Source organism: Nocardia sp. NPDC003963, assembly GCF_053605105.1.
The window spans coordinates 230,686-288,356 of sequence record NZ_JBSGIP010000003.1 but is presented as its reverse complement, the minus strand read 5'-3'; the positions used below and the strand labels follow the sequence as shown (position 1 = coordinate 288,356).

General features: G+C 67.5%; 39 protein-coding genes (2 of these 39 only partly in view). 13 read left to right on the top strand and 26 right to left on the bottom strand.

Features of this window, described 5'->3' with window-relative positions:
• The 10 genes from ACWEWT_RS11905 to ACWEWT_RS11860 all read right to left on the bottom strand — a co-directional run.
• A protein-coding gene (locus tag ACWEWT_RS11905; RefSeq protein WP_452558327.1) for a hypothetical protein crosses the window boundary here: on the bottom strand, positions 1-584 show its 5' portion. Its footprint begins 193 nt before the window's first position; 584 of the gene's 777 nt are visible here — the first part of the coding sequence; it begins with the start codon at positions 582-584; the stop codon falls past the left edge of the window.
• Between the two features lie 549 nt (positions 585-1,133).
• On the bottom strand, positions 1,134-2,195 hold the full coding sequence (locus ACWEWT_RS11900) for an aminotransferase class I/II-fold pyridoxal phosphate-dependent enzyme (RefSeq protein WP_452558326.1): 1,062 nt from the start codon (positions 2,193-2,195) through the stop codon (positions 1,134-1,136).
• Complete coding sequence (locus ACWEWT_RS11895; RefSeq protein WP_452558325.1) at positions 2,192-3,286, bottom strand: iron-containing redox enzyme family protein; 1,095 nt, start codon at positions 3,284-3,286, stop codon at positions 2,192-2,194. Before ACWEWT_RS11895 ends, ACWEWT_RS11900 begins: the two co-directional genes overlap by 4 nt.
• 87 nt (positions 3,287-3,373) lie before the next feature.
• Positions 3,374-4,534, bottom strand: a complete 1,161-nt coding sequence (locus ACWEWT_RS11890; protein ID WP_452558324.1) for a KamA family radical SAM protein — start codon at positions 4,532-4,534, stop codon at positions 3,374-3,376.
• A complete protein-coding gene (locus ACWEWT_RS11885; RefSeq protein WP_452558323.1) occupies positions 4,525-5,580 on the bottom strand; it encodes a C-terminal binding protein in 1,056 nt (351 codons plus the stop codon). The genes ACWEWT_RS11890 and ACWEWT_RS11885 overlap by 10 nt, the downstream gene beginning before the upstream one ends.
• Positions 5,581-6,687: 1,107 nt before the next feature.
• Positions 6,688-7,131, bottom strand: coding sequence for a hypothetical protein (locus ACWEWT_RS11880; protein ID WP_452558322.1), 444 nt, complete (start codon positions 7,129-7,131; stop codon positions 6,688-6,690).
• A gap of 612 nt (positions 7,132-7,743) precedes the next feature.
• Complete coding sequence (locus tag ACWEWT_RS11875; protein WP_452558321.1) at positions 7,744-8,454, bottom strand: GntR family transcriptional regulator; 711 nt, start codon at positions 8,452-8,454, stop codon at positions 7,744-7,746.
• An 87-nt stretch (positions 8,455-8,541) separates the two neighbouring features.
• Positions 8,542-10,278 (bottom strand): dihydroxy-acid dehydratase, encoded by a 1,737-nt coding sequence (locus tag ACWEWT_RS11870; protein ID WP_452558320.1) that lies wholly within the window; start codon positions 10,276-10,278, stop codon positions 8,542-8,544.
• Positions 10,279-10,353: 75 nt separating this feature from the next.
• Positions 10,354-11,328: a cyclase family protein gene (locus ACWEWT_RS11865; RefSeq protein ID WP_452558319.1), complete on the bottom strand. Its 975-nt coding sequence runs from the start codon at positions 11,326-11,328 to the stop codon at positions 10,354-10,356.
• A 31-nt stretch (positions 11,329-11,359) separates the two neighbouring features.
• A complete protein-coding gene (locus ACWEWT_RS11860; RefSeq protein WP_452558318.1) occupies positions 11,360-12,232 on the bottom strand; it encodes a carbon-nitrogen hydrolase family protein in 873 nt (290 codons plus the stop codon).
• Positions 12,233-12,346: 114 nt separating this feature from the next.
• Here ACWEWT_RS11860 and ACWEWT_RS11855 point away from each other — a divergent pair, with 114 nt between their 5' ends.
• The 4 genes from ACWEWT_RS11855 to ACWEWT_RS11840 all read left to right on the top strand — a co-directional run bounded on the left by ACWEWT_RS11855 (position 12,347) and on the right by ACWEWT_RS11840 (position 17,905).
• Positions 12,347-13,105, top strand: coding sequence for an SDR family NAD(P)-dependent oxidoreductase (locus ACWEWT_RS11855; RefSeq protein WP_452558317.1), 759 nt, complete (start codon positions 12,347-12,349; stop codon positions 13,103-13,105).
• Positions 13,098-14,147 (top strand): ABC transporter permease, encoded by a 1,050-nt coding sequence (locus tag ACWEWT_RS11850; RefSeq protein WP_452558316.1) that lies wholly within the window; start codon positions 13,098-13,100, stop codon positions 14,145-14,147. The genes ACWEWT_RS11855 and ACWEWT_RS11850 overlap by 8 nt, the downstream gene beginning before the upstream one ends.
• 37 nt (positions 14,148-14,184) lie before the next feature.
• Complete coding sequence (locus ACWEWT_RS11845; protein WP_452558315.1) at positions 14,185-15,348, top strand: substrate-binding domain-containing protein; 1,164 nt, start codon at positions 14,185-14,187, stop codon at positions 15,346-15,348.
• Between the two features lie 64 nt (positions 15,349-15,412).
• A complete protein-coding gene (locus ACWEWT_RS11840; protein ID WP_452558314.1) occupies positions 15,413-17,905 on the top strand; it encodes an ATP-binding cassette domain-containing protein in 2,493 nt (830 codons plus the stop codon).
• A gap of 166 nt (positions 17,906-18,071) precedes the next feature.
• Here the strand turns inward: ACWEWT_RS11840 and ACWEWT_RS11835 are convergent, their stop codons facing one another.
• Positions 18,072-19,124: a saccharopine dehydrogenase NADP-binding domain-containing protein gene (locus tag ACWEWT_RS11835; protein WP_452558313.1), complete on the bottom strand. Its 1,053-nt coding sequence runs from the start codon at positions 19,122-19,124 to the stop codon at positions 18,072-18,074.
• 145 nt (positions 19,125-19,269) lie between these two features.
• Here ACWEWT_RS11835 and ACWEWT_RS11830 point away from each other — a divergent pair, with 145 nt between their 5' ends.
• Positions 19,270-20,265, top strand: a complete 996-nt coding sequence (locus ACWEWT_RS11830; protein WP_452558312.1) for an AraC family transcriptional regulator — start codon at positions 19,270-19,272, stop codon at positions 20,263-20,265.
• Positions 20,266-20,377: 112 nt separating this feature from the next.
• Here ACWEWT_RS11830 and ACWEWT_RS11825 read toward each other — a convergent pair whose 3' ends face one another.
• Positions 20,378-22,219, bottom strand: coding sequence for a flavin-containing monooxygenase (locus ACWEWT_RS11825; RefSeq protein WP_452558311.1), 1,842 nt, complete (start codon positions 22,217-22,219; stop codon positions 20,378-20,380).
• Positions 22,220-22,416: 197 nt separating this feature from the next.
• On the opposite strand from ACWEWT_RS11825, the gene ACWEWT_RS11820 reads away from it, so the two are divergent.
• The gene (locus ACWEWT_RS11820) at positions 22,417-23,403 is read left to right on the top strand and encodes an SMP-30/gluconolactonase/LRE family protein (RefSeq protein ID WP_452558379.1); all 987 of its coding nucleotides are present in this window, start codon (positions 22,417-22,419) and stop codon (positions 23,401-23,403) included.
• 11 nt (positions 23,404-23,414) lie between these two features.
• Here the strand turns inward: ACWEWT_RS11820 and ACWEWT_RS11815 are convergent, their stop codons facing one another.
• Together ACWEWT_RS11815 and ACWEWT_RS11810 are read right to left on the bottom strand one after the other, a co-directional pair.
• On the bottom strand, positions 23,415-24,008 hold the full coding sequence (locus tag ACWEWT_RS11815) for a TetR/AcrR family transcriptional regulator (RefSeq protein ID WP_452558310.1): 594 nt from the start codon (positions 24,006-24,008) through the stop codon (positions 23,415-23,417).
• 250 nt (positions 24,009-24,258) lie between these two features.
• Complete coding sequence (locus ACWEWT_RS11810; protein ID WP_452558309.1) at positions 24,259-26,355, bottom strand: ABC transporter permease; 2,097 nt, start codon at positions 26,353-26,355, stop codon at positions 24,259-24,261.
• A 239-nt stretch (positions 26,356-26,594) separates the two neighbouring features.
• Here ACWEWT_RS11810 and ACWEWT_RS11805 point away from each other — a divergent pair, with 239 nt between their 5' ends.
• Positions 26,595-27,233 (top strand): TetR/AcrR family transcriptional regulator, encoded by a 639-nt coding sequence (locus ACWEWT_RS11805; RefSeq protein ID WP_452558308.1) that lies wholly within the window; start codon positions 26,595-26,597, stop codon positions 27,231-27,233.
• A 34-nt stretch (positions 27,234-27,267) separates the two neighbouring features.
• The gene (locus ACWEWT_RS11800) at positions 27,268-28,398 is read left to right on the top strand and encodes a serine hydrolase domain-containing protein (protein WP_452558307.1); all 1,131 of its coding nucleotides are present in this window, start codon (positions 27,268-27,270) and stop codon (positions 28,396-28,398) included.
• 298 nt (positions 28,399-28,696) lie between these two features.
• On the opposite strand, the gene ACWEWT_RS11795 is transcribed toward ACWEWT_RS11800, so the two are convergent.
• The 8 genes from ACWEWT_RS11795 to ACWEWT_RS11760 form a co-directional block, all read right to left on the bottom strand.
• Positions 28,697-29,755, bottom strand: coding sequence for an MFS transporter (locus ACWEWT_RS11795; protein WP_452558378.1), 1,059 nt, complete (start codon positions 29,753-29,755; stop codon positions 28,697-28,699).
• A complete protein-coding gene (locus ACWEWT_RS11790; protein ID WP_452558306.1) occupies positions 29,697-30,356 on the bottom strand; it encodes an MFS transporter in 660 nt (219 codons plus the stop codon). The genes ACWEWT_RS11795 and ACWEWT_RS11790 overlap by 59 nt, the downstream gene beginning before the upstream one ends.
• Before the next feature lie 186 nt (positions 30,357-30,542).
• Entirely contained in the window at positions 30,543-31,277 is a 735-nt protein-coding gene (locus ACWEWT_RS11785; RefSeq protein ID WP_452558305.1) for an MgtC/SapB family protein, read from the bottom strand.
• Positions 31,278-31,447: 170 nt separating this feature from the next.
• Positions 31,448-32,734: a dihydrolipoamide acetyltransferase family protein gene (locus tag ACWEWT_RS11780; protein ID WP_452558304.1), complete on the bottom strand. Its 1,287-nt coding sequence runs from the start codon at positions 32,732-32,734 to the stop codon at positions 31,448-31,450.
• A 15-nt stretch (positions 32,735-32,749) separates the two neighbouring features.
• Entirely contained in the window at positions 32,750-33,733 is a 984-nt protein-coding gene (locus ACWEWT_RS11775; protein ID WP_452558377.1) for an alpha-ketoacid dehydrogenase subunit beta, read from the bottom strand.
• A gap of 20 nt (positions 33,734-33,753) precedes the next feature.
• Positions 33,754-34,893, bottom strand: coding sequence for a pyruvate dehydrogenase (acetyl-transferring) E1 component subunit alpha (gene pdhA / locus ACWEWT_RS11770; protein WP_452558303.1), 1,140 nt, complete (start codon positions 34,891-34,893; stop codon positions 33,754-33,756).
• The gene (gene lpdA, locus ACWEWT_RS11765; RefSeq protein WP_452558302.1) at positions 34,890-36,362 is read right to left on the bottom strand and encodes a dihydrolipoyl dehydrogenase; all 1,473 of its coding nucleotides are present in this window, start codon (positions 36,360-36,362) and stop codon (positions 34,890-34,892) included. The genes pdhA and lpdA overlap by 4 nt, the downstream gene beginning before the upstream one ends.
• 174 nt (positions 36,363-36,536) lie before the next feature.
• Positions 36,537-37,736, bottom strand: a complete 1,200-nt coding sequence (locus tag ACWEWT_RS11760; RefSeq protein ID WP_452558301.1) for a PucR family transcriptional regulator — start codon at positions 37,734-37,736, stop codon at positions 36,537-36,539.
• A 749-nt stretch (positions 37,737-38,485) separates the two neighbouring features.
• Between ACWEWT_RS11760 and ACWEWT_RS11755 the strand changes: the two genes are divergently transcribed.
• On the top strand, positions 38,486-38,827 hold the full coding sequence (locus ACWEWT_RS11755; protein ID WP_452558300.1) for a hypothetical protein: 342 nt from the start codon (positions 38,486-38,488) through the stop codon (positions 38,825-38,827).
• 207 nt (positions 38,828-39,034) lie between these two features.
• On the top strand, positions 39,035-40,318 hold the full coding sequence (locus tag ACWEWT_RS11750) for a cytochrome P450 (RefSeq protein WP_452558299.1): 1,284 nt from the start codon (positions 39,035-39,037) through the stop codon (positions 40,316-40,318).
• Positions 40,319-40,348: 30 nt separating this feature from the next.
• Here ACWEWT_RS11750 and ACWEWT_RS11745 read toward each other — a convergent pair whose 3' ends face one another.
• Complete coding sequence (locus tag ACWEWT_RS11745; RefSeq protein WP_452558298.1) at positions 40,349-41,629, bottom strand: phthiocerol/phthiodiolone dimycocerosyl transferase family protein; 1,281 nt, start codon at positions 41,627-41,629, stop codon at positions 40,349-40,351.
• Positions 41,630-41,706: 77 nt separating this feature from the next.
• On the opposite strand from ACWEWT_RS11745, the gene ACWEWT_RS11740 reads away from it, so the two are divergent.
• Complete coding sequence (locus ACWEWT_RS11740; protein WP_452558297.1) at positions 41,707-41,961, top strand: acyl carrier protein; 255 nt, start codon at positions 41,707-41,709, stop codon at positions 41,959-41,961.
• Here ACWEWT_RS11740 and ACWEWT_RS11735 read toward each other — a convergent pair.
• The 3 genes from ACWEWT_RS11735 to ACWEWT_RS11725 form a co-directional block, all read right to left on the bottom strand.
• Positions 41,949-43,418 carry a class I adenylate-forming enzyme family protein gene (locus tag ACWEWT_RS11735; protein WP_452558296.1) on the bottom strand — a complete coding sequence of 490 codons (1,470 nt, stop codon included), beginning with the start codon at positions 43,416-43,418 and terminating at the stop codon, positions 41,949-41,951. The genes ACWEWT_RS11740 and ACWEWT_RS11735 overlap by 13 nt on opposite strands.
• Before the next feature lie 188 nt (positions 43,419-43,606).
• Positions 43,607-44,851: an FAD-dependent monooxygenase gene (locus ACWEWT_RS11730; protein ID WP_452558295.1), complete on the bottom strand. Its 1,245-nt coding sequence runs from the start codon at positions 44,849-44,851 to the stop codon at positions 43,607-43,609.
• Positions 44,852-44,957: 106 nt separating this feature from the next.
• A complete protein-coding gene (locus ACWEWT_RS11725) occupies positions 44,958-45,332 on the bottom strand; it encodes a hypothetical protein (protein WP_452558294.1) in 375 nt (124 codons plus the stop codon).
• A gap of 334 nt (positions 45,333-45,666) precedes the next feature.
• On the opposite strand from ACWEWT_RS11725, the gene ACWEWT_RS11720 reads away from it, so the two are divergent.
• Positions 45,667-46,095: a helix-turn-helix domain-containing protein gene (locus tag ACWEWT_RS11720; protein ID WP_452558376.1), complete on the top strand. Its 429-nt coding sequence runs from the start codon at positions 45,667-45,669 to the stop codon at positions 46,093-46,095.
• A 509-nt stretch (positions 46,096-46,604) separates the two neighbouring features.
• Positions 46,605-57,671: the 5' portion of an amino acid adenylation domain-containing protein gene (locus ACWEWT_RS11715; RefSeq protein WP_452558293.1), read on the top strand. 6,153 nt of this gene lie beyond the right edge of the window; only the first 11,067 of its 17,220 coding nucleotides appear in the window; the start codon lies at positions 46,605-46,607; its stop codon lies off the right edge, out of view.

The following is a 57,671-nucleotide window of genomic DNA, read 5'->3' as shown; positions in this document are numbered from 1 at the left end:
CTGGGCGGCGGTCGCCGTGCGATCACGTAGTCGAGAGCTTCGCGCACCATGTCCCCGTAGCTCGCCTCCCCGGCGATGGCGTTGCGCAGGTCGGGTGCGTAACGCCACATCTGATCGCCGAGATGGGCGTAGGGCAGGTTGCCGACCGGCCACAGCAGACTGTCGACATGCGGGATTTCGTCCCACCACTCCGGCAATGGATCGGGGCGCACGGTGGCCCCGGCTCGTCCGGGTGAATCGGTGAGGCGTCTCGGGCCGCGGGCGGGTACGGCAGGGTTTCGGCCGACGCCGCGGGGACGCCAGAACGGCCCGGTCCGCAGATTGCTGGGCGGATACCAGACGCCGCGCCACACCGGGACTCCGAGACCGGGTGGGTTCACCGGAGGTCTCTCGGCCAGTGAGATGTCGACCGTGATGTGGCGTACCGGGGGTAGTTCGGCGTCGTGGGGGAGCAGATCCGCCGCCATCGACAAGCAATCGCGTTCGTCGAATCCGGTCACACCGACGCCCTCGATCAGCTGTGGCCAGCGGAATGGGTTGTGCTCCATATCGAATTCGATCCAGTACCGCCGCACCGTGGGCATATGCGCCCTCCTCCCATGAGGCTCACCGCCGAGCGCTTGCCACACGATACCGATCTCCGAGCGGTACCTCCGCTCGATAACAGCGCGACGAATCCCGTTCCTGCCCTGGTCGATCAGGTAGAACAAACCCCATCCGCGTCGGTGTGCCCGTATGAGTATCTCTCCCCAGTCGTATAGCAATGTCGCGACGCTGTCGAAGTCCTCGAGCCAGGTGTCTTGTTCGAGTTGAGCGGTGATCACGGGTCGCAGGTCTTCGATCCGGTCGCGGCTGCGCCGCCAGAGTCGCGTCAGTTCGGCGACTTCGGTCGGAGGGAAACCGTAGACCCCTTTGACGCCGCAGGGGACCATGGCGGCCAGGTCTTCGTCCCCCTCGTAGGGAGGAGGCGGCTGATATACATCTCCAGCTGTCCTATCAGCTCGTTCGGAGGTGCAGTCCGTCGGGCAGCGTGTTCCACCAGGTCTCTCGAATAGAAATGGGGTTCGTAGGAACCGCTCGCCGCGAACCCCAGGAATTCACATCTGGCATACCATCGATCGGCGATGGCCCGTTCACATTCGGTAGGACCTCAGGGCATCGAGCACCACTGCCCGTTGCGCCGGTGGGCCGATGGTGATCCGGAGCAACCCGTTCTCGGAGATGCCGGTGATCGCCCGCGTCAGGATTCGCGCCCGGGCGAGGTGGGCGTAGAGCGCCGCCGCCGGCGCTGTGGGACCGCACTGCACAGTGATGAAGTTGGTCGAGCCGGGGAGTACGCGGTAACCCATTGCGTCGAGCTCCCGCGTGTAGTGCGCCCGCCCGGATGCGGTCCGGTCGAGGGTTTCGTCCCGGTGCCGGGTCGCGTCCAGGGCGGCGAGGGCCGCCAGCTGTGCGACCCGGCCGACACCGTAGTGTTCCGCGGCAGCGCGAAGCTCATCGAGCAACGCGGCGGCACCCAGCGCGTAGCCCACCCGCATGCCGGCCAAGCCGTACACCTTGGAGAAAGTCCGTAGCCACAGCATCCGGCGCTGCACGATGTCGTCTGCCCCGAGTCGGCGCCCGGGCTCCAGGTACTCGGTATAGGCGCCGTCGACGATCAGCAGCGTGTACTCGGGTAACGCGTCGGAGAGGGCGAGGATCTCGTCGGCGCCCAATGCGGAACCCGTGGGATTGTCGGGCTCGGCCAGGTACACGACAGCCGCCCGGTCCCGCGCGGCTCGCCGGACCAACGCGGCACTGTCCACCTGCAGATCCCGGTAGGGAACCGTTTCGATACGAGCGGCCACGCCGGCCGCGAAATATCCGAAGGTGGCGTAGGTTCCGGCGGTGGTCACCACTACCCGTGACGCGGCGAACCGGCGGCAGATATCACCGAGCAGTCCGTCGATGCCGGTGCGGACATGGACTTGGTCGAAGGACGCGCCGGTGGTCCGTGCCAGCGCGTGGCGCAGGTCGTAGTGCTCGCAGTCCGGATAGTGGTGCGCCTGCGCCGCGGCGTCGGTGATTGCCGCTACCACCTCGGGTGCCGGTCCGAACTCGTTCTCGTTCGCGGACAGACGGCCCCGGGGAACCCAACCGTTCGACCTGCTCACCATCTCTGTGGAAGGGAACGGGTTGGCCGCGGGCGAACTCATGCCGTCCGTCCTACCTCGAGACGGCAGATCTTCGTGGCGAGGTACTCGTTGTATCGGCGCATGGCCAGCATGCGCAGCGCGCCGCCGGCCATCAACTCGGGCCCGGCCGCGGGCTCGGCGGCGACGATGGGCAGCACGATACCGTCGAGCCATTCGGGGCCGTGCTCGGCGTCGCCCTCGATATGGCTGACGAAGAACTCGAAGTCGACCTCCGGCCGGTAGCCGAGGCGGTGCATCCCGCGAACCACACAATCGTCACGGTCGACATCGAACAGTTCCGGCATCGCGAGGCTCCCCAATGCTTTGAACAGGTGCCGGCGATTACAGCCCAGCAGGAAGTAGAGATTGTGGCCGGCGTAGGGTCGCCAGTCCTCCCATACCGGAACGACCGGCAGCTCCACGCCGAGTGTCGCCAAACTACGGGAGAACAGTTGGGTGTGTGAACGCGAGCGGTCCCCTTTGCCCGCCTCGTCCCAGACATGACGGCTGATCTGGTTCTTCACCGATTCCATGAAGTGTGGCTGGGTCAAGGTGATCGCGTCATAGAAGCGGTAGTTCAAATATCCGTCTGCCTGGATGAACTCGGCGAGTTGTGCCGCGGTGGCCGTGTCCGCGAGGTAGTTCTCCACCAGTGAGTCGAGGGTGCTCCGTCGAGCTGCCTCGGACAGGAACCACGTTCGGACGAATTCCGGTGACGTCGCATCTGCCGTGGCGGGCAGGTCGGCGGCCACCTCGGCCAGGTCCGCGGCCAGCACCCGCTCCTCGTATATGCACCGGAACTCGTTGAGCCAGCAGCTGCGTTCGTGCCGGGCGGCCGGGCCGAACGGATGTCCGATCAACATCTCGTAGACGGCGTAGGCGCTGCGGTGCACATCGAGCAGGGCGGTGCAGTCGCCGTCGGCCAGTCCCGCCGACAGTGTCTCGTCGAGCGTTGTGAGCAACTGCTGGTGCTCGATCCGGCTCCCGTGGTGATCGACCCGCCCACGCAGACATCGGCCCAGCCAGAACTCGACGCTATCGGCGGCGACCTCGGCTTCGGTGCGCAGCACAATGGCTTTCGGTGGTACTCGCTCGAAGTCGTCTACTGCCATGATCCGATTCCTTCCCGCCCCCGCGTGTTTCGCGCGACTGTGGGGCGACTCCGCTGGATATGCGCTCGGAGATCGTTGCCGTGTGGCTCATTCGGGGTCCGGATACCGCACCCGCCGGCCCGTCCAGTTGACAAAGCTGAGGACGCGAGTCCCGGAATCGTCGATTTCGTGGCGCGGATACTCCTCGAGGCCGGCGATCAAGGGAACGGTGTATTTCCCTGTGGCATGCGGGAGCACGTACTCGGGTACCGCGGGATTGGAAATATGCCGACGGAGGGCCCGGACGATCCGGGTTCCCTTGTCGATCGGTACCGCGAACAGCGCGGACTCCGGGCTGTGCGGCATGAAGTGGTACAGGTAGCCGGCGTGTACCCCCAGCCGGTAGAGGCTCATCGACAGCTCGCGCATGGTGGTCACCTCGTCGTTGACCCCCGCCAGCAGTGGCACATTGGCGAACAGGATCGGCACGGCGCTCTGCAATCGGCGCACCGCGTCGGCGAAGTCCGGAGTGATCTCGTTCGGATGACTGATGTGCAATCCGAACGCCTGCACCCGGTGCCGACCGAGGACATCGACCAATCCCGGACCGATACGGAACGGATTGAAGGTCAAGGCTCTGGTGTGTACCCGCACCACCAGGTCCGGTCGCACGGCCCGCACTTCGGCCAGCACGCCGTCGAGCTGCTCATCGCTGTGCATGAGCGGCTCTCCGCCGCTGAAGATGACCTCTTCGACGGCCGGGGTCTTCCGGACGAACTCGAGTGTGGCTTCCCAATGCCGACGGTCGAACGACGCCTTCGCGGAGTCCTTGTCCAGCGTACGCAGCGCCTCGTAGCAGAATTGACAGTACGCGTGGCAGACATTCGCGTACCGGACGATGATGCGATTGTCGTATTTGCGTTGCGCGATCGGCGTGACCATCTCTTCCGGCAGCTCCCAGTTCTCGGTCTCACCGTCGTATCCGTACGGATGCTCTTCGGATGTCTCGATCGGTATCACCTGGCGCCACAGCGGATCGGCCGGATCCGGCGCACCGGCCGAGTCCCGACGGACGAGGCTCAGGTAGTACGGCGTCACCTGGAATCGCCGGGTCGCGGTATGGCGATCGATGAGATCCAGGATTTCTCGTGCGCACCCGGGAAATACGTCGGCCAACTGCCGCGAGCTGCGTATCGCGTTGCGCTGCTGCCATTTCCAGTCTGTCCAAGCGGTCCGATCGGCGTGTTCGACATCGAGTGTTACGGACATGCGGACTCTCCTCGTCGGGTCGATATCGCGGTGTGCACCGGGACGGCCTCGGTCACGGTGACACCCTCCAGCAGTTGCCGTGCCGCTCCGGCCGCCCGAGTACGCAACTCGTCGAGCGCCTCACGCGAGTAGAACGCGGAGTGCGGGCTGAGAAGTACGCGTGGATCCGATCGGATCCACGCGGGTAGCTGTGGTTCGCCCTCCACCACGTCCAGTGCCGCGACTCCCGGGCGCCCGGTTGACAGCGCTTCGCGCAGTGCGTCGATATCGACCAGCGCCCCTCGTGCGGTGTTGACGAGCGTGGATCCCGGCGTCATCCACTGGAGCTCCCGCGTACCCAGCAGATGATGGGTCTCCTCGTTGAGCGGAGTGTGCAGACTGACGACATCACTGTCGGACAGCAATTCCCGCAAGGTCGGTCTCCGGAGCAGGCCCAGCGATTTTTCGATCCCGGGATGGGCATACGGATCATGAAACGTGATGCGCATTCCGAACGCGGCGGCCCTGGCGGCTACGGCCAGTCCGACGCGGCCCAGGCCGACCACCCCCCATGTCGCGCCGCGTAGCCGCCGTATACCGGTGATCGTCCGCCAATCCCAGCCGCCGTCGCGGACATGGCCGGCCGAGTCGGGAAGCCGCCGCCAGGCAGCGAGGAACAGCGCGAGCGTATGGTCCGCCACTTCTTCGGTCCCGTACTGCGGAATATGATAAACGTCGATCCCCGCGTCCGCGGCGGCGCGAATATCGACGTGGTTGTAACCGACGCTGGCGCAGATCACCGCCCGGCAGTGTGCCGACCGCTCGAAGAATTCCCGATCCAGACCGACGTGGTGCCACAGGATCAGGTACGGGTCGCGGATATCCAGGAGCGCGTCACGAGAATCAGGGTCGATGAGGTACTTGGTGACCGCGCCGGCGCCGCCGATAACGCGTTGTTCGAGGTCCAGTCGCTCGACATATCCCCCCGACGGTGCATCGACGACGGCAACCGTACCGCCCGCCCCATTCGTGTGTGCGGGGCCGCGCCCCGAGCTCGTAGCTCTCATTACACCCTCACAAGATCGGTATATCGCAAATACCTCGGCGTCGCGATGAATTCGCCGCCCGGATCCCGGTGCTCAGGGTCCGGCGATCGCTTACGGCGCAGTTCTGATAGAGCCGATGACGTCGACTCTTTGTTTCTCGGTGGGCTGAATCGGTGATATCGGCGGATGAGCCGTTGACGAATCGGGATATCGGTCCGGGTGAGGTGTCGGAAGATCGGGCATCGAAGCCTCCCGGTTATCGGCGAAAGCCGCTGACCGGGGTAGCTGCGCACCGTGGTCGTCCCGCTGTGCGCGCTGCCGGTGGAAGGCCATTTCGACTCTTCTGGGTAGCACCGACCAACCAAACGTACCCCCAAATAGCGGCTCGATCAACGGGGGTGAGGAAATTCGGCGGTCGAATCACGAAGGGGCCGGGCGTTTTCCGTGTGCCGCTCCCCGGTGTCGCCACACTCTTGTCGGTACCCCGGGCCGGCCGTCCGAGCCTGGGCAGATCGACCGGAATCGCAGCTGCCGGCGCATGAACAGGGGGTTGCCCGGGCTCGGTGTGAAAAAACCCCGGAATGGGTGTGCGGCGAGGGCTACCGTGGTGGCACAGCGGGCGGTGCGGCAGTCGAGGCGACCCCGAGGATGTCGCCTGTGCGACTTGTGCACAGGTGACAAGATATCGCACTCGAAATGTTCTCGGGGCACGAAGTTTCAACGATGTTCGATGGATTCGATGTCGGATATGAACCGCTTCAGTATGGTGATTCGCGCCGACGTATTTCGTAATCCGACGACTGAACCGAGAATGCGGAGCGTTCTGCTGATCCGCGGTCGCGATGTGTGAGCCGACTCATGGGTGAGACGCCTTCGGGTCCGGAATATCGATAAATGGGAGTATGTCGGATTTTGCTCTCGAACAGCCGCGGAGGGCATCCGCAAAGATGTTTCCATAGTTGGGAGTGCTGTCGAATGGACATCGCCGAAGCCGAAACCAGCCCCGCCCGGGGCTGTCGGTGATGGGTGTGAGGAGTGTCGACGCGTAACTCGAAGGTGCCGACGTCGAATGGGTTCGGCAGCAGTCGGAAGAGTTCGTCCAGCAAACAGAGCCACCCGGTGACACGGTCACGGCGTGGGCCGCGACCCGTACCGCGAATTGGTCCGGTGCACTGCGAGCTGGTACTCGTGGATGACACCGACCACCGTGAGAAACCCGGCGGCGAACACGGTGGCCCGGCCGACGTCGGTGAGCGCGTAGGCCGTACCGATCGGGGGCAGTCCTATGACGCACGCCGTCACCAGCGATCCCGCTGCTATGGCAGCGGCGACGCCCGTGCGCGCCGGGTTGAACACTGCCGACAGGACCAGACCCGCATAGATCACGAGCAGTATGAGCGGAAAAATGCCATCGCCTGCCAGCACCGCGTCCCATTGTGACCGAGTGGCCCGCGACGAGCTCTCCGGCTCCCACGGGTTGACGAACGTGAGCATCGGCACGAGAAATGCGGCGACTGCGTACAGGCGGGCGTACCCGGCGAATCGGAGCCGCTCGGTCTCGGCGGGGGTCATGAGTCCTCCTCGGTGGGGGCGCAGGTGACGCTCACCGCAACGACTGCGACAGGAGAGTCCAGCCGTTTCCACTGAATCTCATTCCGTCAGCCGGATCCGGGCTTCGAGGACACCGGTCGCCCATCCACTGGCAACCTACTGCACTATCGGAAGTGGAGCAGGCCATCCCCTATGTGCGCCGCCCTTCGGTACAGACCGTCGGTCTTCGCGCCCGCTTGCCGCGGTTCTATTTCGGCGATCAGGCGGACACTCTGCCCGACACGGGATTTGCGGAACTGCGCCACCGCGCGACAGTGTTCAGTTCTGACCGCGGGCTCTTCGCCACCACTGCCGGCCTCGATTGGTTGTGGGACCCTGCCGCCTGTGCGGGGCATTTTCGCAGGGGCCTCCGGGTGGAAGCCAGGTGAGATCGTCCATCCGCTCGGCCGTGGCTATTTCGTCGGGAGGCCGGGAGAGCGGCAGGATGTAGGGCGTGACGGTGGGGGTGGGACGACGAATCAACCGACGGCATCGGGATCGAGAGTCGATGCTGTCGGTTCGAACGACGCTGAGCGACAACGATTATCCCGCAACTGTCGGATCGGGTCGATACCGTACAGGTACCACCGGAGATCAGTACGCGCCGGCGATGGGCAGCGGTGGCGGCTGGTAGGCGTCGGCGAGATCTTGATCGCCGGTCGACTGGGCGATGAGCAGCTGTGTGGTTTCGACGAGATGATCGCGCATGGTGCCGGCGCTGCCGGCGGGATCGCTGTTGCGTAGTGCGGTGAGAATGCGCTCGTGCACGATGAGAATATCGTCGAGCGTGCGGGTCCGGGTGGTGGACAGTCCCCGGTCGAGCATTTGCATCCGGGTGTTCGCGGTGACATCGACCACCCTGCCGTTTCCGGCGGCATGCAGGATCGCAGCGTGGAAGGCGATATCGGCCTGCTGGAAATCCGGTTCGCTGCCGGCCTCGGTCGCCCGCTTCATGGCCGCGAAGGCCTCTTCGACGGGCTGCAACAATGCGGGTGTCATCCGGGCGGCCGCACGGTGCGCCGAGGGCACCTCCAGCAGCATCCGCAGCGAGTAGATCTCCTCGATATCGCGGGTCGATATCTCCAGGATGCGCACCCCGCGACTGCGTTCGAATTTGACCAGTCCGCTGCTGGCCATGCGCTGGAACGCTTCACGGACCGGTGTCCGCGAAACGCCCAGTTTGGCGGACAGTTCGACCACCGAGTGCAAGGTGCCGGCCGGTAGTTCGCCCGCCTGGATCGCACGCAGCAGTTCGCCGTAGACCTGGTCGGTCAACGAGGTCTGCTCCGGCACGAACGCGCTCATCGAAGACGTCCCCTAATCTCCTCGGTCAGCATTACCGTCTCACCATAGCCGATATGTTGCATGCATCATGCTCCTCGCGGTAGCTCCTCACAGGAAGGAGAGATCGGCACCTTCGCCGGCGGGTAGGACGGTGTCCTGGTAGAGCTTCTGCCAACCCCGTGTCGCACGTGCCGGCGGGGTGAAGGATTCCAACCGCCTTGCGATCTCGTCCGGTTCGACGAGTAGCTCGAGGGAGCGGGCCGCGACATCGAGACTGATCATATCGCCGTCGCGGACGATGGACAGCGGGCCGCCCGCCGCGGCTTCGGGGTCGCAGTGCAGCACCACTGTGCCGTAGGACGTGCCACTCATCCTGGCATCGGAGACCCGGACCATATCGCGGATACCGCGTTCGGCGAGTTTCGCGGGGATGGGCAGCGCACCGGCCTCGGGCATACCGGCGGCGATCGGACCCGAATAGCGCAGGACCAGAACATGATCCGGGGTGACGTCGAGATCCGGGTCGTCGAGGATCCGGGTCGCGTCGGCGGGGTTGTCGACCACGATCGCGGGCCCGGTGTGCTTCATCAGATGCGGGCTGGCGGCCGAAACCTTGATCACCGCGCCGTTGGGGGCCAATGAACCCTTCAGTACGGCGAGGGCGCCGGGGGCGCCCAACGGTTCGTCCAGCGGGCGGATGGTGCTCTGCCACTCTTCGCGTTCCCTGGTCTCGGCCACGAGTTCACGCAGCGGCCGGCCGCCGACTCCCACATGATCGAGATCGAGGAGCGGGGCCAGTTCCTTGAGCAGTGCCGGTACACCGCCGGAGCGGTGGAAGTCCTCCATATATCCGGTGCCGGAGGGCTTGCAGTCGACGAGCAGGGGGGTGTCCGCGCCGATGGTGTCGAAATCGCCGAGTGTCAGTTCGATTCCGGCGCGGCGGGCGACCGCGATCAGGTGGATCAGGACGTTGGTGGAGCCGCCGATCGCCGCGAGGACCCGGATCGCATTGTCGAAGGCCGCACGCGTCATCACCTCGCGGGGCAGCGGGCCGCCGGTGCGGGCGAGTTCGACAGCGCGCCGCCCGGTTTCGGTGGCATGCCGCAGCCGGGCACCGCTCACCGCGGGCGGGGTCGCGCCGCCGGGCAGCATCATGCCCAGGGTCTCGGTGATCGAGGCCATGGTCGACGCGGTGCCCATCACTGTGCAGGTGCCCGCGGTGGTGACCAGCTCGTTCCGCACCGAGGTGATCTCCGCGCCGTCGAGTTCGCCGCCGCGATGCCTGCCCCAGAACCGCCGGCAGTCGGTGCACGCGCCGAGCCGCTCCCCGCGCCAGCTGCCCGTCATCATCGGCCCGACGACCTCCAGCATCACCGGGATATCCGACGACGCCGCCGCCATCAACTGTGCCGGAACGGTCTTATCGCAACCACCGAGCAGGACGGCGGCGTCCATCGGCAGGGCGCGGATCATCTCCTCGGTGTCCATCGCCATCAGGTTCCGGAACAGCATGGTGGTGGGGGAGGTGAGGATCTCCCCGAGCGAGATGGTGGGGAAATCCATCGGCAGTCCGCCGGCCTGTTCGACCCCGCGGCGCACCGCCGCCAGCAGGGCCGGCATATCCCGGTGGCAGGTGTTGTAATCCGAAGAGGTCACCGCGATGCCGACGATGGGCCGCTCCAGGGATTCGTCGTCGTAACCCGCGGACGCGAGGAACGCCCGCCGGAGGTAGCGGCTGAACCCGATATCACCGTAGGAGGTCCGGCTGCTGTCGACAGCGGACCCGCCGTTGTAACCCGGTGTCGCCGACGCGGGGGCCTCGGTCGGATCGGTGTGTTCGGGCATGGGAGCCCCTTTCGTGGCTGCGGGCGAACCGGCATCGGATCGCGCGTGGAGAGTGGTATGCGCCGACGGCTGCGATCAGCTCAGCAGCGGCATCGCGAGCGGTCGCATCGGAGCCCCGGTGGCGCCGCGGATCTTCATGCTCGCGGCGATGAACGCGAACTCGTAGAGCTGTTCACCCGCCAGCGCCTCGCAGTCGACGACCTCCATGATCGGCACGCCGGCCTCGGCGAGCAGATAGGTGTGTACGACCTGCCAGTTCTCGGCGTCGGCGGCGGGGGACTGTTCGAGCGCGAGGGTATCGCCGCCGATCACACTGGCCCCGGCTTCGGCGAGGAACTGTGCGCCGTCCCGGTCGAGGCCGGGCGCGTTGTCGATATAGGCGTCGACGTCGGGCCAGGCCCGCATCCGGCCGGTACGAACCAGCGCGACATCACCGACCCGGAATTCGCTACCCTGCCGCTTCAGCGCGGCCGCGAGATCCTGCGCGCCGATACCGTAGTTGTCGGGGACGACATCGACGCCCAGTAGTGCGGCGATATCGAACAGCACGCCGCGGGCGATGATCGGCGGAAACTTATCGGCGCCCGCCTTGGTCCAGTGTCGGGAACTGATGCACTGGGCCGCTTCGAATCCGTTGAAGATCTTGCCGTGGTATCCGAAGTGATTGAGCGTGTCGATATGGGTGCCGCAGTGGGTGTACATCGACATCGCGTCACCCGAATACGAGACGAGCGCGTTCTGTTCGGCGCCGACTCCGGTGATGTCGTCGAGTACGGTGCCCGCCGGCGTATGCGTCATCCACTGCTGGAACCCCGGATCGCCGGCCTTGGTCCAGGACGGCATCCCGGTGAAGTAGTCGACCGACAGATCGAGCACCCGGCCGCCGTCGGCCGCGCGCAAGACCTCGCGCGAGGTCTCGGCGTTTATGAGGTTGAGCATCCCTATCTCGTCGTCGGGCCCGAACGGGCTCATGGTGACCTGACGGAACTTCGCCGCATGGGCCGCGATCGTGGCCCGCGCGCGTTCGTCGACGAATCCTGGTCCGCACATTGTCGGCCTCCTCGGTTCTGTTGTCGGGGTGCTAGTTCCGGTGTTCGGTCAGGGCGCCGTACTGTTCCGGCCGCCGTGCCGCGAAAACGGGGAGCGCGAATTCCGGTTCGTCGAATTCCAGTCGTTTGATCCGGGCGCGCGCCGGATCGATCTCCGCGGTGACCACCCCGGGGGCATCGCCGGCATCGACGAGAACGTCCCCGCCGGGATCGATGATCTGGCTGCGACCGAGGAACCGGGTGCCCGCCTCGGTGTCCGCGCGATCGGCGACGGCGAGGTAGAGCAGATTCTCGACGGCCCGGACCCGGGTCATGTGGTCGGCGAGGAAATGCGAGGCCAGCGGCCAGTTGGTGGGCATCGCGACAACGTCGGCGCCGGCCAGGGCGAGCGCGCGGGCCGATTCGGGGAACCGCAGATCGAAACAGATCATCAACCCGACCCGGATCGGGCCGATATCGATGACGCGCGGTTCTTCGCCGTCGCCGGGGTCGACGAAGTTGTCGGCGCCCAGTTCGGGCAGATGTTGTTTGCGGTAGCGACCGGCGATACCGTCCGGCCCGACGAGGAGCGCGGTGTTGTACACCCGCTCCCCATCGGCTTCGAGCAGTCCGACGACGGCGTGGACGCCGGTCCGGGCGGCAGCCTCGAAGATCGGCGCCATGCGTGGATCCGAGACCGGAACCGACGCGGCGAGTACCTGGTCACGGGCAGTGAACATATAGCCGCTGAGCCCGCATTCGGGAAAGACGATCAGGGTGTCCCCGGAGCGACCCGCGTCCAGGATCGCCTGCGCGACAGTCGCCACGTTGGCCTCGATATCCCCGCGTAGCGAGGGGATCTGGGCAACGGAAACGCGCACGGGGGCGGCGGGCACGGCGGAGTCGGACACGGGTGAGTCGGACATGGGGGTCCCTTCTGGATCGAAGCTCGATTGAGGTTGACATGCTGCATGCAGCATGTCAACCTACTCGACACGTCACGTGTTGCATGCAACATGCTCAATCAGAATGGAATACCCATGACCTGCCAAGTCGTACTGGTCACCGGGGCAGCCGGTGGTATCGGAGCAGCCACGGCGCGGCTCCTCGCGGAGCGCGGAAGCGATATCGTGCTCGTCGATCGCGACGCGTCCGCGCTGGAATCGGTATCCGCGGCGGTGGTGTCGGCCGGCGCGCGTGCTCTGGTCCGGGCCGCCGATGTGACCGACGAACACGCGGTCGCGGCCGCCTTCGCCGCCGCCTACGAGCAGTTCGGTCGGGTCGACGGTCTCGTCAACAGCGCCGCCACGATGATCTCGACTCCGCTGATCGATACGACTGTGGCGGAATGGAATTCCGTACTGTCGGTGAACGTCACCGGAACGTTCCTCACCTGCCGGGAGTTCGTCCGCCGACTGCGCGCGACCGGCCGTCCCGGCGCCATCGTGAACCTGTCCTCGATCTCCGGATCGGTGGCACTGCCGAACCAGGCCGCCTATTGCGCGTCCAAGGGTGCGGTCGCCCAGCTGAGCCGGCAGATCGCGGTGGAGCAGGCGCCGCACGGAATCCGGTGCAATGTGGTCAGCCCGGGTTCGGTGGCGACCGATCAGCTCGCCACCTATCTGGCCGCCCAGCCGGATCCGGCGGCAGCGCGCACCGATCTCTGGGCCGCGCATCCGATCGGCCGGATCGGCGAAGCCGACGAGATCGCGGCGGGTATCGCATTCCTGCTCGGTGCCGACGCCGGCTTCGTAACCGGTGCGGACCTCGCCATGGACGGCGGTTACACCAGTGTCTGATGCGAATACGGAGAAATCCCCGATAGCGGAGATCGCGGCCGCGAGCTCCGCCGATTCGCCTTCGGCGCCGAACGGGGGAGCGTGGCTGTCCCGGCTGCGCGGCGATCGTTTCCTGCCGGTCGTGGCGATCACCGTCGCGCTGTTCGTGCTCAGCCCGCTGCTGGCCCCCGGCAGCCTGTCGTCGTCCGCGCTGAGCGCGATGCTGCCCTTCGCGGCGATCATGGCGATCGCCGCGCTCGGCCAGACGCTGGTGATCGCGCACGGTGGTATCGATCTCTCGGTGCCCGGGGTCATGGCGCTGGCCGCGGTGTTCGCCACCAAGATCGCCCAGAACGGTTCGCTACCGCTGGTGGCCTGCGTGGTACTGGGAATCGTGTGCGGGGCGGTGTCCGGCCTGATCGTCGGTATCGCCGTCGTCCGGTTCTCGGTGGCGGCGTTCGTCGCGACGCTCGCGGTCAACTCGCTGCTGCTCGGCTTCGTCCTGATCCTGTCCGACGGGTTCCCCGGTAGCGCGGACCCGGCGTTGAGTGCCTTCGCGGTGAGCTCGGTATTCGGTGTTCCGAGCCTGTTCCTGGTCGCGGTCGTCGTGGTCGCGCTCGGCCACATCCTGCTCCGGCATTCGGTACCGGGCCGCCGGTTCATCGCGGTGGGCGCCGGGGTGCCCGCCGCGCGGATACTCGGCCTGCGCACCGCGGCCACCGAGATCTGCGCCTATGTCCTGGCGGGGGTCGCGTACGCGGTGGCCGGCACGCTGCTCGCCGCCTACCTGCGCACACCCGATCTTCGTCTGGGCGACAGCTACCAGCTCACCACCATCGCCGCGGTCGTTCTCGGTGGCAGCCTGCTGCGCGGCGGGATCTCCTCCATCGCGGCCACCGCGGTCGCCGCGCTCTTCCTCACCCAGCTCGGCCAGGTCGTACTCGCCGCCGGGGCGTCGACCGCCGTGCAGCTGCTGGTGCAGGCCGTCGTGCTCGCCGTCGCGGTCGTCGTCCGCGGCATCCCGTGGCGTACCTATCTCCGCCGCCCCGCTACGCGTAGTTGACCCGGCACCGCCGGCTCCAGGCAAGGACTGTCCTCACGTGAAATCACCCCACATTCCCCGCGGCCGGGCCACGGCCCTGCTGGGACTCGCCGCGCTCGCACTCAGCGGATGTGCCGGCGGCCCCTTCTCCGATGCCACCGGAGACTTCCAGATCGACCCGGTCTACCTGGATCGATCGCAGATCGGGTCGGTCGACGAATTCGTACCCATGAGCCGGCTCTGCGGCACCGATACGGTGCGGGTCGCGCTCGCCGACGGCGTGGGCGACAACGCCTTCCGCAAGACCGCGCGTGCCGAGTTCGAGGACGAGGCGCGGAAATGCCCGAATATCGAACTACTACCCTATGCCGACGGGCAGGGGAATCCGCAGAAGGCCATCGGCGATATCAAAGCTCTGGTCGCCCAGGGCGTCGATGCGCTCGTCGTATTCCCCGACGCGGGGCCCGCGCTGATACCCACCCTGCGCGAAGCCTACGAAGCCGGTGTGTCGGTGGTGCCCTATACCGCGAGTCCCGGTGGTGAAGCGGGTGTGGACTACACCGCTTTCGTCGGCCACAACACCGTCAACGACGGGCGGGCGTGGGCGAAGTGGACCTGCGAGACGCTGGGCCCCGGCGGCGGCAACGCGGTATTCCTCGGCGGCACCCCGGGTAATGCGCAGAGCCTCACCGAAATAGCCGGAATCGAAGCCGAGTTGGCCGAGAATCCCGGCTGCGCGGCGGTCACCTTGCTCAACGACCCGGGCGCGCCGATCGATACCGGTTGGAATCCGGCCCAGACGCAGAAGGTCGTCGCGGGCCTGATCACCAAATATCCGAAGATCGACGCGGTGCTCACCGACTCCGGTGATGCCTCGCTCGGCGGGATCCGGGCGTTCCTGCAGGCCGGCCGGCCGCTGCCGATCTGGACCGCCAACGACGTCAACGGTTTCGCCTGCGCTTTCCAGGACAACCACCCGAAACAGCCCGGCTTCCAGGTGGTCACGGTCTCGTCCCGGACCTGGATGGTGCGTCTCGCGCTGCGCAAGGCGGTGGCCGACGCCCAGGGGATCGACGATCCCGAGCCCAATATCGTCGATATCCCGATCGTCGAGAACTCCGTGGATCCGAAGGCGCAGCCCCGGTGTGACCGCGGCCTGCCCAGCAGCGCGGTGCTGTCCTCCGAGCTGTCCACCGACACGCTGTCCCGGATCTACCGGTGAACGCCCCCGCGCCGACCTCGCCCGCGCGGTACCGGTTCCATTCTCATTTCGAAAGGCCCTGCATATGACAACCGTGTCCACCGGTGGTCTGGCTCTGACCGGCGTCACCAAACGATTCCCCGGCGTCACCGCACTCGATTCGGTCTCGTTCACCGCGAAGGCGGGCGAGATCCACGCCCTGATCGGCGGGAACGGCGCGGGTAAATCCACCTTGATGGCCATCGCCTCGGGGGCGCTGGTCGCCGACGAAGGCACCCTTACCATCGACGGTGCCGCGATCGTGAGCGGCTCGCCGTTGGCGGTGCGCGAGCAGGGCCTGGCCATCGCCTATCAGCATCCGGCGATCCTGCCCGACCTCACCGTCGCCGAGAACCTGGTACTCGCGGTCCCGCCCGCGCTGCGACCCGATCTGGCCGCCGCGCACTCGTGGGCCGAACGCGCGCTGGCTCCGATGGGCATGACCATCGATCCGGCGGCGCCCGCCGGCAGCCTGGGGCTGGCGGAGAAACAAGCCGTGGAGATCTGCGGTGCGCTCGCCGCGAATCCGCGCGTGCTGATCCTGGACGAGCCCACCGAGCCGTTCGCCGCGACCGAGACCGAGACGCTGTTCGGGCTGATCCGCTCGCTCGCCGAGACCGGCGTCGCCGTCGTCTACATCAGCCATCGACTCCCGGACGTCTTCGCGCTCGCCGATCGGATGACGGTGCTGCGCGACGGGCGCACCCGCGGTGAATTCGCCGCGGGTGAGGTCACCGAGCGTGAGATCGTCACCTTGATCGCCGGGCGAACCATCGACGCGCTCTTCCCACCGCGTGCCGACGATATCGGGGATGTGGCCGTCGATATCGACGGTCTGAGTGCCGGGCCGCTCACCGGGGCGACCACCCGGGTGCACCGTCGCGAGATTCTCGGGCTGGCCGGGGTGGAGGGCAACGGCCAGCGCGAATTCATCAGGGCGCTGGGCGGTGCCGTCCCGGCCGGCGGCAGCGTGCGGGTCGGTGATGTCGTCGTCGATCTGTCCGATCCGCGGACCGCCCGGGCCGGCGGGATAGTCCTGATGCCACAGGAGCGGCATATCGAGGGCATCGCGCCCGCGCTGTCGGTGCGCGAGAACCTGTCCGTCGCGGCGCTCGGCCGGGTATCACGCGCGGGAATGGTGTCGGCCGCCACCGAGCGGGAGTTCGCCGGTGCGCAGGTCGGTGCGCTCGGCGTGAAAACCGCGACCATCGAAACACCACTCGAGCATCTGTCCGGCGGCAATCAGCAGAAGGTCGTGCTGGGCCGTTCGCTGTTGTCCGAACCCAGGGTGCTGCTGTGTGACGAACCGACCCAGGGCATCGACGTCGGCAACCGCTCCGATATCTACCACCGGCTGCGGGAAACGGCGGACAACGGTATCCCCGTGGTGGTTTCGAGCTCGGACAATGTCGAACTGGCCGGGTTGTGCGATCGCGTACTGGTCTTCTCGCACGGCCGGATCGTCGAGGAACTCACCGGCGACGCGCTGACCGAACACACCATCACCGAGGCATCCCTCACCGCGGGCCGCGGCGAAGCCCCGGCCGCGTCCGCTGCCGTGGCCGTGGGCGGTCGCGGCAGCGCGTTCCGGCGGTTCATCACCGGCCAGCAGGCGCCGAGCCTGGTCCTCGTCCTGGCCGCCGTCGCCCTGGCGACGGTCAGTTACTCGCAGAGCGAACGGTTCCTCTCCGCGTTCAATATCGGCAGTATGCTCGCGCTGCTGGCGCCGATCCTGTTCCTCGCGGCCGGGCAACTGGTGGTGATGCTGACCGGCGGTATCGACCTGTCGGTCGGTCCGCTGGCCGGGACTCTCGTCGTCGTCGCGTCCTTCTTCGTCGTCGAAGGTTACGGGTGGGGGTGGTGGGTGCTCGGTTTCGTGCTGATGGCGGCGCTCGCCCTAGTCGTCGGCCTGCTCAACGGATCCATGATCCGGTTCGCTCGGGTCAGTCCGGTGGTCGCCACCTTGATCACCTATACGGCGCTGCAGGGACTTTCGCTCGTGCTCCGGGACGCGCCGGGCGGGATCATCGCCCTCGATATCGTCGATGTCCTGAACACCCGGATCGGGCCGATTCCGGTGGCGGTCCTGGTGGGGGCCGCCCTACTCGCCGGCCTGGAATACCTGTCCCGGCGCAGTTCCCTGGGACTGCGATTGCGCGGCGCGGGCTCGAACGAGTCGGCGGCCCACTACCGCGGTATCCCGGTCGGGCGGGTCCAGTTACTGGCCTATATCGCGAGTTCGGTCCTCACCGCCGTCGGTGCGCTGCTGCTGATGTCGCAGATCGGCGTCGGTGACCCCACGGCCGGCCTCACCTACACGCTGACCTCCATCACCGCCGTCGTACTCGGCGGCGCCTCGATCTTCGGTGGCCGCGGCAGCTTCATCGGGGTGCTGTTCGGGGTGCTGTTCCTGCAACTGATCGAGAACTCGACGATCTTCCTCGGGCTGTCCCAAGCGTGGCAGTACCTGTTCGTCGGCATCATCGCGCTGGCGGCGACGGCCCTGTACGCACAGGTGCAGCGGCGGACCGCGCGGTAGCCCGATCGTGCGCAGCGGGCGCCACCAGGATGTGGTCCGCGGAGCCACCGCCGATTCGGTGGTGGCTCCACTCGGCTGGACGCGGGAGCACCTCGTCCGGGGCGCGGTACGGCCCAACACGCTGATGTGGCCGTGGCCGTCGAGAGCAGGGTCGCGTCCGGCACCGTTACTTCACTGTCGTGGTCGCCTCGATGGTCCAGCCGAGGTCGTGGCCGGAGAGGGCTTCGAGGAAGTCGGCGGGATCGAATGCCTGCGCGGGAGTGCGTACTCCGGCGGCAGTGTGGCCCGCCGACAATCGGCGGGCTGCTTCGACCGCGGCGACGGCGGTGGTTCCGTAGGTGTCTCGGCCTCGGATGATTCCCCGTGTCCGCCGACCTCGGCGGTCCACGGCGTCGAGCAGGTAGGTGAATTGTTGTGCGGCGCGGTCGTGCTCGGTCGGGCCTGCGGGAAGCTTCGCGATCAGTTCCGGTGTGATGGGTGTTTCGAGGCCGGCTTTCAAGGTTGCCTCCAGCAGGCTTTCGACATGCTCGACCTGCACGTGTCGGGGGATGGTGACCACCTCGCACGTCGGCAGCGCCGCCATCGCGACGGACTGGCCGTCGGGCAGTGTGATCGTCTCGTACCGGGCCGGGATGCCGCTGTGCCAGGCGCCGTTGTCATAGGTCAGCCCGCCCGACCGCATCGTGTCGATCGTCGCCGCCGCCGAGCGCAGCGATCCGCGTGAGAGACCGGCAGTGCCGGTGATCAAGTGGCTGACAGTGATCTCCGCCAGCGGCCCGGTCCGCTCGGCGATCAGGTGCGCCAGCAGGTCGCCCGGCAGGCAGCCGTCGTTGACCGCCGGCACGACCGTGACACCCGCATGCTCGGCGTCGCCGTCGAAGGAATCGAAAACGCCCTTCACATACAGTTGCTCGCCCGCGGTGTCGACGTAGTGGACGCCGGCGGCGATCGCGGCATCGACCAGCACTGCGCCGGAGGTGGTGAACGGTCCCGCACAGTTGATGACGACGTGGCTGCCCCCGATCGCGGCAACGAGAGCGGCACGGTCATCGAGACCGGCCACCCGGATATCGGCGTCGGGAATGCCGACCTCGGCGGCTGCGGATTTCAGCCGCGACCTGTCTCGACCGACGAGCCGGACCTCCATACCGCGGCGGGACAACTCGGCGAGGGTGAGCTTTCCCTGATAACCGTTGGCACCGTAGACGGTGATGAGCATGTCAACTCCAGTGGCCGAATGATTCCGCTGCGCGATCAGCAGCAACTCGAACCTAAAGCCAACGATCTACGACGCTCAATGCGTCAGAATCCAAGATCTATACGAATCTGTCTCGAGCAAATCTTGGTTTGATATTTTCGATGGGGTGGATCCTCTCTCTGATGTGGTGGCCGCCATGCGGATCGGCCAAGCCCATTCGGGCCGGGTCGGCCACCGCGCGCCGTTCGGTTGGAAGTTTCCCGCTTTCGATGCCGCGGGATTCCATGTGGTTCTGGCGGGCACCTGCTGGTTCCTGCCCCCGGCCGCCGATCCGATCGCGCTGCGGCCGGGCGACATTGTTCTGCTCCCGGGAGGATGCGCCCACGGTCTGGCCGACGATCCGGCCACGCCACTACGTTCCGCCGCTACTTCGCTGCTCCGGGTGAACCCGCGGCCGTCCCGACCGGACTCCGCAGCCGAACCGCGACCCGAGGCCGTGCTGCTGTGTGGTGCCTACCTGCTCGATCGAAGCCGGTCCCACCCGATGCTCGCCGATCTGCCCGAGGTCATCCACCTGCCCGCCCCGGAAACCCGCCACACCCCGGTCGGGGTGATCGTCGACCTGCTCGACGGCGAACTCGCCGCCGAGCGGCCCGGACACGATGCCATGCTCCGCTCGCTACTGGATGCCCTGCTGCTGCACATCCTGCGCCGCTGGCTCGACCGCCGAGCCGACACCGGGTGGTCGGCCGCGCTGCACGACCCGGCCGTCGCCGCGGCGCTCTCGGCGATCCACGGCTCGCCCGGACACGGCTGGACCGTCGCCGAACTCGCTGCCCACGCCGGGGTTTCGCGGGCCGGTTTCGCCCGCCGATTCACCGAACTGATCGGCCGGCCACCCATCGCCTACCTCACCTGGTGGCGTATGACCCTCGCGGCCCGGCAACTGCGCGATACCGACACCCCGCTGACCGTCATCGCCCGAGAAGCCGGCTATGCCTCCGAATTCGCGTTCGCCCACGCGTTCAAAAACGAGTTCGACCACCCACCGGGCCGATACCGAAGGAAGAACCGACCGGTCCGACCACCGGATCGGGACCCGGCAGAACCGAGCGGCTCCGCGACTCGCGCAGGCACATACGCCGCCGAATTCGAAAAATAGATTCCGACACTCTCCTCGAAATCGAGCCGGGTGTTCGTCGGCCCCGGCCGACGGGGACATCGGGTGCGCCCCGGTGTGGAGTTCCCGGCCGGGCGTCTGGGCGGTGCCGAGGTCATCCGGTTGCGAACTCCGCTCGCGGCCCGGGCTCGCGGGCGGAGTTCTCGGTCCGGAGTGCTTCGTGGAGCGACTCCACTCGCCATTGCCGCAGTAGTTCGTGGAAAGCGTAGGCGCCGTGCGGATACGCGCCCGCGCCATTGGTCCGGCCGCGGCCCTCTCTGTTGTAGTAGCCCGGTGTGCATTCGGCGTGGAACCACTCGTGGTCGGGCGCGTCCTGCGCGAGGGTTTCGAGCCAGCGATCCTCGGCGGCGCGGGATGGTTCGACGAGGGCGTCCGTGGCTTCGGCTGCCGCGATCAGAGCGGATGCGTGGCGGGCCTGTTCGTCCAGGATATGTGTGAAATTGACGCTACTGGCGTTCTGCTGGGAGCCCATGTGGACCAGGTTCGGGAACCCGTTGCTGGTGAAGCCGTGCAGGGTCCGGATACCGTGCCGGTCCCACGCGTCGAGCAGCAGGGTGCCGCCCCGGCCGCGGACCGGGAGCTTGCCGGAACGGATACCGGACGTACCGACAGAGAATCCGGTGGCGAAGACCAGGCAGTCGAGTTCGTATTCGATACCGTCGACGACGACGCCGTTTTCGGTGACCCGCTCGATCCCGTGCGAGTCCGCCGTGTCGACCAGCGTGACGGTGCCGCGGTTGAATGCCGGATAGTAGGTATCGGAGAACGTGGGTCGTTTACAGGCGTACCGATACCAGGGGGCGAGTTTGTCCGCCGTCTCCGGATCCGTGACCGTCTGCCGGATGCGCTCCCGGATATCGTTCATCTTGACGGCGTCGGTCACTTCGTAGGCGGCTTCGAAGGTTTTCCGGTCGCTGTGCCGTCGAAAGCTGGGCAGCAGTTTCTCCAGCAGTGTTGCCGATGCTGTCCATCCGTCGGCTACGAGATCTTCCTCGACGGCTTCGCCGGAGACGATGCGCAGGAAGTTCTCCCGGCGTTCCCGGGCCCATCCCGCGCGGTCCGCGCCGACGTCCGCGGTCGTCGTCCGGCGGTTGGCGCGCACGTCGACAGTGGAGGGGGTGCGCTGAAAGACGTAGAGGTGTGCGGTATCCGCAGCCAGCATGGGAACCACCTGTACTCCGGTCGCACCGGTGCCCACGACGCCCACCCGTTTGTCGCTGAGTCCGGTCATCCCGCCGTCCGGGGTGCCGCCGGTGTAGGTGTAATCCCAGCGGGATGTGTGGAAGGTGTGGCCCCGGAAGTCCTGGATGCCGGGAATCCCCGGCAGTTTCGGCTCGGTCAGGGTGCCGGTCGCGGTGATGACGTACCGGGCCGTGAAGGCGTCCCCGCGATCGGTCGTCACGATCCAGTGCTCGGTGGTGTCGTCCCAGGTCAAGTCGATGACGGTGGTCGAGAACAGGGCGTCGGGGTAGAGGTTGTACTTTTCCGCGATCCGGATCGCGTGGCACCGTATCTCTTCGCCGGGTGAGTACTTCCATTCCGGCACGTAACCGGTTTCGTCGAGCATGGGCAGGTAGACATGCGATTCGATATCGCAGTGGATGCCCGGGTAGCGGTTCCAGTACCAGGTGCCGCCGAAATCACCTGCTGTGTCGATGATCCGGACCCGCTCCACCCCACGCCGGCGTAGGTGCGCCCCGGCCAGGATTCCGCCGAATCCGCCGCCGACGACGGCGACGTCCACCGTGTCGCGCAGTGACGCGCGCCCGGTCACCTCGCCCGCGTACGGGTCGGCGGCGTAGTAGCCGAATTCGGCCTCGGCGGCGAGGTATTGGCCGGTGCCGTCGGGCCGTATTCGGCGCTCCCGTTCGCGGTGGTAGCGGCGCTTCAGTGCGGCGAGGTCTTCGGGGGTCGGCGCCGGCGCGGACGATGTCATGGGAGCGGGCCTCGATTCTTTCCGGCTGTCGATGGGCCGGCCGTATCTCCGGCTACTGGCGAACTGCTCTCGGCGAGAGCGACCTTCACCTAAGGTAACAGGTACCGGACAATACTGTCCGGTTGGGGTTGTGGTCATGCCGACTCCCGGAAGAAAAGAGTGAAACCTCTATGCGACACCTTCGAATCCCATCCGTGATGGCCTCGGCCACGCTCGCAGCGCTGGTCCTGACCGGGTGCGGTGCCGGTGACACCGACGGACAAGCACTACGCCACGGCGCCGCACCGACCATCACCGCCCAGCAGTTCATGCGGCTGAAACCGGCCCCGGCGAAGAACGGAATGACCCTGCTCGAGGGCCCGACATTCGACGAGGACGGCGGATTGATCGTCGTCGACGTCCCCGCGCCCGCCGGCGAGCCGAAAGTCGTGCGGGTCGATATCGAACAGAAGACCTCGCATTCGCTGTTCACCGACAACCGGGGCGCCTACACATCCGCTCAGTTCAGCCCGCACGACGGCCGGCTCTACCTGACCGACTTCGCCCACGGCGAGATCGTCTCGCTGGCTCCCGACGGCGCCGATCGCCGGACCTTCTTCACCGGCCCGGTCGACGGTGCCCGGATGCAGCCCGACGATATCGCCTTCGACCGGGACGGCAACCTCTACATCACCGACTCCCGGGGCCTCTCCGACGGCACCGCGAGCGGACGGGTCGTGCGAATCGACCGGTCCGGCACGAAGGCCACCGTCCTGGCCCACGACCTGGCCGCCCCGAACGGGATCTCGTTCGACCCGGACTATCGCGGGCTGTGGATCAGCGAGTTGATCGAGAACCGGATCTCCTACCTGCATCTCGGCGCGACAGGCGGAACCGGTCCCCGGCACACCGCCATCCGCGTCGACGGAGGTATCGCCCAGACCGACTCGATCGCCGTGGACGCGGCGGGCAATCTCTACCAGGCCCTGCACGGCCGGGCCGCGATGGCCGTGTACAGCCCGGACGGTGAAAGGCTCGCGACGGTGGAGTTACCCGCCGGCGCCGACGGCCTGGAATCGGCGACCAATGTGGCGATCACCCCGGGCGCAACCACGGCGTACCTGACCGTCAGCGGCCCCGCCGGCGGCTACCTGTACACATTCGAGGCGCTCGGGGCAGGCATCCGCCAGTCGAACGGCGGATGACGCCGCGCCGGTCACTCGTCGTCGAACGGCCGCACCGGTCCTACTGTGATACCGAGCAGCCCCCAGGCCGCCACCGCTCGGCGCTCACGCTCCTCGGGAGAGGGGCCGGTGGCGGCGCCGGACACCATGGAGATGGCCAGCATGAGGTCGTCCACGCTCAGTCGATGGTCGGCAGGTAGACACGCGCGCAGGGCGTTCTCGACCCGCTCGGACAGTCCCCGGGACCACGCACGCGTACCGGCGCTGTCGTTCATCCCGTCGGCGTGCAACAGGCCGATGAACGCGGCCGACTGCGTCTGATGCCAGGTCACCACCCCGAGAACCGCGGCGAGGGTCGTGCCGTCGACCGCGGCCGCTCCCTCGATCTCCCGTACGTTCTTCTCGAGGACCGCGGCCGCGATGGCCTCCCGATCGGGAAAATGCCGGTACAGCACGCCCTGCCCGACCCCCGCAAGCCGGGCTATCGCCGAGAGCGGGGCGTCCAGCCCCTGCACCGCGAAGATCTCTCGGGCCGCGGTGATCAGGGCCGCCCGGTTGTGCGCGGCAGCCTTCGGTCCGCGATTCGCAGGCCGCCGCTCTTCCGGAGCGGGCTGCTGGGTCGTCATCCCGACAGAGTATCGGTGGCCGGGCGGGACGAATACGCTCACCCGCTCGGTGTTGCTGCGCCGTGAAACGTTCGGACAGCGGCGTCGGCCGAGGGCAGGACAGCCCGGTGGACGAGGCGAGTGTTGTTGTCGGCGCTGTGTTGTCGGGTATGCCGCCACTCGCTGTCGGGGATGTGGGTGCGGTCGGTGGTCCGGGCGGAGACTCCCGGTGGGCGCCGATCGGACCGCCCGACGGAAGTGTTCCGGCGGTTCAGCTATCGGCACCGACGGGGGTGGCCGAGGACGCACGGTGGGATCGGAACCGGTCGATCACCGCTACGACGATCAGTGAAATCGCACCCCACACGGCGAATGTCGTCATATGTGTGCCGACCGTATCGGCATCGAAGTACAGGATGGAACGCGCGGATTCCACCGCTGCGGGCATCGGCAGCATATCGTGCAGGATCCGGAAGATCGCCGGTTCCATATAGATCGACAGGGCGCCGTTGGAGGCGGGAACTCCGAGGAACATCAGCACCGCGATCACCGGGAGTACGGCCAGCATGCCGAGTAGCCGCACGAAGATGGTGGTGAACAGGGCCGTACTGAATATCGCGACCGCGCCCACCCCGAGCAGCGGCAGGAAATGCCCGTGTACCGCGCCGACGAGCGGGCCCGCGATCAGCCATACGACCACCGACATGGCCAGGGACCAGCCGGCCAGGATCGGCAGGAGGGTGCGCAGGCCCATCACCATCGGTGCCGCTGTCGAGCCGACGATGATGATCAGGAAGCCGGCCATGATCCAGCCCATGGCCAGATACATACTCACCGAACCCATGGTGTCGGTATCGGCGAGGGCTGCGACGTTATCGGTCTCCAGCGGTATCTGCTGACCTGCCGCGACCTGTCCGAACACCGTCTGCACCACCTGCTGCTGGCTCGTCCCGGCGGCTTCGTTGGTGATGAGAGTGGCGTGCGGGGTCTGTGCCGAAGGCAGGACATAGGCGGCCGATACCGTGCGGTCGCGGACGAGGTCGCGGGCCTCGTCGCTGTCGGTGAGGGCGCGTAGGTCGAACAGGCCGGCCATGTTCCGGTCGAGGCCGTCTACTACCTGATCGGCTGTTTCGGGGGTGGCCGCGACGATCGCCACCGGCATTTCCTTCGGTGCGGGTTGATACATCGCGCCGAGCATGGTCGTCATCATCATGCCCACCATGGCCAGCGGGAAGAACGCCAGCAGGGCGTAGTGCACGCGGGTGCGTGGCCGCGGACCGGGGAGCAGGGATTCGACGGTACGCGCGGGTGGCGCGGCATCCGGGTTACGGCGCCGCTTGATCAGATCGATCGCGAGCGTGGCCAGTACCGCGATCCCGGCTCCGGCGGCGAGTACGGCCACGTGGCCTGCCAGCCCGTCGGCGCCGAAGAAGAGGGCCGAACGGAGTGCCTCGCCCGTGGCCGGGGCGGGCAAGAAGCCGTGCAGTACCGGGTACAGCGACGGCAGCGTGTACACCGACATGCCCATGTTGGAAGCCGGGACACCCAGCACCATCAGGAAGAGCATCCCCACCAGAACGGCCATCGGCCCGAAGATCCGGGTCAGGAACAACTGCACCGATCCCACCGCGAAAACCGCCAGCCAGCCGACGCCCAGTACGGCCGCCGTATGACCTTGGATTGCGCCGAGGATCGGGTCGGCGACCGTCCACACCAGTCCGGCCATGAGTGCCGCCCAGCCCGCGAGCAGCGGAATGAATCGCCGGAACCGCAACAGTTCCGGTGCCGAGGAGAGCATCAGGCTCAGCGGCATATACCCGGCGAGCATGAGCGCGGTGGTCATGAACATGGCCGCCAGCCCGGCGCTGTCGTGCTCCGGGAGTGGTGCGAGATCTTCGGTGCGCGGCGACAGGTCGTCGGCTATCACCTGAGCGGTCAGGACCTGGCCGATGCTGGATGCCTGGGAAGCGCCCGCGGCACCGGCGGTGTAGACGGTGGCGGTCCCGCCGGTGTCCGCCGGTAGCGAGACCGCGCCGCTGACCTCGCGCGAAAACACCAGTTCGCGGGCTTCGGCGTCGCTGCCGGCGATCCGCACCTCCACGGCGTCACCCTGATCGGCTTCCAGCGCGGTCGCGAACTCCGTCGCTGCCGGCCCGGCGACCGCGACCGGCATATCGTTCGGCGCGGGTGCGTGCATGGCGGCGAGATATCCGGTGATCATCATGGTGACCATCAGGAACGGGAAGATGAACATGCCGACGATGCGGCCGATCCTCTCCTTCTTCGCCCGTGCCTGCTCTTCCCGGTCCGCTTCGTCCAGTTCTGGCGCCACGGGCGGGCTGTCGGTTTCGGTCGGCGCAACGGTCACCGCGGTACTCCTTGCAGTGGGCAGATGCGAACCCGCGGGTTCGGCGAGGGATCGGGTTTCCGGCGGCGGGGCAGCATCATCGATTTCCCGGACCGTGTGCTCGGTACGAATTCAATTTACGCCATCTGACTTAAAATGGCCGAATCGCTGTGGTGTGAGACTGATCGCAACCGCATGAGAGCGGTATCGGGGGAGGATGGGAAGCTGCCGACGGGGCACGACAGAGGACGAGGAGAAACGTGGGACGGCGCGGTGATCTGGCCAGGCAGGCGCTCCTGGACTCCGCCGAGGAGCTCTTCGCGACCCACGGGATCGACTCGGTGTCCAGCCGGCGGATCGCCGAGCACGCGGGCCAGTCCAATCATTCGGCCGTCACCTATCACTTCGGCGGCCGCGACGAACTCCTGCGCGAGCTGGTGGACCGGTACCGCGAACCGGTGCGCCGGATCCGCGCCGACCTGATCGACCGGCTACCGGCCGATCCCGGCCTCACCGAATACCTGCAATGCCTCATCCTGCCGGTGACCGGCCATATCGGGTCGCTGCCCGCCCCGACCTGGCGAGCGAGGCTGCAACGGCAGCTGGCCACCACCCCGTCCACCGCCGCGATGCTGGCCGAATCCGCCCGGGTCGACGAGTTGTCCGACCGTGTGATCACGCATATCCACGAAATACTGTCGGCTGTTCCGCCCACCGTGCGCGCCGGTCGCGAGCGGATCGTGGGCCGCATGATCATCGATATCTGCGCCGAATACGAAACTCTGGTCGGTGCGGGATCGCAAACCGCCGAGTGGACGGCGCTCGGCTACTTCCTCACCGACGCTTGCGCGGGACTGCTCAGCGCCCCGGTGAGCCACCCGGGTTTCACCGGGCTGTAGCCGAAGCGGTACCCGGTGGTCCTACTGTCGGATCATGGGTATGCAAGCTGCGATTCTCCGGGTCTGCGCAGCCGCGGTGCTCCTGTCCGCCTGCGCGACGAGTTCGGTCGAGCCCGCCCCCGTACCTTCGGTGGCCGCCGCCCGCGTGGACAAAGTGCAGGGCGACCTCGACACGATGGTCCGCTCGGGTGCTGTCGGGGCCATCGCCACGCTCACCGAGAACGGCGCGACCACTGTCGTCACCTCCGGCCTCGCCGATATCGCCACAGGGACCCCGATCCCTGCCGATCCTCCCCAGTATGTCCGGGTCGGTAGCATCACCAAGGCTTTCACCGCCGCGATTGTGCTGCAGCTGGTCGCCGAGCACAGGATCGAGCTCGATCAGTCGATCGACACGTATCTGCCCGGTCTGCTCACCGGTGCCGGGGTGGACGGGCGCGCTGTCACCGTCCGCCAGATCCTGGGCCATCGAAGCGGACTGCCCGAACTGCCCGAATCCCCGGAGATGAACGAGTACGAGGCGGCACAGGATGGCCGCACCTACACCCCGGAACAGGTGATCGCGGCCGCGTTGCGGTATCCCGCGCAGTTCGCCCCCGGCACCCGGTTCGAGTACACCAACACGAACTATATCGTCGCCGGCATGCTGATCGAGGCGGTGACCGGACACCGGTATACCGACGAGCTGCGCGATCGCATTCTCGCTCCGCTGTCCCTGCGGGACACCTATCTGCCGGCCACCGGCGAAACCGGTCTGCGCGACCCGCATCCGGCCGGCTATGCCACCGTCGACGGTATCGTGACCGACGCGACGCGGCTGGAGCCGTCGCTGCCGTGGGCGGCCGGCGCGCTGGTCGGCACCGGCGCCGACCTGAACCGGTTCTTCCTCGCGCTGCCGGCCGGTGAGGTGGTACCGCAGGCTCAACTGCAGCAGATGCTCGACGGGGTCGATATGGGCCGCGGTAACGGGATGTCCTACGGGCTCGGCATCGCGTACACCCAACTACCTTGCGGCCTGCAATATATCGGCCACCTCGGTAATATCCACGGCTTTTCCGCCATCTCCGGCGCCACCGCGTCCGGGCTCGCGGTCACCTTCTCCTATACCGGAACACCCTCCACAGTGGATATCCGCACGTTGCTCACTCATGGACTGTGCGGGTGAACAACCCGGCCTGCTCATCCACCTCGCTCGGCCCGCGGCACCACGTTGCATGCTGTGCCCGGCCGAACGACTCCGCGAGACCCCGGCGGTCTGCGGGCCGGACTGAAGTTCCGGGTCGGGTGCGCCCGAGCGGGTCGATCCCGGAACGCCGATCGCAGGGCAGCGACCGGTGCCCACGAGTGTTGCCGGAACGGTCGACGAATCCCGGGCCGCGGTCGCCGGGTCCCGGTCAGGTCTTGTGGATGAGCTCCCGACCTGGCACCGCCGAGCCGGCCGATCCGACAGCGGCCCGGCGGGATCACGACCTGCGCCACCGATTGATTCGGTTCGGGGCCGTCCGGCGACCTCTTTGCTCCGCGGGGCCGGGAAACTCGTCGTATCGGGGCAGGTCCGGCCGGAGCCGGGTATCTTCGGCCGGATACCGGAGTCCGGGCCGGGACTGCCGGTCGGTGGAGATGGCTTCGGCCGGCGCGGGTTCGATCGTCGGCAGGAACACCGATGCCAAGACGAGACCGCCGAGCGCCATCGCCGACGAGACGAGCAGGGCGGCGCTCATGCCGTGGGCGAATGCGGTCCGGACGGAATCGAGCAGTTGCGGCGAGCCGGTCCGGTCGGCGAGCGATACACCCGCGAAGACGCTGTGTTCGACCTGCGCCACGACGGGCTCCGGTAGGCCGCCGAGCGCGAGTCGTTGCTGGTAGCCCGAGGACAGGACACTGCCCATGACGGCTGTCCCCAACGGGCCACCGGTTTTCTGCAGCGCCTGCATCACCGCGGAGCCCACTCCGCTGTGTTCGGCCGATAGTTCGCACAGGGCCGCGGACGCGGCGGTCGCCATCGACAACCCCAGCCCGGCCCCGGTGAGCGCCGTCCAAGCGGCGACGAAGGCGGTGCCGGAGTCGACGCCTGTGCGTGCGCCGATCATCGAACCAGCGGCGAGCAGGGCGAATCCGATTACCACGGTCGCCTTGATACCGATACGGCGGGCGATCCGGTCGGCCGGTAGTGCGCCCACTGTCAACCCGCCGACGAGCGGTAGCAGCCGCACCCCCGATCCCATGGCGTCGGTGCCCGCCACAGCCTGGAAGTACTGCGGTAGCGTGAAAAGAACTCCTACCATGGCCATGACGCCGACCGCGGTGAGAACGACGCCCCAGGTGAAAGAGGCGTTGCGGAACAGCGTCATATCGACCAGTGCCCGTTCGGGTCCGAGCAGATACTCCCAGAACAGGAATCCGACCAGCACCAGCACGCCCGCACCGATCCAGATCCAGGCCGAGACGGTGCTCCAACTGTGTTCACCGGCCACGATCAACCCGTAGGTCAGCGCCACGAGGCCGCCGACCGAGGACGCCATGCCCACCGGGTCCAGAGCCGGAACCCGCGGCGCCCGGGATTCGGGTATGAGCAGGGCGGTCGCGATCAGGCCGATCAGCACGACCGGCACATTGATCAGGAACACCCAGCCCCACCAGTAGTGGGTGAGTAGCCAGCCGCCGAGGATCGGGCCGATTCGGGAGCGCCAGAAAATTCGCCGCCGCCCAGATACCGACGGCTCTCGGCCGCTGTTGCCTGGTGAACAGGATGGTGATGGATGCCAATGCCATCACGATGATTCCGGCGCCCGCGATACCCATCAGCACCCGTGCCGCGATGAACTGCCCCGGGGTGGTCGAGTACGCGCAGGCGACGGAACCGAGCCCGAACAGGACCAGGGCGACCAGCATGGTGCGGCGATGGCCGAACCGGTCGCCCACGACCCCGGCGGGAAGCATCCCGGCGGCCAGCACCAGCAGATAGCCGGAGGAGAACCACTGCAGATCCGATTCCGACGCCTGCAGCGATGTGCTCAATGTCGGCAACGCCACGCTCAGGACGGTGCCGTCCAATCCCACGGCCAGCACTGCCAGCATCACCGCGGCCAGCGCCCACCATATGCGATCTCCGAGCCCAGGCATGGATACCTCCCGGTACAGCCCGTATCGGCGGTCGATTGCCGGTGTTCCTCCGTTATCCCACGAGCGACGCGGCCCGGGCAGAGCCGATGGACCCTTGCCGACGACAGAAGTAACTATCTGCGTCGTCGATGCCGCCTGGTACAGCAGTCCCGCTTCCATCGGGCGCGGAAAGGACAACTCGGGTGATCAGTCGTTCTCGTCGTCTCCGGCATCGATGCGCACTACCCCGTCGATAACGCCGAGAACCGCGCTCGCGTCCACCGTGCCGGGCCCACGCAGCCGCAGCGCGACCGTGACCAGCCGATCGGGCGGCAGGTGGCCGTCGAGGTCGGCGCGTTGAGCGAGCACCGCCATCGAATCGATCGCCCATCCGCGGCCGGTGCAGGTGCTGAGGACTTCACGGAGCACGCCGCGGCCGTCCTCGTAGGTGATGATGTACCCGCGCTCGGCGTTACCGCGTCGCGATATCCAGCGCCCCAGCGGGGTGTAGCCGAGCACGATCACGAAGTGCAGTCCGGTGACCAGCAGCGCCAGCCATACCAAGCCGGCGCCGGCTGTCATGCCGATCGCGGCGGTCTCCCATACCGAGGCTGCTGTGGTGAGCCCGTGAATGGCGCCCCGCCGAGTAATGATCAAGCCCGCGCCGAGAAAACCGATACCGGTGACGACCTGGGCCGCGATACGCGATGGGTCGAGGACAACGGTCCCCGGGGAGAGGACGTCGCCGAATCCGTACTTGCTGACGATCAGAAACAACGCCGAGGCCGTGCCGACGATGGCTTGTGTGCGCAAGCCCCCGCTCTTGCCCCGGAACTGCCGCTCCAATCCGATGACCGAGGACAGCGCGAAGGCCAGCAGGAGTTGCCCGATCTGGCCCACACCCTGCGCGTGGTTGCTCGACACCACCGCGACCGTTGTCATCGATTCCAATCGTGTCGCATCGGCAAGCCGTTGTCGACGACAGCGCGCGGCGCGGGAAGCCGGGCGTCACGGCGCGGGCCACCCGATATTCGGCGAATGGAATCCAGGTGGCGCCGGCACCGCCGGTTTCTGTCTCGGGCCCGATCGGGTTCCCGGTATCTCGCGTGGAGTCAGGTCACGATCCGCAACGGATGTTCGACCAGATCCGCGAGCTGGGCGAGGAACTGTGCGGCGCCGGAGCCGTCGATGGCTCGGTGGTCGGCGGATATCGTGACCCGCAGGACCTTCCGGCTCACCACCTGTCCGTCCACCATCCGCAGTTCGTCGGTGGCGGCACCGACGGCGAGAATCGCGGACTCCGGGGGGTTGATGACGGCGGTGAACTGTTCGATGCCGTACATGCCGAGGTTGGAGATGGTGAAGGTGCCGCCGGTCATCTCGTCGGTGCGCAGTTTGCGGTCACGCGCGCGTTCGGCCTTGTCCAGGGTCTCGGCCGCGATGGCGGAGATCGATTTGCGGTCGGCGTCGTGCACGACCGGGACCAGCAGTCCGGCGGGAGTGGTGACCGCGATACCCAGGTGGATGCCGCGATGCTGTCGCAGCACGGTCCCGGCGAAGGAGACGTTGATGCCCGGGTTCGTCCGCAATGTCAGCGCGACGGCTTTGACCAGCAGGTCGTTGACGCTGACCTTCCCTGTCCCCGCGGCGGCGAGGGTGTCGTTGACCTGAGCGCGGAAGGCGAACAGGTCGGTGACGTCGATGGCCCTGGTGAGATAGATATGCGGTGCCTGCTGTGTGCTTTCGGTCAGCCGCGCGGCCGACACCCGCTGAATACCGGTCAGCGGGATCTCGTCGTAGTCGCCGGACTCCGGCTCGGCCGCGGCAGCCACTGAGGTTTCGCCCACTGCGGTATTCCCGGCGGTGCCGGCCGCCGCCCGGTGCGCTGATTCGATATCGCGGCGGGTGATGCGCCCGCCTGGGCCGGTACCGGCGACCGCGGCGAGATCCACGCCGAGTTCGCGGGCAACTTTACGTGCGAGCGGGGAGGATTTCCGCCGCTCGCCGGTGTCGGCGGGCGTGAACTGCACGGTGTCGGCGGTCGGCGCGGGGTCCGGCCGCTCCGGGGCAGGTGTCGCGCGGGGTGCCGAGGCGGGGCCGTCGTCGTCTCGGGCGGCGCCGGCGCCGCTCCGTTCCTGCCCGGTAGGTGCGGCGCCGGCCGCGCTGCCGTCGCCGACGAGGGCGATCGGCTCGCCGATCGGTACCCGGGTGCCGGCCTCGGCGAGGATCTGTTCGAGGACACCGTCCTCGTAGGCTTCCAGTTCCATGAGTGCTTTGTCGGTTTCGATCTCGGCGACGATCTCACCGCGGGCGACGGGGTCGCCGACCTGTTTGAGCCAGGTGGCGACGACGCCGTCTTCCATGGTGTCCGACAGCCGGGGCATGACGATTTCGGGCATGTGTGTTCTCCGGGGTCAGCGGCGGGTGCCGACGGCGGCCAGGGTTTCCGTGGCCGCGGTGTAGAGGGAGCCGACCGAAGGCAGCGCGAGGGTCTCGAGCGGTTTGGCGTAGGGGAGTGGCACTTCGGCCATGGCCACCCGTCGGACCGGGGCGTCGAGATAGTCGAAGGCGCCGTCGGAGATCGAGGCCGCGAGTTCCGCGCCGATACCGTAGGTGAGCCAGTCGTCCTCGCCGATCACGGCGCAGCCGGTTTTGCGGACCGAGGCGATCAGCGTGTCCCGATCGAGGGGGCGCAGGCTCCGCAGGTCGATGACTTCGGCCGATATCCCCTCGGCCGCGAGCTTTTCCGCGACCGCCGTGCAGACCGTGGCCATACGGGAGTAGCCGATCAGGGTGATATCGGTACCGGGGCGGGTGACCGCCGCTCGCCCGATCTCCACCGGGGGAACGGATTCCGGTACTTCGCCTCGGGTGTTGTACAGCGCCAGATTCTCCAGGAACAGCACCGGGTCGTCGTCCTCGACGGCGGCCTTGAGCAGCGCGCGGGCATCGGCGGGGGTGCTGGGGGCGACGACTTTGAGGCCGGGGACGAAGGCGTAGTAGAGCTCGATGTTCTGCGAGTGGGTCGCGCCGAGTTGCTGTCCGCCGCCGCCGGGGGTACGGATGACCATCGGCACGCTGGTCTGCCCGCCGAACATGCCGTAGATCTTGGCGGCGTGGTTGACGATCTGGTCCAGTGCCAGCAGGGAGAAATTGATCGTCATGATCTCGACGATCGGGCGCAGCCCGAGCATGGCGGCGCCGATCGCGGCACCGACGAAACCCTCTTCGGCGATGGGGGTATCGCGTACGCGTTTGGGGCCGAACTCGTCGAGCAGTCCGGCGGTGATCTTGTAGGAGCCCTCGAAGATACCGATCTCTTCGCCGAGCAGGAGAATATCGTCGTCGCGCCGCATCTCCTCGCGCAGGGTTTCGCGCAGGGCTTCGCGGTAGGTCATGATTGCCACGGGTGCAGTCCTCAGTGGGTGAACAGGGGGTCGGCGGGCAGGCGACGGGAATCGCCGGGTACCGGGGTGGCGTAGTTGTAGTCGAACAGACTCGACGGATCGGGATGCGGGCCGGCCGCGGCGAAGTCGACGGCGGCCCGGACACCGGCGGCAACGGATTCCTCGATCGCGGCCGCGGACTCCTCGGTGAGCACGCCGGCCTGCCGCAGTGCCGCGTGCCAGCGAGCGACCGGATCGTTGTCCCGGGCCTCCGATACCACTTCATTGCTGCGGTATTTGGCGGGGTCGACCACGGAGTGGCCTTTGAGTCGGTAGCTGACGGCCTCGAGTAGCGCCGGCCTGCTGTCGCGGCGGGCGATCTCGATGAGTTCGCGGGCGGTATCGCGTACCGCCAGAACATCGGTGCCGTCGACACGTTCGCCGCGGATGCGATAGGAGTCGGCGCGTTTCCACAGATCGGGTTCGGCGGAGGACTTCTCCACCGTGGTGCCCATCCCGGTCTGGTTGTTGACGATCAGGAACACGATCGGCAGATTCCACAATGCGGCGATATTGAGGGATTCGTGGAATGCGCCGATATTGGTGGTGCCCTCGCCCATCTGGCACACGACCACATCGTCGTCACCGCGGTAGTCGATGGCCAGGGCCGCGCCGAGGGCCAGCGGGATCTGGCCGCCCACGATGGCGTAGCCGCCGAGCAGCCGGGTCGCGGTGTCGTACAGGTGCATCGAGCCGCCCCAGCCCTTGGAGACGCCGGTGGAGCGGCCGTAGAGTTCGGCCATGACGCGGCCGGGTTCGATCCCTTTGACCAGGGCGTAGCCGTGTTCGCGATAGTTGGTGAACAGATAGTCGGTGGGTCGCATGGCCGCGCCCAGGCCGACGACGGTGGCCTCCTCTCCCAGGTTGAGGTGGCAGTAGCCGCCGATCTCGGCCTGCTGGTAGCTCTGCGAGGTGCGTTCTTCGAAGCGGCGCACGAACAGCATCTGACGGTAGAGATCCCGGAGCGTTTCGCGATCCTCCGCGGCGATACGGGCGTCGATGGAACCGCTGGTCTCCGTCACGTTCTCGCGGGGTGCGGGTGCGGTCTTCGGCTTCTTCACGGTGGTGCGGGGCGCTTTGCGTGGTGGCCGGGCGGTGGTTTCGGCGGTCATGAGGAGACTCCTCGACGGGTGCGGGGCGGTGCGATGTGGACGGGTAGGCCGAGTCCGGCCAGGGCCGCTTCCATGCCGACCTCGCCGAAGGTGGGGTGGGCGTGGATCGTGTGGGCGAGTTCGTCGAGGGTTGCCTCGAGCGTGATCGCCAGTGCGCCTTCGGTGATCAGATCGCTGGCCGAGGGGCCGATGATGTGTACGCCGAGGACTTCGTGGTGCCGGGCGCCGGCCACGATTTTCAGGAAGCCTTCGGTATCGCCGACCGAGCGTGCCCGCCCCAGCGCGGCGAACGGGAATTTGGCGATGACCACCTCGTGACCTGCGGCGCGGGCGGCGTCCTCGGTGAGGCCCACACTCGCGATCTCCGGATGGGTGAAGGTCGCGGCGGGGATGGCGGTGTAGTCGATGCGGATATCGTGACCCGCGATGACATCGGCCGCCGTCAGACCCTGATGGGAGGCGACGTGGGCCAGTAGCGCTTCACCCGTGACATCGCCGATGGCGAACACGTGCTCGACACCGGTCCGCAGCCGGTCGTCGACGGGGACGAACCCGCGCGCGTCGGTGGCGACTCCCGCGGCGTCCAGGCCGAGTGCGGCGGTGTTGGGGCGGCGGCCGACGCCGACGAGCACGATATCGGCGTCGAGTACGCGTGGGTCTGTTCCGTCGACGCTCACCCGCAGCCCGTCCTCGGACTGCTCGATTCCGGTGACCGTCGAGCCCGTCAGGACGGTGATCCCGCGACCGGTGAAGGACCGCCCGAGCGCAGCGCCGAGCTCGGCATCCTCGGCCGGTACCAGGCGATCCTGCATTTCGACGACGGTCACCGCGGTACCGAAGGTGGCGAAGAGGCCGGCCCATTCCGCGCCGACCGCGCTACCACCGATCACGACCAGTCGTTCGGGTATCTCGGTGAGACCGAACGCGCCGTCGGAGGTGATGACGCCGGGTAGGCCGGCGCCGGGTATCGGGAGCAGCGCCGGCACCGAGCCGGTCGCGATGATCACATCGGTGGCCTCCACCGTGCGGATCGCAAGATCGGTCGGCGCGGCGGCGTAGCGGGGACCACCGTCGAAGACCTGGGAAGGGCCCGCCTGGAACACCTCGACGGTGGTCGGGCCGGTGAAGCGGGCGTGGCCTTCGATGACGGTCACGCCGTTGGCCCGCAACAGGCCGGCCACACCGCCGGTGAGATCGTCGACGATGCCGTTCTTACGTTCACGCACCGCGGCGAAGTCCACCTGCACGTTCTCGGTGGTGATTCCGAAACTCGCCGCATCGGCGACGATCCGGAAGACCTCCGCGGAACGCAGCATCGCCTTGGTGGGGATACAGCCCCAGTTCAGGCATACGCCACCGGGGCGCTCCTTCTCCACCAGCGCGACGCGAAGACCGCGCTGCGCCGCGCGGATCGCGGCGACATAGCCGCCCGGCCCCCCACCGACGACCAAGAGATCGAATTGTGGCACTTGTGGTGCTCCTCGTCCTGAATGCGTGACCCGGCCACCGGTTTGTGGTGTGGGTCAGGATTTGGAGTCTGCTGGGTGGCGAGATGGCGGACAATTCTCCTCGCGCCCAGAAATCGAGCCCGCTGATTGGGCGCAGCGCCCAATCCAGGTCGGTCCTCGGCCGGCGCCGGCCGCTCAGCCGGCGCGGGTCTCGACGAGCGTGTGCGCGAGGAGCGCCAGGGAAAGCTCCAGGTGGAAGCGCTGCCCGTCCAGCGGTCGCCCGATCAGTGCCGCGGTCCGTTGGAGCCGGTTGATCACGGTATTGCGGTGGCAGTGCAGCAGCGGTGCCGCATGGGCGGCCGAGCAGTCCTGGGCCAGCCACACCCGCAACGTCGTGAGCAGTAGGTCGCGTTCTTTGGCCGGTAGTTCGAGTATCGGGCCGAGGAGCCGGCCCACCAGCAAGTGCGCCAGGTCGGGCGAGCGCAGCAGCAGGGCTTCGGGATAGCGGTCGTGCAGCGAGACCACGACACCGCGGGTGTCTTCGGGGACTGTGTCGAGCGCCAGGGCGGCGAGCGTATGGGCGATATCGACTTCGGCGATTCCGGCAACCGCGGGTGAGAGTGCGGCTCGTCCGCGGACGAGGGGCTCCAGGACGGTGACCAGGTGCGTCGGTGCGTGATGTTCGAGGGCGATGATGCCGACGGTGTAATCACCGTGGTCGTGCCAGACAGAGCGATATCCGTCGGCTGCCAGTGCGGTTTCGGTGCCCAGTCGGAGCGGGTAGGCGTCGCCGCGGGCAGCGACCACGAGATAAGGGCCGGTGACCGGAATGTTCAATTCCCGCGACGCGCGCTGGGCGAATCGTGCGTCGCGGCCGCGTCCGGCGAGCACGTCCTCGATCAACGCGTGGCGGCGGCGTTCGTCGAGCCGGACTCGGTCGAGCTCCGCGCCGCGGTAGGAGGTGACCAGCGCCGAGGACATTCCGTCGATGACTGCCCACATCGCCGTACCCATTTCCCGGAGGTCCGCCGCCGAGATCGCGCCGGCCCGGTCCAGCAGCGCCTCCCAGACGATCCGGCCGCCCAGCCGGAAGGTTCGTAGCATCGCCTCCAACGGCACGCCCTGTACCGCCCGGTGTGCGCCGATCGCCGCGGCGACATCGTCGTGTTCGGCGTCGCTCTCCTTTTCACCGACGAGGTCCAGCACCCGGGTCAGGAACCGCCGGCAGCCGTCGTGCAGGTCTGCGCGGGCCACCGCCGAGTAGTCGGTCCACTCCGGATTGTCGGTGAAGATCGCGGCGATGAGCCGCTCGGTCAGCGCAGGGATGTTCCCGCGACAGGCCGCCACCAATTCCGCGGAGCTCGTCACGGACCCGGAATGATCGGAGTCGGCCACGTCGGCCACAGTACGTCGAGGGGCCACCATCGCCGCACGCCACCGGCCCGCCCGGGCGATATTCACGGCAACTGCAGCACGGTGCGGTGTGCGAGTGTGGGGGTTCGGAGTCAGTTCCCCCTCTGGACACTCTTGCTGCACTCGAGCCCCGAACACCGTATCCGTGCCTCGCCAGGACACGGGTTCCTTCAACGCTTCGGCGGGCAAGGGGCGTCCGGACGCGCGGATGCGCCGGGACCACGCTGGTTCGATCGGCCGATTGCGCCGTCACTGATCGGTGGATATCGGCGTCGCCGCCGGACCGGAGAAGTTCGTGTCGACGAAATACTGACCTCACCACCTCGGTGGCGATTCACAGAAGAGCATGCCGCGCCCTCTCCGTGCCCGAGAAGATCACCAGAACTCTGGATCTGCCGACCACACAACGCGGTCCGCTGCGACGTCGAACCCGAGCACCGGGTGCGTACCGTCACCGCTTCCTACGATGTCGGACTTCGTCGACAAGTGACGCCGGAATTCATTGGCACAACCAACCATGCCGGCTGTGGGCTGTGCCTGTCTCGATGCGCGAGGCTGCGGCCGACCGCGAGGGTGCCGCGGACGGCACAGGGTAGCTGTCTGATAGGGGTGGACGAAGTCGGTTGCCGGACGGCCGAATCCGTGGAACCGATTCGGTGCCACCCCCGTCAAAGGTATCGGGGGGCCAGGAGCTGGCCTTCGACCAGGACCGATCGGTACGGGGAATCGAAATGACCAGTTGGAAGATCCGGATGGGGATCAATGCAGTGACCGGCGCCGCCATTGTCGCCACGAGTCTGGGTGCGGTTGCGGTGCAGGCGGGCTCGGCGGCCGCGTCGGGCGCGGGCGAGGGGAACGGAAGTTGCCTGGCGACTCAGTCGTTCGACATGGGCAACCACAACCTATTCGTCTGCGTCGCCGGAACCAGGGAGGAGTGCACCGCCTGGGTGACGAATATGGCCGCCGCGGTGGGCGGTCGCGCGGTCGACGGGACGTGCGCGCACGTCGAACAGGGCCAGGGCGGCTGGGCCCATCCGGCAGGTTTCTACGGTTCCGTCCAGCGCAGCAAGTAGAACGGGAGCCGCATGCTGCGCCGCCGGGCAGCGACGGCGCACCGCGCGGCAGTGCGGGGCCGGTGCGTTTCGGCCGGTCGCTGCGGCCGGTCTGGTGGCTCGATGACGCCCATATGAACGCGCGGCGATCGGTCCGACCGAACCAGCGGCGCCACGCCTTCATAGCGGGTAGCTATTATGGTGGTGATGCTGGGAACGGAGGTGACGATGCTGATTCGCACGTGGATCCGCTGGCTGCTCCTGCACGGCCTGTCCCGGTTCTATCTGCGGTGGGCGGCGCGCCGGGGAGATCCTCTCGCACAGATCATCTTCGGCCAGGATCGTTTGCTCGGCGCGTCCCCGTTCATCGAGGAGATCCGGCGGCGGGGCCGTCTGCCCAAACTGTCGGGAGCTTATGTCACCGCGGACTACGAACTGTGCCGTCTCATTCTCCGAGACAAACGCTTCGGCGTCCTCACCCCCGACCATCCCGTCATTCCGAAGCCGATCCGCTGGATACTGGCCGAAACGGATCAGGGACTTCCCGACCTCACGGAACCGCCCTCGATGCTGGCGACCGATCCGCCGGAACACACCCGGTACCGACGTCTGGTGGGGCACGCGTTCAGCCCGGAAGCGATCCGCAGGTTGGAGCAGCGGGCCGTCGAAGTAACCGACGAACTGCTCGATCGCCTGGAATCGACGCCGCGACCGGACCTGATCGACGACTTCGCCGCACAGGTACCCGTCGCGATCATCGCCGATATTCTCGGATTCCCCGCCGATATGCACCCGACCATGCTGAAGTGGGGTTTCGGCAGCGCGCCCCTGGTCGACCGGGCTCTGCCCTGGACCACGTATCGGCACGCCGTCGAAGAGCTGACCGAGGTGAAGAAGTACTTCGACCGGCGTATCGACGAGCTCACCGCCGAACCGGCCGATGACCTGCTCACAGTGCTGGTGACCAGCGGCGAACTCGACCGCCGCGAGCAGATGGCGAACGCGGCCCTGCTGCTGGACGCCGGATTCCTGACAACGGTGAACATGCTGGGCAACGGAATCGCACTGCTGACAAGCCATCCCGATCAGCTGGCACTGCTGAGGGCGGAGCCGGATCTGTGGCCGGACGCGATCGAGGAAATCCTGCGGTACGACTGTCCCGTGCGGATGACCGGCCGGATCGCCAACCGCGATGTCGACATCCTCGATCAGCACATCGAACGGAATTCCCTGGTTCTGCTGTCCTTGGCGGGCGCGAACTACGATCCCGGCGTGTTCCCCGATCCCGGACAGTTCGACGTGACCAGAACCAACGCCGCGGATCACCTCGCGTTCAGCACCGGGATACACGGCTGTCTGGGATTCCGGCTGGCCCGTATGGAAGGCGTCATCGCGCTGCGGACCCTCTTCGAGCGATACCCGGATCTGCGTCTGGACGGACCGCCGACCCCGCGCCACCTCGTGAACCTGCATGCCTATCACTCCATGCCCGCCGAACTCACTGCCGGCTGACCGCGCACGCGCACGCGCTGCGCGGCACTCTCATCCGGCACTGCCGAGCCGGGCCACCGCGTCATCGGTGAGCCACCGGGCCTCACCCTCGCTCATCGCATTCGCCGCGTACCCGACGCTGAGGTCGAGGCCGCCGAGTTGCCGAACAGCGATCACGAACAGTGACGGACCGAGCAGGTCGAGCGAAACGATCCTGGTGACATCCTCGAGCGTATAGGCGCCGTAGTCGGTCCGAAGGCCGGACTCGGCCACCGTGGTGACAGCGAGTCCGTCGATACGCCGGTGGTGCCGGATCGTCGGGCCGGCTTCGTGCCGGTACACCTCCCATCCGGGGAACTTCATGATCGAGGCGGACTCGTGGTCCTTGGCCAGCGCGGCGATCAGCTTGAACGAGGCGTCACGGGCGGTTGCCCAGAAGTCGTCGGTGATCGGGTGCTCGGTCCGAAGGATGTCGACGTAGCAGCCGTAGGTGTCCGGCGGCAGCGCGAGTCCACTGAGGCGGCGGAGGTCCACGGTGGTCAACACGGTCATGGCGTCGAGCCGGTACCGCGCGCGCACCGCGAGCAGGAATGCTGCCGTTACCGCACCGTGAAGCGTCGTTCGGTGGGCTCTGACGGCGCCCTCCAGCGTTGCCGTTGTTCCTGGTTCGAGGTGACGTGTCAGTACCCACGTTTCCTTTTTCGGGTCGGGGACCTGCTGTGCGGGTAGCCGGATGGCCGGCGTATAGGTGGTCTTCCCGCCGGTTCGAGCGCGATGGGGCGGGCCGGCTTCGATCGGTGGGGGCAGGCCGGTGCGGACCGGCGGTTTCTTCTCCGTCGCGGCCGGATCCGCGAGGAATTCGAGAAGTTCGCGAACGAGTATGTTGGCGGATCGGGCGTCGAGCGTCGCATGGTCGGCGCAGATGACGAGGTGATTGCTCACGGCGTCCGGCAACTGCCGCACCAGCGTTATCCGTACGCGCGGATGGTTGCCCTTCCGGATGGGTGTGTGGATACCGGAGGCGAGAACCTTCCGCCAGGCGTCCGGGTCGGTGTCGTCGAGTACCTCGAAGGGGATCGCCGTGGTGCCCTCGGTGTCGAACCAGGGCAGGCGATGGGCGAACGGCGGCTGGCGATGCCAGATGATCTTGCCGTAACGGATATGGGTGCGCAGGATCGGGTGCTGGGTCTGCAGCCAGGCGAGTGCGCGTTCCACCAGCGCGGGATCGAGGCGGCCGCGTATGTGCAACACCTGCGCGGCGATCAACCCGCCCCGGGTGTGCAAATGGTTGAGCAGTTGTTCCTTTTCGCCCAGCGGGCGTGTTTCACCCAAGCCGCCCTCCCATCTTTTCGGGATTTCGGGTCGCGATTAAATTGGCTGGTATGCCGACCACACAAGGGGCGTAGCCGATGAACGATATCGAACAACCGATAATCGAGTATATCTCCGCAATGGTGGCCGAAATGGGCGGATTTCCCGTCCATCGCGATACCCCACTGCTCGAGGCCGGGTTGCTGGACTCCATCAGTCTGGTGAAACTGGTGCAGTTTCTCGAGGAGAGATTCAAGATCAGCATTCCGGATACGGAGATACGGGCGGAACTGTTCGAATCGCCCGCGGAAATAGCGGCGTATGTCACGCAGCGAGCGGCTCAGCCTGCCTGAGTCTCTACCAGCCGCGCGCGCAGCACCTTGCCGGCCGGGCTGCGCGGTAGCGCGTCGACGAACGCGATCTCGGCGGGCACCTTCTGAATCGAGAGCCTCTCCCGGGTGAAGCGGATCAACGCATCGGCCGACACTTCCGCCTCTTTGACGACGAACGCGATCAGCCGATTACCCATCCGCGGGTCCGGGAGACCCGCCACTGCGGCTTCGGCGACGGCAGGCGAGCTCATGAGCGTCTCTTCCACCTCGATGGGGTCGATCTTGTAGCCGGATACCTCGATCAGCAGTTTGCTGCGGCCACGGAGGAAGATGCGGCCTTCCTCGTCGAGTGACGCGAGATCGCCGGTCCGGAACCAGCCCTCGTCGAACGCCGCGGCGTTGGCCACGGTATCGCCGAGATAGCCCCGCATGAGCGAGGACGATCGGATTTCCATCTCCCCGACGGACGGGCCGAATTCGGTATCGAAGGCAGCGATGCGGACCCGCGCGTCGCCCGCCGGCCTGCCCACCGAGTCCCAGCTCGAGTCGGGATCGGGGGAGTCGTTGTGTGAGAACATGCTCGCCTCGGTGGATCCGTAATCCTGGCGAAGCGTGATACCGAGGCGTTGGCGAACCGCTTCGAAGACCGGTCGCTTCAGGGCGGCGCCGCCCGAGAATGCCAGGCGCAGAACTAGATCGAAACTACCGCTCTGCCCGGCGACGATTTCGTACATCGCCGGAACGGCACCCATGACGGTGACATGCTCGCCGACCATGGTGTCGAGCAGCTTCCCGCGTGAGAGCGCCAGCGGCATGGGATCGCTCCAGTAGAGCGTCGTCGCTCCGCCGGCGACTGCCTGCGTCGCGCCGAGCAGGAAGCCCATCGCGAAGTTGCCCGGCAGCATATCGAGGACGATATCGTCGGGCTGCAGGTCCCAGGCGGTGCTGGCCCGTTCACTGTCGGCGACGAGTTCGGCATGTGTGTGCGGCACCACCTTGGGCGAGCCGGTGGAGCCGGACGAGAAAAGGTAGAGCGCCGGAGTTCCGCCCGGCAGTTCCGGCAGCCGAGTGGTGGCACTTCCTTCGGGCAGGGCATCGGTCAGGAACAAGGGAAGGCCGGGGGCCGCGTCGGCGATCAGCAACTCGGCGGCATCGGCGAGGCCGGGAGTCGAGACGACGGCCGCGGGTCCGGTCCGTCCCGCGAGCGTGGCGCGCTCGGATCGCGTGGCTGTCTCGCTCAGCGGCATCGCGATGGCGCCGATGGCGAAGAGCGCGTGGGCGGTGACAAAGAGATCGGGCGAGTTCGGAATCAGCAGCGCGACGGGGGCGCCGGCCTCGATGCCGCGTTCCATGAAGCCGGCGGCGAGTCGGCCGATCCGCTCGACGAGCGCGGCGTAGGGCGTGAACGCGTCGCCCTGCCGCAGGCCGCTGGTGATCGGTGCTTTCGCGGTCAGCGTGAGCAGATTGTCGTAGATCATCTCTACTCCGCGGGGTCGCCCCCTCCACCCGTAACGATAGGAGTGACGCACAGCACCTACAAGGCGTCGGCCATCGCGCCCGTCCGGCGAGGGGACGCTTCGGCCTCGCCGGCGCCGATCTCCACGCCGGTGGTCGTATACGATCCGGTCCCCGGCGGGTGATGCCGAGTCGGACGGCAGCGGACCCGTCACCGCCCTCGGTACCGGAGCGCCGGCCGAGATCGATTGTCCGGCAAGGGTATCGCGAGTTCTCCCCGTCGGGCAGCCCGCCACCACCGCTGTCCCGAGTCCACGCCACCCCGGACTCTGCGCACGGCGGGCACCTGGGTGAGCAGGTGTAGCTGATATCGCCACGGCACCTGTGGCCCGTGCCGAGCCGCCATCGCGTAGGCGAACTGTACGGCGCTACGGTCGAGATAACGGTCGGCGTGTTCGAACCAGGTCATGCTGGTACGGGCGGCGGCCTGGATCGGGCGCAGCGCGGCGCGCCGCTGCGTATCGTAGTTCTCCAGCGCGTCGGCGATCTCGGCGCGTTCGTACAGGTTCTGTGCGAGCGCGACGGCGTCGACGATCGCCAACCGGGTACCCGAACCTATGGTGAAATGCGTCGTGTGCGCGGCATCGCCGAGCAACACGACGTTGTCGTGATACCAGGTCTTGTTGGTCACCTCGGGAAAGCGGCTCCATTTCGCGAACTCGCCTCGTGTCTTGCTGATCAACGAGTGACCGTCGAGCACGCGCGTGAAGATGTTCTCCAGAACGCGCAAGTTCTCCGGGGGGTCGAGGGAGTCGAATCCCAGTCCGTGCCAGGTATGCGGTTGGCACTCGACGATGCAGGTGCTGATCTTCCCGGCAACCGACGGGTAGGCATGAAACCAGATCCAGCCGGCGGAGGTGTGTTCGAAGGCGAAGGTGAATCGGGTGAAGACCTCGTCGGTGCCGAGCCAGATATATCGATTCTCGCCGAGTGTTACGGACGTGCCGAAACTATGATCACCCAGCTGCCGTACCCGGCTGTTCGCGCCGTCGGAGGCGACGATGAGATCGGTGTCGTCGAATCCGGACAGATCGTGGACCTCGCGCTCGTGCCGGACGTCCACGCCCAGATCGCTCGCCCGCCGGGAGAGGACGTCGAGTAATGCCGCGCGCCCCATGCTGAATCCGTAACCCCCGAAATAGGCAATCCGATCGTCGCCCAGATGGATTGTCTGTTCACGCCACAGGACCGATCCGGCACGCACCGCCCGAGCGCTCTCCGGATCGTTTCGATACAGGATGTCGAGCAGGTCGTCCCAATACACGACCCCCCAGCCATAGGTGGCCCCGGCCGGATCGCGGTCGATCACCGTGATGTCATGGGCCGGGTCCCGACGCTTCATCGAGATAGCGAAGTACAACCCGGCCGGCCCGCCACCGACGCAGACGATCTTCATCTTGTCACCAGCTCCAGCCCGGCTGGTCGAACCTCACCTCATATGATCGATACTCGGATGCGCCCGAGCCCTGCACGCTGTGCACGTCCGGGCACGGCCACCGGAGCTAGAAGCTACCCCAACCGCCCCAGCCGGATGGGTTCCACCAATTCCAGCCGCCGCCGTTGCCCCAGCCGCCGCCGTTGCCCCAGCCGCCGCCGTTGCCCCAGCCCCAGCCGCCCCCGTTGCCCCAGCCGTCGCCGCGACCCCAGCCGCCGCCGTTGCCCCAGCCGTCGCCGCGACCCCAGCCGCCGCCGTTGCCCCAGCCGCCGCCGTTACCCCCACCGGGCTTGTCGACGCGTTGGCTGGTGGACGTGGGCGCCGTTGCGTGCGCGGTAGACGCTTGCGATGCGGCTGCGGCAATCGGAACCGCGGCAATCGCGGCTATACCGGCGGCGGCCGCCAAACGGGTGAACTTCGTGTGTGAATTCTTTCTCGTCATGATGGGCTCCAGTTACTGTCCCGACCCGCTTGAATTCTACGCGCCGAACTATGGAAGGCACCGCGTTCACTCATCTAGAATTCGCCGAATTCCTGCCATGGCCCCGGATCCGACAATGCCCGCGTACTCCGCGGTGGAGGGAGCCGACGGCGAAGATCGCGAGAGATGCAGTCCGGGTTCCTCGCACCGCCGTTATTCGCAAGCGGGCGAAGAGAACCCGGGACGATATCGCAGCAATCGATCGCGGCCGCGCCACCGACCGCACCGAGACGGCCACCCGGTGGTGTGAGCGACCTCGGTCAGGTCATGGGATCATCAGGTCAATTTCTCCTCCCTGCCCGATGGCGCTCATGCCGGGAGTCCCTGCGCGGGCGCGCTCCTGAAGGCGTGCACGCTGCTCGGTCACTTCGCTGCGGGCCGGCCCGCCCGGGCACCGAACGACCTCACCACCCGCGGCGGGGTGGACAAGGCGACCGTGTATCGCCTGATGCCTACCCTGATCCGGGCAGAGGGTGGATCGCGCCGGAGGAGATGCCCGGCGGATCACGACCGATCTGCCCGCGATCACCGACCGGGCCGTCGCCGATGTGGACGAGTTCGTCGAACACCTCGACCGATCGAGGAAGCCGGCTCCTCGCTGAGCGACTCCGGGCATTTGCCCGGAGTCGCCACGGTGGCGGCGCCGATGCTCGGGCGGGACGGATCGGTGGTTGCGCTCGTCGGCGTGGGCGGCCGGTCGAGGAGTTCGACGGTGACGCGCTGACCACCGAGATCCACCGGATGCGCGACGCCGGAGCGCGGATCACCAGGATCGCGCGAGCGCTACCGAGGCGTTGGCGTGCTCCGGCGCCGGTCGCGATCTTCCTGAAATCCGGCACCGGAAAAATTTGATGTTTTCGTATGCTCGATGAAATCCAAATGTTGGCCGAGTATGTGCCGGATGATCGAGTGCGATCCGCACGCGCGTACGCTGCAGTGGGGTATCCGGAAAACTCCGGTATGTCGCATTCCTCGGTCGGAAAACGATGAGAATAACCGGGCCGAATTTATGAAAATGCTACGCCAACCGGAAGTTTGATGCTATCGATCTCCATGGGTCGGCGCCGCGATCGCCTCAGCTGGGAATCTGTGGCACAGAGGCCTATCGCTCTTATAAATTTCCAAGCAAATTCGCGGCACAGATCTTGTTTTTCGGGGTATACGCGGACGAGTCGTTCGGCTTAGACTAAATCCGGTCGGGAAGCGAGGAGAGGTCGTCTCTGGAGGAGAGCGATGGCAAGTCCGCGACCGCATACCCACCCTGGCCCGGTTTCGGATGAAACTGGCACACCCCCGATTTCGGCGACACGGCCGGTACCGTTGTCGGCTGGTCAGCGGGCGCTCTGGCTGGCGCAGCAATTGCACCCCGATGTGCCTATATCCGAGGCACAGTATATCGAACTCCACGGAGAACTGGATATCGAGTTGCTGCGGCGGACGTCCATTCGAGTGGGCCTCGAATTCCAGTCGGGGTATCTACGCCTCGTGGAAGCCGACGGTGAGCCGTACCAGCTGTTCGATCCGACGCTGGAGTCGGCGGGGCCGGTTATCGATATGCGCGGCGCACGAGACCCCATGGCGGCGGGGCTGCGGTGGATGCGCGAGGAGTACACGGCACCGCTGGATATGAGCCGGGACCGGTTGGTCGCAGGGGCGCTCATCCAGGTCGGGGATCGTCATTCTCTGTGGTACAACAGGATTCATCACATTGCCTCCGACGGCTACGCCGCGATGACGATGGTGAACCGGATCGCGGCGCTGTACACCGCCGCCTTGGAGGACCCGGCGGCGGAGCAGCCGACAGTGCCGAACCGGGCGGCGGACCTGCGCACCCTGTACGAGGCCGACCGCAGCTATCGGGAATCGAAGAGATTCGCCGACGACCGCGCCTATTGGCTGAACAGACTCGCCGGCGTCCACGAGGTATCCAGCCTCGCCCGCGGGTACGCACCGGCGTGCGCGGACAGCGTAGCCGCGATCGGGGAACTGCCGGCGGTGACGGAGGCGCGGATCGAGCACTGCGCGAAGGCATTGGACACCAGCCCGGCCGCGGTGGTGATCGCCGCCTTCGGATGCTATCTGGCCCGGATGACCGGGCGCGACGACGTCGTGGTCGACATACCTGTGTCGGGGCGGACGAGCGCTGTACTGCGGCGGTCCGGGGGAGTATTCGTGAATGTGGCGCCGTTCCCGATCGAGCTCGGCACCGCGGAAACGGTCGCGACGCTCGTGCGGCGGGTGCAGTCCGACCTCATCGGCGCACTGCGGCATCAGCGCTGCGGCCTCTACGATATTCGGGCCGCCGCCGGGTCCGACGGGCAGCGGCGTTTCGCCGGCCCGATGGTCAATGTCATGTACTTCCCCCAGGAAATCCGGCTCGGGCCGGTCACCGGGGAATTCCATATTCTCAGCTCCGGGCCCGTCGAGGATCTGCTGGTCGATCTCTATCGGACCGGCGATCCGCCGCGAACGATCCTGCACTTCATGGCCAACCCCGACCTCTATACCCACGCCGAACTGTCGGCGCATCACGACCGGTTCGCGCAGCTGCTCGACGCGTTCGCCGCCGCGGCACCGGATACCGGCCTCGGGCAGATCCACCCCGAGACGGCACAGGCCGCCGCTCGGGTCCGCCACCGGCGGCGGAGCCTGGCCTTTTGGCGGGACACGTTGGCCGACCTGCCGGCGGAGTCGAATCTCCCGTTCGACCGACCGCGGCCGCGGGTGGTATCGGACCGGAGCGGCAGCCGCCGGTTCGGAGTGGGGGCGGGGCCGACCGAGGGGCTGGAGAGACTCGCGCGGGAGCACGATTCCTCGTTGTTCACGGTGCTGCACGCCGCGCTGGCGATCCTGCTCGCGCGGTTGAGCGGTTCCGGTGATATCGCGATCGGCGCACCGGTAGCCGGGCGCGGCGGCGCCGTACGTGCCGACGGGGCCGGCGTATCGGCCGAGACGGCGGTATTGCGGACCGAGGTCGACAGCGGTGAATCATTCACCGGGTTGCTCGAGCGGGTCGGCCGGTCCGATCCGGCGGCTTTCGAGCATGCCGATGTGCCGTTCGAGCAGCTGGTGGCGGAGTGCGCGCCGCAACCCTCGCCGTCGCCGAATCCATTGTTCCAGGTCATGCTGGAATTCCGGGACCCGGTGCGCGCCGATCGGGGTTCGCTCGGTGCGGTGACCGACCTCCGCGCGGGTGGGCCGCAGTGTGATCTGCGGTTCGTGGTCTCCGACGATGCCGATACCGGGTTGGCGGTGACCGTCACCTACTCGACGGATCTGTTCGATGCGCGCACCATCGATTCGCTGGTGCGCCGATGGGTTCGGATACTGGAGTCGGTGGCCGCCGATCCGATGGGCGCGGTGGGGTCGATCGATGTGCTCGAGCCCGCCGAACGAGCTGATCTGCTGACCCGGGCCGGCGCCCGCACGCCCGCGCCCGTCACTCTCGACGAGTTGCTGACCGCGGCGGCGACCCGGGATCCGGACGCGCCCGCGGTCGTGTTCGACGGTGCGCGGACGAGCTACCGAGAACTGGACGGTCGCGCCAACCAGCTGGCCCGGATGCTGATCCAGCGGGGGGTCGGACCGGAAGACATCGTCGCGGTGGCGATGCCACGCTCGCCGGAATCTGTGCTCGCCTGGTGGGCGGTGGCCAGAACGGGGGCCGCCTTCCTGCCGATCGATCCGGCCTATCCCGCCGAACGGATCACCCATATGACGACCGACTCCGGAGCGGTGCTCGGTCTGACGGTGGCATCGGTGCGTGAGCAATTACCCGGCACCATCGCATGGCTGATACCCGGCAACCTCGACGGGACCTTCGACACCCGGCCGATCACCGACTCCGAACGCACTATCCCGCTGCGACCACAGCATCCGGCCTACGTGATCTACACCTCGGGCTCCACGGGTGTGCCGAAGGGCGTGACCGTCACCCATGCCGGACTGGCCGCACTGAGCGCCGAGCAGCGGGAACGCTATGCGGTGGAACCGGATTCGCGGACACTGCATTTCGCGTCGCCGAGCTTCGACGCGTCGGTCTGGGAACTGCTGCTCGCGGTGGGCGCCGGCGCCACGATGGTTGTCGCGATTCCCGGTACCTACGGTGGCGTCGAGCTGGCGGAGCTGCTGCGCCGCGAGCGGGTCAGCCACGCGGTGGTGACACCGGCCGCGCTGGCATCGGTCGATCCGGCCGGGCTCGACAGTTTGCGCGTCGTCGTCGCCGCGGGCGACGACTGCTCACCGGAGCTCGTGCGGTCCTGGGCGACCGGTGGCCGTGAATTCGTCAATGCCTACGGGCCCACCGAGACCACCATCATGACCAATCACCGCGCACTGGCGCCGGGGCAGCCGGTGACGATCGGCGGTCCGATTCGTGGTGCCGCGGAATGGGTGCTGGATCAGCGGTTGCAGCCCGTGCCGGTCGGCGTCGCGGGGGAGTTGTATGTCGCCGGTGCGCTGCTGGCTCGCGGTTACCATGCGCGGGCGGGGCTGACGGCCGCGCGTTTCGTCGCCTGTCCCTGGGCGCCGGGCGAGCGGATGTACCGCACCGGGGACGTGGTCCGCTGGACCGCCGACGGCGCGATCCAGCATCTGGGGCGGTCCGATTTCCAGGTCAAGATACGTGGTCTGCGTATCGAACTCGGTGAGATCGATACGGTACTGGCAGCGCACGAAACCGTCGGATTCGCCACCACCGTGGGCCACTCCAGCAGCTCCGGCGCCGTACTGCTGGCGTCGTACGTCGTCGCCGCACCGGATCGTTCGATCGATATCGCGATGCTCGGCGAATATCTGCGGGCCCGGCTGCCGTCCTATATGGTCCCGCCCTCGATCATGGTGCTCGAGCGCATCCCGCTGACACCGGCCGGCAAACTGGACCGCGGCGCACTACCGGATCCCGTACCCACCGACACCACCCCGTTCCGGGCGCCCGGAACGCCGGTCGAACGCGCGATCGCGCAGGCCTTCGCCGAAGTGCTGGGTATCGACGCCGTCGGTCTCGACGATTCGTTCTTCGCGCTCGGCGGTGACAGCTTGATCGCCACCCGGGTGGCCGCGCGACTCGGTACGGCATTGGATACCGATATTCCGGTGCGGTTGCTGTTCGAGACACCGGAGGTCGCCGCGCTAGCGACCTGCCTCGAACAACGAGCGCGGGCGCGGCGGCGACGCCCGCCGCTGGTCGCCGGGCCCCGCCCCGATCTCGTGCCGTTGGCGCCCGCTCAGCAGCGGATGTGGTTCTTCAATCAGTACGACACCGGTTCCGGGGCGTACAACATGCCGATCGCCCTCCGGTTGCGCGGCGAACTCGACCTCACGGCCCTGCGATCGGCCCTCACCGATGTGCTGCGCAGGCACGAGTCCCTGCGCACCCGGTATCCGGACCACGACGGCACGATCGTCCAGGTCGTGGAACCCGCCGGCGAGCCGGACGGAGAGGTGAGCCCGGTGCCGGTTCGCCCGGACCAGTTGATCACGGCGCTGACCGATTTCGTTCACGAAGGCTTCGATGTGCGTGCCCGGCCGCCGGTGCGTGCCCGGTTGTTCCGCATGGTGGGTGTCGAGGACACCGAATATGTGCTGTCGGTGGTGGTCCACCATATCGCCACCGACGGTTTCTCGATGATTTCGCTGGCCCGGGATGTGACGATCGCGTACGCCGCCCGGGCGCGGGGCGAGGCTCCGTCCTGGACACCGCTACCGGTCCAGTTCGCGGACTACGCGCTCTGGCAGCGCGCGGTCCTCGGTTCTCCCGACGATCCGGAATCACTGTGCGCCCGCCAGCTCGGGTATTGGCGGGAAACCCTCGCCGATCTGCCGGAAGAGTTGCGGCTGCCGTTCGATCGGCCGCGTCCGGTCGTGGGTTCGCACCGGGGTGGGAGCGACCGGTTCGAGTTGGCGCCGGAAACGGCCGCGGCGCTGGGAGAGCTCGCGCGGGAGCGCAACTGCTCGGTGTTCATGGTGGTGCACGCCGCGCTGGCGGTACTGCTCGCGCGGATGAGTGGTTCCGGTGATATCGCGATCGGCACACCGGTCGCCGGTCGGGGCGCCGCCGAACTCGACGATGTGGTCGGCATGTTCGTCAATACGGTGGTGCTGCGGACTCGGGTCGAGGGCGGTGAATCGTTCACCGGATTCCTCGATCGCGTCAGGACGACCGATCTGGCGGCTCTCGAACACGATGACGTGCCGTTCGAGCAGGTGGTGGACGAGCTCGGCCCGCCGCGATCCCAATCCCGGCATCCGTTGTTCCAGGTGATGCTGGCGTTCCAGAACTTGGCGCCCGCCGACCTGGAACTGCCCGGGGTGGACGTGTCGCTGGTCGATCTGCCCGACGATGTGTCCCGGTTCGATCTACAGGTTGTGCTGTCCGATAACGGCAGTGGTGGTTCGGCGGTGCGGGTGGTGTACGCGACCGATCTGTTCGACACGGACACCGTGGATTCGCTGATGCGCCGGTGGCGCCGGATCTTGGAGTCGGTGGCCGCCGATCCTACGGTCGCGGTGGGTTCGATCGATATCCTGGAGCCCGCGGAGCGGGCCGATCTGCTGACGCGCTCCGGTGCCGACACCTCCCCTCCGGTAACTCTGGACGAGTTGCTGACCGCCGCTGTTACCCGGGATCCCGAGGCGACGGCGATCGTGTCCGACGGTAGGCGAACGACCTACGGTGAACTCGATCGACGGGCGAACCGAGCGGCCCGGATGCTCATCGCGCGGGGCGTGGGGCCCGAGGATGTGGTCGCGGTGGCGATGCCGCGCTCCGCGGATTCTGTTCTGGCGGTGTGGGCGGTGGCCCGGACCGGGGCCGCGTTCCTGCCGATCGACCCGGAGAACCCCGCCGACCGGATCACCCATATGGTGACCGATTCGGGAGCGGTGCTCGGTCTGACGGTGCACTCGGTGCGTGCGCGGCTACCCGGTGATATCGAATGGCTGACACTCGACCTCCCCGATGCGGCCGGCAGCGACCGGCCGATCTCCGACGCGGACCGGATCCGCCCCGTACGGGTCGACAATATCGCCTACGTCATCTACACCTCGGGGTCGACCGGGTTACCCAAAGCCGTCGTGGTGAGCCACCGCGGCCTGCGTAATTGCGCGGACGAGCGCCGGTTTGCCATGCATATCGAACCCGGTACCCGGGTCCTGTCGCTGTCCGCGCCGGGTTTCGATGTCGCGGTGGGGGAATTGCTGTCGGCGCTGGGTGCGGGCGCGACCCTGGTACCGGCGCCCGCCGACGTCTACGGCGGTGACGCACTCGCCGAACTGCTCGACCGGGAGAGAATCGGCCTCGTCCTCATCACACCCTCCCCGTTGTCCACGATCGACCGGACCCGCTGGCCGCTACCGGAACTGCGAAACATGGTGGTCGGTGGTGAGGCCTATGGCGCCGACCTGGTCGCGGACTGGTGCGACGGCCGGGCCGTGTTCAACGAATACGGCCCGGCCGAGAGCACGATCACGACCAATCACAGTGCGCCGCTGGTAGCGGGGGAGCCGGTGACGCTCGGTGGTCCGATTCGTGGTGTGTCGGAATGGGTTCTGGACGAGCGATTGCAGCCGGTGCCGGTGGGGGTCGCGGGGGAGTTGTACATCGCCGGTGCGCCGCTGGCTCGTGGTTATCGTGCCCGGGCGGGGTCGACGGCCGCGCGTTTCGTCGCCTGTCCCTGGGCACCCGGCGAACGGATGTACCGCACCGGGGACGTGGTCCGGTGGACCGCCGACAGCGCGATCCAGTATCTCGGCCGTTCCGACTTCCAGGTCGAAATTCGTGGTCTCCGGGTGGAACCGGGCGAGATCGATGCCCTGCTCGTCGCTCATGAAACGGTGCTCTTCTCCACCACCATCGGCCATCGCGGCAGTACCGGATCGGTATCACTGGTGTCGTATGTTGTTCCGGCGCCGGATCGTTCGATCGATGTCTCGATTCTGACCGGGTACCTGGGCGGCCGGTTGCCCTCGTATATGGTCCCGTCCACGATCATGGTGCTCGACCACTTCCCGTTGACACCGACGGGCAAACTGGACCGCAGGGCACTCCCCGAACCCGTCTTCGCCGGCAGTGCGGAGTTCCGGGCACCCGAGACACCGGTCGAACGCAGTATCGCCCGGGCATTCGCCGAGGTACTGGGTACCGACGATATCGGTCTCGACGATTCGTTCTTCGCGCTCGGCGGAGACAGCATCATGTCGATCCAGTTGGTGACCCGGGCCAGGGCGGCAGGGGTGTTGTTCTCCGCGCGTGAGGTGTTCGAGCGCAAGACGGTCGCCGGACTGGCCCGGATCGCTGTCCGGGCAGGCAGTCCCGGGGAGATTCCGGCGCTCGCGGAATTGCCCGGCGCGGGGGTCGGGCCGATACCGCTGACGCCGAATATGCGATGGCTTCTCGAACACGCGGAGTCGGGATTCGATCGTTTCTCGCAGGCCGTGCTGCTGAGTCTGCCGGTCGGTATCGATCGGCCGCAGTTGGCGGATACGGTGCAGGCGGTACTCGACCGGCACGATATGTTGCGCGCCCGGTTGCACCGCGCCGACGACCGCCGCTGGACCTGGGAGGCGTTGCCGGTCGGCTCGATTCGATCCGACGGTGCCGTCCACCGGGTCGTGACGGAGCAGGAGCCGGGCAGTGCCGGTTTCCGGGCGTCGGTCGCGGCGGAACTGGATGCGGCCGTGCGCCGGCTCGATCCGGGCGCCGGGGTCCTGGTGCAGGTGGTCTGGTTCGATCCGGTCGATGCCACCGCGCCGGGCCGGTTGCTGGTGCTGGTGCATCATTCGGCTATCGATGCCGTGTCCTGGCGGGTGCTGGTGCCCGATCTCGCCGTCGCCTGGGCGCGGATCCGGTCCGGTGCGCCATCCGATCTCGCCCCGGTCGGGACGTCGATGCGCCGGTGGGCGCACGGACTGACCGAGGCAGCCCACGGGTCCGAGCGGATCGCCGAACTCCGATCGTGGCAGGCGATGACGGCCGGGGACGATCCGGCGATCGGGTCCCGGCCCCTCGACCCCGCGATCGACGTGACGGCCACTGTTCGCGCGGTCGAGGTCGAGGTATCCCCCGACGTGACCGAGGCGTTGACGACCGAGGTACCCGCGGCATTCCACGGCAGTGTGGTCGACGGGCTGCTGGCCGCCCTGGCCCTGACGCTGACGAAGTGGCGGCGTACCCGGCGGACCGGAACCGACGATGAGCTCCGCACGGATGTGGTGATCGGCCTGGAGGGGCACGGCCGCGAAGAGGCCGCGGTACCCGGCGCCGATCTGACCCGTACGATCGGCTGGTTCACTACGAGTTTTCCATTGCGCCTGGATCTTTCCGATATCGACCTCGACGATGCGTGCGCGGGCGGGCCGGCCCTGGGGGCCGCGGTGAAATCCGTCAAGGAACAGCTGCGCGCGATCCCGGACCACGGGATCGGCTACGGCCTGCTGCGGTATCTCGACGAGGACAGCGGATCCGTGCTGCGCACCCGGCCGGCACCGCAGATCGGGTTCAACTATCTCGGCCGCGTCACCACGGGAATACCCGCTGGAATGCCGGCGGCGGGCTGGTTGCCGGTGGACGACGGCGGCGACTTCTCGGGTGCCGAACTCGCCCGTGCGCAGAATCCGGATATGCCGGTCACCGCGGCGCTCGATATCACCGCCCGCACGGTCGACGACGGGGGCCGGCCGCGTTTGCGGGCGATCTGGTCGTATCCCACCGGCGTGCTCACCGCCGACGAGGTACGCGAGGTGGCGCATTCGTGGCGGGCGGTGCTGACCGCATTGGCGGCCGCTACGCGGCGCGGCGGGGTGGGTGGGCGGACGCCGTCGGATCTGGATCTGGTCCGGCCGACACAGTCGCAGCTCGAACGCCTCGAGGACCGGTATCCGGCAGCGAGCGATATCTGGCCGTTGACTCCGTTGCAGGAGGGCCTGCTGTTCCATGCCCTGATGGCGGACGAATCGACGGACCCCTACGTGGTGCAGCTGGTCGTCGAGCTCCGGGGGGCCGTCGATCCGCGGCGGCTGCGCCGAGCCGGGCAGCTGCTGCTCGACCGGCATGCGAACCTGCGCACCGCATTCGTCGCCGATGCCGGGCCCGTGCAGGTGGTCGACGAAGGCGTCGAGGCGCCCTGGACGGAACTCGACCTGTCCGGGCTCGACGAGCAGGCCCGGGAACGCGAGTGGGAGCTGCTGCTGGCCGCGGACCGGGCGACCCGGTTCGACCCGGCGCGCGCCCCGCTGCTGCGCTGGATGCTGGTCACCACCGGGCCGCAACGCTTCCGGCTGGTGCTGACCAATCACCATCTGCTGCTCGACGGCTGGTCGCTACCGCTGCTCCTGCGCGAGTTGGTGGTGCTCTACGCGACCGACGGTGACGTCGCGGCGCTGCCGGAGGCCGGTCCCTATCGGGATTTCCTGGAATGGCTCGCCGGGCAGGATCGGGCCGCATCGCTCGAGGTCTGGCGCCGCGTATTCGACGGCGCCGACGAGCCGACCCTGCTGGCGCCGGCCGATCCCGGTCGGCGATACACCCGGTCCCGGGATGTGCTCGGCGATCTGACCGAGGAACGGACCGCGGCACTGACCGAGCTCGCCCAAGCGAGGGGCGTCACTCTCAACACGATCCTGCAGACGGCTTGGGCGATCGTGCTGGGTTCGGCGACATCCCGCGACGATGTGACGTTCGGATCGACGGTTTCCGGACGTCCCGCACAGATTCCGGGTATCGAATCGATGATCGGCCTGTTCGTCAATACGGTGCCGGTGCGGGTCCGGCTCGACCCCGCCGCGAGCCTGGGTCAGCTGCTCGACCGGGTCCAGGCGGAGCAGACCGCCCTGCTCGATCACCACCAGGTGGGTCTGGCCGAGATCGAGAAGATCGCGGGCCCGGGTGCGGTGTTCGACACGATGACGGTGTTCGAGTCCTACCCGGTCGATCGGGGCGGGCTGACCGCGGAGACCGAGATCGCCGGGGTGCGGGTGGCCGGCGTGACCGGTATCGACGCCGCCCACTATCCGCTGGGGGTGGTCGCGCATATCGATACGCGATTGCACCTCCGGATCAAATACCTGCCCGAACTGTTCGACCGCGACGTGATGGCGGCGACGCTGCACCGGGTCCTGCGGGTGCTGGACCTCATCGCCGCCGACCCGGATCTGCCGCTGGCCCGGCTGGAGCTGCTCTCGCCGGCCGAGTACCGGGAGTTGACGCGGGTGGCGGGTGCTCCGGCCGCGCCGGAGCGGGTACTGCCGGAACTGCTGGCGGCGGGGCAGGATCCGGATGCGGTCGCGGTGGTGTGCGGGCAGCGCCGGTGGACCTACGGCGAGCTCGATGCGGAATCGAATCGGTTGGCGCGGTTGCTGATCGGCCGGGGCGCCGGACCGGAGACCGGCGTCGCGGTGGGGTTGCCCCGGTCGGTCGAGTCGGTGCTGGCGGTATGGGCGGTGGCCAAGTCGGGGGCAGCGTTCGTACCGGTGGATCCGACCTACCCGGCCGACCGGGTCGCGCATATCCTCACCGATTCCGGTGTGGCAGCGGGAATCACGCTGTCGCACTGGCGGGACCGGCTGCCCGGGACGGTGCGGTGGGCGGTGCTCGACGAGCCTGCCGTCGCGGCGCAGATCGCGGAACTGCCGGCGACGCCGGTGACCGACGCGCAGCGAACACGGCCGGTGCGCGTCGACCAGGCGGCGTATGTGATCTACACATCCGGCTCGACGGGTGCCCCGAAGGGTGTGGTGGTGTCACATCGGGGCCTGGCGAATGTGGTGGCCGAACAACGCGCGCGATTCGCGGTCGGTCCGGGCGCCCGGGTGCTGCATATCTCTTCGCCGAGTTTCGACGCGGCCGTCCTGGAACAGCTGTGCGCGTTCGCGTCGGGCGGCCGGCTCGTGATAGCGCCGCCGGCCGTCCGCGGCGGCACCGAACTGGCGGAGATCCTCGCGCGGGAGCGGGTGACCCATGCCGCGCTGACACCCACGGTCCTGGCGACGATGGATCCGGCCGGGCTGGACGACCTCGCGAATATCGTGCTGGGCGGCGAGGTACCCCCACCCGAGCTGGTGTCGCGATGGGCACCGGGCCGGACGATGTCCAATACCTACGGCCCGGCCGAGGCCACGATCGAGACCGATGCCAGTGGGCCGATGGTGGCCGGAGCGGCGGTGACGATCGGCGGGCCGATCCGCGGGGTAGGGCAGGTCGTCCTCGACGCACGGTTGCGGCCGGTGCCGGTCGGGGTGGTCGGTGAGTTGTATCTCGCGGGTCCGGCTCTGGCTCGCGGCTACCACGACCGGGCGGGTCTGACG

Excerpts from the sequence above, each read along its gene's own strand:
- ACWEWT_RS11900 (WP_452558326.1), bottom strand. The coding sequence starts at position 2,195 with ATGAGTTCGCCCGCGGCCAACCCGTTCCCTTCCACAGAGATGGTGAGC.
- ACWEWT_RS11895 (WP_452558325.1), bottom strand. The coding sequence starts at position 3,286 with ATGGCAGTAGACGACTTCGAGCGAGTACCACCGAAAGCCATTGTGCTG.
- ACWEWT_RS11890 (WP_452558324.1), bottom strand. The coding sequence starts at position 4,534 with ATGTCCGTAACACTCGATGTCGAACACGCCGATCGGACCGCTTGGACA.
- ACWEWT_RS11885 (WP_452558323.1), bottom strand. The coding sequence starts at position 5,580 with ATGAGAGCTACGAGCTCGGGGCGCGGCCCCGCACACACGAATGGGGCG.
- ACWEWT_RS11880 (WP_452558322.1), bottom strand. The coding sequence starts at position 7,131 with ATGACCCCCGCCGAGACCGAGCGGCTCCGATTCGCCGGGTACGCCCGC.
- ACWEWT_RS11875 (WP_452558321.1), bottom strand. The coding sequence starts at position 8,454 with ATGAGCGCGTTCGTGCCGGAGCAGACCTCGTTGACCGACCAGGTCTAC.
- ACWEWT_RS11870 (WP_452558320.1), bottom strand. The coding sequence starts at position 10,278 with ATGCCCGAACACACCGATCCGACCGAGGCCCCCGCGTCGGCGACACCG.
- ACWEWT_RS11865 (WP_452558319.1), bottom strand. The coding sequence starts at position 11,328 with ATGTGCGGACCAGGATTCGTCGACGAACGCGCGCGGGCCACGATCGCG.
- ACWEWT_RS11860 (WP_452558318.1), bottom strand. The coding sequence starts at position 12,232 with ATGTCCGACTCACCCGTGTCCGACTCCGCCGTGCCCGCCGCCCCCGTG.
- ACWEWT_RS11855 (WP_452558317.1), top strand. The coding sequence starts at position 12,347 with ATGACCTGCCAAGTCGTACTGGTCACCGGGGCAGCCGGTGGTATCGGA.
- ACWEWT_RS11840 (WP_452558314.1), top strand. The coding sequence starts at position 15,413 with ATGACAACCGTGTCCACCGGTGGTCTGGCTCTGACCGGCGTCACCAAA.
- ACWEWT_RS11835 (WP_452558313.1), bottom strand. The coding sequence starts at position 19,124 with ATGCTCATCACCGTCTACGGTGCCAACGGTTATCAGGGAAAGCTCACC.
- ACWEWT_RS11825 (WP_452558311.1), bottom strand. The coding sequence starts at position 22,219 with ATGACATCGTCCGCGCCGGCGCCGACCCCCGAAGACCTCGCCGCACTG.
- ACWEWT_RS11820 (WP_452558379.1), top strand. The coding sequence starts at position 22,417 with ATGGCCTCGGCCACGCTCGCAGCGCTGGTCCTGACCGGGTGCGGTGCC.
- ACWEWT_RS11815 (WP_452558310.1), bottom strand. The coding sequence starts at position 24,008 with ATGACGACCCAGCAGCCCGCTCCGGAAGAGCGGCGGCCTGCGAATCGC.
- ACWEWT_RS11800 (WP_452558307.1), top strand. The coding sequence starts at position 27,268 with ATGGGTATGCAAGCTGCGATTCTCCGGGTCTGCGCAGCCGCGGTGCTC.
- ACWEWT_RS11795 (WP_452558378.1), bottom strand. The coding sequence starts at position 29,755 with ATGGCGTCCTCGGTCGGCGGCCTCGTGGCGCTGACCTACGGGTTGATC.
- ACWEWT_RS11790 (WP_452558306.1), bottom strand. The coding sequence starts at position 30,356 with ATGCCTGGGCTCGGAGATCGCATATGGTGGGCGCTGGCCGCGGTGATG.
- ACWEWT_RS11785 (WP_452558305.1), bottom strand. The coding sequence starts at position 31,277 with ATGACAACGGTCGCGGTGGTGTCGAGCAACCACGCGCAGGGTGTGGGC.
- ACWEWT_RS11780 (WP_452558304.1), bottom strand. The coding sequence starts at position 32,734 with ATGCCCGAAATCGTCATGCCCCGGCTGTCGGACACCATGGAAGACGGC.
- ACWEWT_RS11775 (WP_452558377.1), bottom strand. The coding sequence starts at position 33,733 with ATGACCTACCGCGAAGCCCTGCGCGAAACCCTGCGCGAGGAGATGCGG.
- pdhA (WP_452558303.1), bottom strand. The coding sequence starts at position 34,893 with ATGACCGCCGAAACCACCGCCCGGCCACCACGCAAAGCGCCCCGCACC.
- ACWEWT_RS11755 (WP_452558300.1), top strand. The coding sequence starts at position 38,486 with ATGACCAGTTGGAAGATCCGGATGGGGATCAATGCAGTGACCGGCGCC.
- ACWEWT_RS11750 (WP_452558299.1), top strand. The coding sequence starts at position 39,035 with ATGCTGATTCGCACGTGGATCCGCTGGCTGCTCCTGCACGGCCTGTCC.
- ACWEWT_RS11740 (WP_452558297.1), top strand. The coding sequence starts at position 41,707 with ATGAACGATATCGAACAACCGATAATCGAGTATATCTCCGCAATGGTG.
- ACWEWT_RS11735 (WP_452558296.1), bottom strand. The coding sequence starts at position 43,418 with ATGATCTACGACAATCTGCTCACGCTGACCGCGAAAGCACCGATCACC.
- ACWEWT_RS11730 (WP_452558295.1), bottom strand. The coding sequence starts at position 44,851 with ATGAAGATCGTCTGCGTCGGTGGCGGGCCGGCCGGGTTGTACTTCGCT.
- ACWEWT_RS11725 (WP_452558294.1), bottom strand. The coding sequence starts at position 45,332 with ATGACGAGAAAGAATTCACACACGAAGTTCACCCGTTTGGCGGCCGCC.